41 protein-coding genes and 1 tRNA gene (2 of these 42 cut by a window edge) are annotated in these 57,671 nt (G+C 52.3%); 11 read left to right on the top strand and 31 right to left on the bottom strand.

Annotated elements, in window-relative coordinates; genetic code table 11:
* The 3 genes in view from HY774_24370 to HY774_24360 are tightly spaced (at most 54 nt apart) and all read left to right on the top strand, a layout consistent with a single transcriptional unit that may run on beyond the window.
* Positions 1–1,031: the 3' portion of a hypothetical protein gene (locus tag HY774_24370; GenBank protein MBI4751629.1), read on the top strand. It extends 388 nt beyond the left edge of the window; 1,031 of the gene's 1,419 nt are visible here — the last part of the coding sequence; the start codon falls outside the window, past its left edge; it ends in the stop codon at positions 1,029–1,031.
* A gap of 26 nt (positions 1,032–1,057) precedes the next feature.
* A complete protein-coding gene (tadA, locus tag HY774_24365; GenBank protein MBI4751628.1) occupies positions 1,058–2,542 on the top strand; it encodes a Flp pilus assembly complex ATPase component TadA in 1,485 nt (494 codons plus the stop codon).
* Positions 2,543–2,596: 54 nt separating this feature from the next.
* On the top strand, positions 2,597–3,856 hold the full coding sequence (locus HY774_24360) for a GGDEF domain-containing protein (protein ID MBI4751627.1): 1,260 nt from the start codon (positions 2,597–2,599) through the stop codon (positions 3,854–3,856).
* A gap of 192 nt (positions 3,857–4,048) precedes the next feature.
* Here the strand turns inward: HY774_24360 and HY774_24355 are convergent, their stop codons facing one another.
* The 5 genes from HY774_24355 to HY774_24335 all read right to left on the bottom strand — a co-directional run bounded on the left by HY774_24355 (position 4,049) and on the right by HY774_24335 (position 7,301).
* Positions 4,049–4,699 (bottom strand): phosphoribosyltransferase, encoded by a 651-nt coding sequence (locus HY774_24355; protein ID MBI4751626.1) that lies wholly within the window; start codon positions 4,697–4,699, stop codon positions 4,049–4,051.
* A gap of 285 nt (positions 4,700–4,984) precedes the next feature.
* On the bottom strand, positions 4,985–5,437 hold the full coding sequence (locus HY774_24350) for a hypothetical protein (GenBank protein ID MBI4751625.1): 453 nt from the start codon (positions 5,435–5,437) through the stop codon (positions 4,985–4,987).
* Positions 5,438–5,674: 237 nt separating this feature from the next.
* The gene (locus HY774_24345; GenBank protein ID MBI4751624.1) at positions 5,675–6,082 is read right to left on the bottom strand and encodes a hypothetical protein; all 408 of its coding nucleotides are present in this window, start codon (positions 6,080–6,082) and stop codon (positions 5,675–5,677) included.
* Positions 6,083–6,177: 95 nt separating this feature from the next.
* Positions 6,178–6,633 carry a hypothetical protein gene (locus HY774_24340; protein ID MBI4751623.1) on the bottom strand — a complete coding sequence of 152 codons (456 nt, stop codon included), beginning with the start codon at positions 6,631–6,633 and terminating at the stop codon, positions 6,178–6,180.
* Between the two features lie 32 nt (positions 6,634–6,665).
* On the bottom strand, positions 6,666–7,301 hold the full coding sequence (locus HY774_24335; protein MBI4751622.1) for an RNA polymerase sigma factor: 636 nt from the start codon (positions 7,299–7,301) through the stop codon (positions 6,666–6,668).
* 260 nt (positions 7,302–7,561) lie between these two features.
* Between HY774_24335 and HY774_24330 the strand changes: the two genes are divergently transcribed.
* From HY774_24330 to HY774_24320, 3 genes are all read left to right on the top strand, one after another.
* Complete coding sequence (locus HY774_24330) at positions 7,562–8,446, top strand: carotenoid biosynthesis protein (GenBank protein MBI4751621.1); 885 nt, start codon at positions 7,562–7,564, stop codon at positions 8,444–8,446.
* Positions 8,443–8,721, top strand: a complete 279-nt coding sequence (locus HY774_24325) for a hypothetical protein (protein MBI4751620.1) — start codon at positions 8,443–8,445, stop codon at positions 8,719–8,721. Before HY774_24330 ends, HY774_24325 begins: the two co-directional genes overlap by 4 nt.
* A gap of 159 nt (positions 8,722–8,880) precedes the next feature.
* Positions 8,881–11,460 carry a DUF3352 domain-containing protein gene (locus HY774_24320; protein ID MBI4751619.1) on the top strand — a complete coding sequence of 860 codons (2,580 nt, stop codon included), beginning with the start codon at positions 8,881–8,883 and terminating at the stop codon, positions 11,458–11,460.
* 108 nt (positions 11,461–11,568) lie between these two features.
* Here HY774_24320 and HY774_24315 read toward each other — a convergent pair whose 3' ends face one another.
* Together HY774_24315 and kdsB are read right to left on the bottom strand one after the other, a co-directional pair.
* Positions 11,569–13,281 (bottom strand): CTP synthase, encoded by a 1,713-nt coding sequence (locus HY774_24315; protein ID MBI4751618.1) that lies wholly within the window; start codon positions 13,279–13,281, stop codon positions 11,569–11,571.
* A gap of 82 nt (positions 13,282–13,363) precedes the next feature.
* Complete coding sequence (gene kdsB / locus HY774_24310; GenBank protein ID MBI4751617.1) at positions 13,364–14,233, bottom strand: 3-deoxy-manno-octulosonate cytidylyltransferase; 870 nt, start codon at positions 14,231–14,233, stop codon at positions 13,364–13,366.
* Positions 14,234–14,344: 111 nt separating this feature from the next.
* On the opposite strand from kdsB, the gene HY774_24305 reads away from it, so the two are divergent.
* Positions 14,345–15,295: a hypothetical protein gene (locus HY774_24305; protein ID MBI4751616.1), complete on the top strand. Its 951-nt coding sequence runs from the start codon at positions 14,345–14,347 to the stop codon at positions 15,293–15,295.
* 477 nt (positions 15,296–15,772) lie between these two features.
* On the opposite strand, the gene HY774_24300 is transcribed toward HY774_24305, so the two are convergent.
* A complete protein-coding gene (locus tag HY774_24300; GenBank protein MBI4751615.1) occupies positions 15,773–16,297 on the bottom strand; it encodes a hypothetical protein in 525 nt (174 codons plus the stop codon).
* Between the two features lie 330 nt (positions 16,298–16,627).
* Between HY774_24300 and HY774_24295 the strand changes: the two genes are divergently transcribed.
* The 3 genes from HY774_24295 to hpnI all read left to right on the top strand — a co-directional run bounded on the left by HY774_24295 (position 16,628) and on the right by hpnI (position 19,596).
* Positions 16,628–16,957, top strand: a complete 330-nt coding sequence (locus tag HY774_24295; protein MBI4751614.1) for a cupin domain-containing protein — start codon at positions 16,628–16,630, stop codon at positions 16,955–16,957.
* 145 nt (positions 16,958–17,102) lie between these two features.
* Complete coding sequence (gene selD, locus HY774_24290) at positions 17,103–18,143, top strand: selenide, water dikinase SelD (GenBank protein ID MBI4751613.1); 1,041 nt, start codon at positions 17,103–17,105, stop codon at positions 18,141–18,143.
* 265 nt (positions 18,144–18,408) lie between these two features.
* Positions 18,409–19,596: a bacteriohopanetetrol glucosamine biosynthesis glycosyltransferase HpnI gene (gene hpnI, locus HY774_24285; GenBank protein ID MBI4751612.1), complete on the top strand. Its 1,188-nt coding sequence runs from the start codon at positions 18,409–18,411 to the stop codon at positions 19,594–19,596.
* A 287-nt stretch (positions 19,597–19,883) separates the two neighbouring features.
* Here the strand turns inward: hpnI and HY774_24280 are convergent, their stop codons facing one another.
* The 19 genes from HY774_24280 to HY774_24190 all read right to left on the bottom strand — a co-directional run bounded on the left by HY774_24280 (position 19,884) and on the right by HY774_24190 (position 50,828).
* Entirely contained in the window at positions 19,884–23,546 is a 3,663-nt protein-coding gene (locus tag HY774_24280) for a VWA domain-containing protein (protein ID MBI4751611.1), read from the bottom strand.
* Positions 23,547–24,001: 455 nt separating this feature from the next.
* Positions 24,002–24,724, bottom strand: coding sequence for a DUF1439 domain-containing protein (locus tag HY774_24275; GenBank protein MBI4751610.1), 723 nt, complete (start codon positions 24,722–24,724; stop codon positions 24,002–24,004).
* 100 nt (positions 24,725–24,824) lie between these two features.
* Positions 24,825–26,003: an AAA family ATPase gene (locus HY774_24270; GenBank protein ID MBI4751609.1), complete on the bottom strand. Its 1,179-nt coding sequence runs from the start codon at positions 26,001–26,003 to the stop codon at positions 24,825–24,827.
* Between the two features lie 222 nt (positions 26,004–26,225).
* The gene (locus tag HY774_24265) at positions 26,226–27,113 is read right to left on the bottom strand and encodes a hypothetical protein (GenBank protein MBI4751608.1); all 888 of its coding nucleotides are present in this window, start codon (positions 27,111–27,113) and stop codon (positions 26,226–26,228) included.
* A gap of 331 nt (positions 27,114–27,444) precedes the next feature.
* Positions 27,445–30,114: a leucine--tRNA ligase gene (locus HY774_24260; protein ID MBI4751607.1), complete on the bottom strand. Its 2,670-nt coding sequence runs from the start codon at positions 30,112–30,114 to the stop codon at positions 27,445–27,447.
* Between the two features lie 425 nt (positions 30,115–30,539).
* Positions 30,540–32,084, bottom strand: a complete 1,545-nt coding sequence (locus tag HY774_24255) for a hypothetical protein (GenBank protein ID MBI4751606.1) — start codon at positions 32,082–32,084, stop codon at positions 30,540–30,542.
* A gap of 215 nt (positions 32,085–32,299) precedes the next feature.
* Positions 32,300–33,271 (bottom strand): glucokinase, encoded by a 972-nt coding sequence (glk, locus tag HY774_24250; protein ID MBI4751605.1) that lies wholly within the window; start codon positions 33,269–33,271, stop codon positions 32,300–32,302.
* Between the two features lie 22 nt (positions 33,272–33,293).
* Positions 33,294–34,427: an ROK family protein gene (locus HY774_24245; protein MBI4751604.1), complete on the bottom strand. Its 1,134-nt coding sequence runs from the start codon at positions 34,425–34,427 to the stop codon at positions 33,294–33,296.
* Between the two features lie 152 nt (positions 34,428–34,579).
* Positions 34,580–35,341, bottom strand: coding sequence for a 6-phosphogluconolactonase (gene pgl, locus HY774_24240; GenBank protein MBI4751603.1), 762 nt, complete (start codon positions 35,339–35,341; stop codon positions 34,580–34,582).
* Positions 35,342–35,931: 590 nt separating this feature from the next.
* Complete coding sequence (locus tag HY774_24235) at positions 35,932–37,107, bottom strand: glucose-6-phosphate dehydrogenase assembly protein OpcA (GenBank protein ID MBI4751602.1); 1,176 nt, start codon at positions 37,105–37,107, stop codon at positions 35,932–35,934.
* Between the two features lie 99 nt (positions 37,108–37,206).
* Positions 37,207–38,748: a glucose-6-phosphate dehydrogenase gene (gene zwf / locus HY774_24230; protein ID MBI4751601.1), complete on the bottom strand. Its 1,542-nt coding sequence runs from the start codon at positions 38,746–38,748 to the stop codon at positions 37,207–37,209.
* Positions 38,749–38,931: 183 nt separating this feature from the next.
* A complete protein-coding gene (gnd, locus tag HY774_24225; GenBank protein MBI4751600.1) occupies positions 38,932–40,377 on the bottom strand; it encodes a decarboxylating NADP(+)-dependent phosphogluconate dehydrogenase in 1,446 nt (481 codons plus the stop codon).
* A gap of 124 nt (positions 40,378–40,501) precedes the next feature.
* Positions 40,502–43,354 (bottom strand): bifunctional transaldolase/phosoglucose isomerase, encoded by a 2,853-nt coding sequence (locus HY774_24220; GenBank protein MBI4751599.1) that lies wholly within the window; start codon positions 43,352–43,354, stop codon positions 40,502–40,504.
* Positions 43,355–43,627: 273 nt separating this feature from the next.
* Positions 43,628–43,930 (bottom strand): hypothetical protein, encoded by a 303-nt coding sequence (locus tag HY774_24215; protein ID MBI4751598.1) that lies wholly within the window; start codon positions 43,928–43,930, stop codon positions 43,628–43,630.
* A 239-nt stretch (positions 43,931–44,169) separates the two neighbouring features.
* The gene (locus HY774_24210) at positions 44,170–45,627 is read right to left on the bottom strand and encodes an amino acid permease (GenBank protein ID MBI4751597.1); all 1,458 of its coding nucleotides are present in this window, start codon (positions 45,625–45,627) and stop codon (positions 44,170–44,172) included.
* 462 nt (positions 45,628–46,089) lie between these two features.
* The gene (gene tkt, locus HY774_24205; GenBank protein MBI4751596.1) at positions 46,090–48,168 is read right to left on the bottom strand and encodes a transketolase; all 2,079 of its coding nucleotides are present in this window, start codon (positions 48,166–48,168) and stop codon (positions 46,090–46,092) included.
* An 884-nt stretch (positions 48,169–49,052) separates the two neighbouring features.
* Positions 49,053–49,766: a phosphoribosylformylglycinamidine synthase subunit PurQ gene (purQ, locus tag HY774_24200; protein ID MBI4751595.1), complete on the bottom strand. Its 714-nt coding sequence runs from the start codon at positions 49,764–49,766 to the stop codon at positions 49,053–49,055.
* Entirely contained in the window at positions 49,763–50,044 is a 282-nt protein-coding gene (purS, locus tag HY774_24195; protein ID MBI4751594.1) for a phosphoribosylformylglycinamidine synthase subunit PurS, read from the bottom strand. Before purS ends, purQ begins: the two co-directional genes overlap by 4 nt.
* A 250-nt stretch (positions 50,045–50,294) precedes the next feature.
* A complete protein-coding gene (locus HY774_24190) occupies positions 50,295–50,828 on the bottom strand; it encodes a peroxiredoxin (protein ID MBI4751593.1) in 534 nt (177 codons plus the stop codon).
* Positions 50,829–51,182: 354 nt separating this feature from the next.
* Between HY774_24190 and HY774_24185 the strand changes: the two genes are divergently transcribed.
* A complete protein-coding gene (locus HY774_24185) occupies positions 51,183–52,082 on the top strand; it encodes a hypothetical protein (GenBank protein ID MBI4751592.1) in 900 nt (299 codons plus the stop codon).
* A gap of 45 nt (positions 52,083–52,127) precedes the next feature.
* On the opposite strand, the gene HY774_24180 is transcribed toward HY774_24185, so the two are convergent.
* From HY774_24180 to HY774_24165, 4 genes are all read right to left on the bottom strand, one after another.
* Positions 52,128–52,209: transfer RNA gene (locus HY774_24180), tRNA-Leu, on the bottom strand.
* A gap of 176 nt (positions 52,210–52,385) precedes the next feature.
* Positions 52,386–53,372, bottom strand: coding sequence for a radical SAM protein (locus HY774_24175; protein MBI4751591.1), 987 nt, complete (start codon positions 53,370–53,372; stop codon positions 52,386–52,388).
* Between the two features lie 166 nt (positions 53,373–53,538).
* The gene (locus tag HY774_24170; GenBank protein ID MBI4751590.1) at positions 53,539–56,466 is read right to left on the bottom strand and encodes a PAS domain S-box protein; all 2,928 of its coding nucleotides are present in this window, start codon (positions 56,464–56,466) and stop codon (positions 53,539–53,541) included.
* 75 nt (positions 56,467–56,541) lie between these two features.
* On the bottom strand, positions 56,542–57,671 hold the 3' portion of the coding sequence (locus HY774_24165) for a TonB-dependent receptor (GenBank protein ID MBI4751589.1). 607 nt of this gene lie beyond the right edge of the window; only the last 1,130 of its 1,737 coding nucleotides appear in the window; its start codon lies off the right edge, out of view; it ends in the stop codon at positions 56,542–56,544.

The following is a 57,671-nucleotide window of genomic DNA, read 5'->3' as shown; positions in this document are numbered from 1 at the left end:
AACAGCGCTTGCTGGTAATGAGTGGTTGCTTTTGGAGTATTGTGACGATTATTGGACTGGGATTATGGGCCTATCGCCAACACCTGATCCGACAACTGGGAAAGTATAGTTTGTCCCCTCCCCGTTCATTGTCTGAAGCACTCTCCAACCTGATTGAGAGTTTCGAAAGTTTACAACGCGACGTGCAGGCCCGTGAACGACAGGCCCTGGATTTGGCCTTGATGCAGCGTCGGATCAAAATGCAAACCTCCTCTGGTAGCTTTGAGCCAGTGAACACACCGCTTCCGGCCCCTCCAACGAGTAAAACCGCCCCCCTCAAAGCACCAGCCTTGAAACCACCGCCCAGCAGCCTGGAAACGATCAAGACTTCGCCGGCGGAAACACCTGCTCCCTCACCAGTTTCGCCTCCTTTACCGGAGCCGTATTTCCCTCTCGCCCATAGTCAATCATCCGAAAAATTTCCCCCAGTCCCCAGCAACAGTTCGGTGCCAGCATTTACCTTATCTACTGAAGAGTCACCGACAGTCCCTCCCGCCAGGACACCAACCCAGGATCCTGGTGCTGATATTGGGTCCGCCAAGTATGCCCGGCTTGCCGATAGCATTGGAGGGTTTATTCTGGGAGATACCACTGATCCGGCAATGGTGCCACGGATTCCAATTGGGTCAGGTCAGTTCAGCCAGCTCGAACAGCTTCAACGGCAAAATGGAATGCTGGTGTCAATTGCCTTGCAGGATGTGGAGTTGTTTCAACATATCTACATCAAACCGGAAGTGGTTTTAGAAGCCGCACTCCAGAACATTGTCAATTTATTGCTTCGATGCCGGGTTCGACCGGCTGAAATCGCCATCGAGTACGATACCGTTTACTGGTATATTCCAGCCGAAGTTGATATCTCACCGTCTGAGATCGAATCATTTTTGCTCAATGCTTATCGGGATAGTGTGTTTGTGTTTGGAGACCGCCAATTGGAATTGCCTGAGATTTCAATTACCGTGCCGCCTCGTGGTTCATTTTTCGGGATTCATTAGTTACTGAAAAGGGTAGAAGCGTTCTCATGTTTTTAGATAATTCAGTTTTTACGTATAAAGACATTATCAATGAATTGCGGGATATGACGCTGAGCGGGGAAAGCGATTTGCACCTGCAGGCCGATACCCCGCCCTATAAACGGAACCTCCAGCGCGAATTAGAAGATCTCGAAGGGCGCATTGAAGGCATTCCCCAACGCATCATCTCAGAGCAGGTTCTGTTTGAGTTGGCGTACCTGGTATGCCGGGGGACACCCTTTACTGAGCGTCTCCGGGCCCTGGCAGCTTACACTCGCCATCTTCGGTCAAAATATCGGAGTTTGTCAGTTGACCTGGATTTGGAGTACGAGGATCCCAACCCGCTCCAACCGGATGAACTCCTCCCCGATGAACCCGAGGATTCGCTCCTTCCGGAACGATATGAACCGTCACAGGTCACCACTCAGATGCTGGTCTTCCAGCCGTTTGACGTAGCATTTGATGTTTTAACCTGTGATGAAGACGGGAATGAAATCAAGGGACGGTATCGGGTGCATGTATACCGATCAGAACCGGTTACCCCGCTTGGCTCTGGGTTATGCCTGTCTTTCCGACGGATCTGGCCGGTGTTGCCAACACTCAAACAGCTCCGGTTTTCACCAGCCGCCGGGTCGCTTGTCTACGATCTGATGAATGGCACCATCAGCAGTGGGTTGATCCTGGTGGTTGGATCAACTGGCTCGGGAAAATCAACCACGGTGGGGGCCATGCTTGAAGCGGTAAATGATCGCCTTCCGGTCAATATCACCCTGTTTGAAGATCCACCCGAATACCGATTTACCAACCGTCGGGCGCGATTCAGGCAGATTTATGTCGGGCGCGACGTCGGAAGTTATACCGAAGGTGCCAGGCATGCGCTTCGTCAGGATCCAGACATCATTGTGGTCGGTGAAATCCGAGACGAAGATATGGCCAATCAGGCGCTGGCGATGGCCAAAACCGGACACATGGTAATTGGGACCATGCATTCCTCAACCAATGCGCCCGCTGCCCTGCTGAAATTTCTCCAAATGACTGGCGATGATTACTTTTCAATCAGCAACCATTTGCAGGCAATCATTGCCCAAAAGATCTTGCCGCCCAAACATCGGTATTCAATTGATGAAAACGGAGTCCAGCAGGCAACGCTGCCGGTGCTGATTCAAGAAGTCATGCGTCCGACCAAAAACAAACAAATTCAGGCTTTACTCAGAACCCAAAGCGATGACCCGTATGCCTACTATATGGCCATCGGAACTGAGAATACCGAGACCTTGATCCTGGAAGAATCCTTTGGCTCGGCCTTAAAAAATGCAGTTGAGCAAAGTTTGATTTACAACAGCATGGTTTTAAAAGCTGCCGAACGGGACGAAGACGCCGCCATCGGAGGCTCCTACCGGAAATCAAGTCGGATGTCAGGAAAACATAAGGCGCCAGAGTTTTTGCGAAATCGAAATCAAAAAACAGGCCCCCTTGATACTCCGGAACAGTAAGATTCACCATGGGGCCAACCATGAGGGTGAAAATTGCCAGATTGAGGTCACTGCATGCGTCGCTACTTTGTGTTCGCACTTCTGAATTTGGTGTTTGTTTTTATCGCCATTGTCCAGATAACAGATCAATCAAAGGTTCCAGCCTACGGGAAAATTTACCTGGCTTTGGGTGGGCTTGGGCAGGCTGCCATTGAGAAATCATCTCAAGTGGTCAATGAACGGGTAAAGGAATTAAAAACCGTTGATGTTTTGCAAAAGGTACATTCTGAAGTGTATCAGGCGGCTGATAAGGCATCCGGCTTGACCCGGAAAGCCCAGGAAGCAGATTTTGAACCCCTGGTCAAAATTTGCAGAACCGAAATTGATCGGCTCAGCACGCTCAATGCTGAAGAAGCCGGAAACATCATTCATCAGAAACAGCCGTTCTGGATTGTTGCGGCCCTGCTCTGTTCAATTAATTCAGTCAGCTTTGCTTATGTCGGGTTGTTGCGACGGCGTGAATCTCAACTCAAGTCGGAGCTTGAAATGGAGCTTTCCGACAAGGAAAGCGCGCTGACTGAAGCCATGTTCCACAACCGGGATCGAATCATTACGATGTTGCAGCAAGGGCGTGAAAACCGAAAACTGATGACCATGCTGGTGAAAGAACGCGAAGATGCCCTGCTCGATGCCATGACAGGTGTTTATGGCGTGTACTCCAAAAAAGGAATGTCCAAATTTTACAAAGTGATTGCCAGCCAGCTTGGTCGCCAGCCAATCGGAGTCGCGATGTTGGATATTGATTTTTTTAAGCGGGTCAATGACACGCTTGGTCACCCGGCAGGCGATGTCGTGATAAAAACCCTGGCGAAAATCCTCTCAACGAATATTCGCACCCAGGATGATTTTGTGATTCGGTTTGGCGGCGAGGAATTCGTTCTGGTCTTCCCCAATGTGCAGCCAGCCGAACTGGATATCATCATTGGTCGAATCCAATCGGAAGTCCGAACCACCAAAATCTATGTCAAGGACCTGAATGGACAGGAAGTTCTGGTCAAAAGCACGATTGATCCAGACTGCTCAATCACCATTTCCTGTGGATATGCCCAGGCGTCAGAGTCAAAGCAGTATCAGGAAATCATTTCCTTTTTCCGAGAGCACCCCCCAACGTCGCTTGATGGTGAAGTTGACCCAGAAACCTGGGAACGAATCCACGATTTTACTGAGGAGTTAAAAACACTGGTGGATAAACGGCTCTATGTCGCCAAACAGTCAGGGCGAAACCAAAACTGTGGACCAAAAACAAAAGTGACAGGCTCGCTTGTGTCAGGATAAAAAGACCATCCGACAAACGAACCAGGAGACAAGGGGACACGGAAAAAGAGTAGTCAGTAGTTCGCTAACTCCATTTCTTTCAGTCACTTCACTGCTCACTCATACAAGTGGTTCATTCCAAAATCGCCTGAGCAAAAGGCTAAGTTGTTGATAAATCTGTATTCCCCTCAGCCCTAAATGGTATCGAAATCATTAGCCCTGACCTTGCAAACAATCAAGAACCTGCTGGTCAGTCAGTTGCGAGAAATCTTCATATCCAAAACCGACGCCGTAAAAAGGTTCGGGTTTGAGCAGGCACACCAGTTCGTCTACTTCCGGAGCAAGACTCTCGCAGGTTTCAGCCGCACCAACTGGGACCGCAACCACGATGCGGCCAGCTTTTCCGGCACGAACCGCCGCAATCGCCGCTTTCATTGTGGCACCGGTGGCCAACCCGTCATCCACCAGAATCACCGTTCGATTGGCCAGGTCCGGCATTGGACGCCCTTGCCGATAGATTTCGTTGCGGCGAGTCAGTTCTTTGGTTTCGCGGTCAATCGCCGATTGGAGAATGGTTCGAGGAAGTTTTAGATAATCAATGATTTCTCGATTGAAGACGTGCTGGCCGCCCAATGCAATCGCTCCCATCGCCAGTTCGGAATTTCCCGGCACGCCCAGTTTGCGCACGGGGATGACTTCGAGTTCGGCGTTGAGTGCTGCGGCGACTTCAGCGGCGACGGGAACTCCACCACGCGGCAGGGCCAGGACCAGGAGCCGAGGCTGATGGTGGTAAGTCTGAAGCTTTTTGGCCAGTGCCTGACCAGCAGTGACGCGGTTGGTGAAAGCGGTTCGTTCGTGACGCATAGGAGAAAACATCGGGCTGAAGACTCGAAGACTCGGCGCTGAAGATTCGAAGACTCGGGGCTGAAGACAACGGGTTGAAGACTTCGGGTTGAAGACAACAGTTTAGCAGAAACAGGTTCAGCTTGCCCAAATCCGTTTTCTTCAGCCTGCAGCCGTTTTGTAGCCAGTAGCCCGCTAAGTTTATTTTTTTGAATCATTTGCCTGTTCACTCACACGAGAATTTTACCGCAAATTGATATAAGCTTGGTGAACTACTGACTACTGACTACTGACTACTAACTGGTTTTATTTGTTTTCAACCGCGCCTTGAGCCGCGTTCCAGGCCGTCCAGCCGCCCTTTAATGCCCGGACGTTGGTAAACCCGGCTTCACGGAGCATCATTGCCGCTTTGACCGAACCACCGTCGGTTGAGCAGGCGCAATAGGTCACAATTTCCTTGTCCTTTGGAAGACTCGCCGCCGCCGTCTTCAAATCGCCGTTGAATCGGAGCGCGCCTTTGATCTTGGTCGCACTGGTGTCAAAATCTTTCCCGCGAACGTCAATAATGATGACCTCTTCGCCTTTGGCCAGTTTGGTCTTTAATTCATCAACCGAAATGCGTGGATAGTCAGCTTCGGTGTATGTAACGCTACCTTTTTCTTCAAAGAATACTGGTGAAAATGCTGCTTGAACACCAAAATTTGAAGAAACAAAAATCGTCAAGGAAATAGTGAATACGGTCAGAACTTTTGAAAACATAGATGCTCCTCTTTACAGAATTTAAGTGTGGTTGAGTGAACTGTTTGACACAAATCTGCAATTCTAAAAACACAATTCCTTCAATTGGTTCCAATCGAAACCAACCAGGTTTGTACTGATTGAAGTATGCAAACTTCAATCAGTATTTCTAAATCGAAGAAGAAGGAAATTGAGTGTTTTTGACTTGCTTACTTTCCATTAACGGAGGGAAAAAAAGATTGGTTACACAAGAAGAAATTATTTTTTTAATTCGGGGCAATTACAGTTTTCCTGTGTCACCAGAATATCAAACTTCTTTTGCTGATCGGCGGACAGGAGAACCCGCATGCGGGAGCGAGCGCGGTCGCGGACCAGATCGTAGCGTGGACGGACTTCAGTACAGACAGCTTTGTATTCGGTCCCGGCTTCAGTGATGATGGTTTTGATTGTGCCCGCCTGATCCGGGCTGAGGTTGAGTTCGCGCTGGAGTGTCGCAAAATAAGCTTCGCCATCCCGAATGTTGGGCGCCGGCACAGCCGCTGGTTTGGCCGCTCGGGAAGTAAAAACGCCGCCAATCGAAAGTCCAGTCAGGCATCCAAGGCCAAACACACAACCCAGCACCAGCCAGGCTTTCCATTGAACTGATCGAGAAGAAGAGTGAGACATAAAAGCAGGGTTCAGGGTTCAGGGTTCAGGGTTTGGGAAATCAGAATGAAGAATGAAGAATGAAGAAAAACTGAATTCATAATTCATAATTCACTTTATCGGTTTGGAAGCGGCGTGTCCTGACGCATCAGGAGTGTCCAGACATCACCGGTCGAAACCACGCATTGTGGATTCGTTGAAATTGAACAGGCCGTGACGGGTGCCGTAACCGGCACGACGTTTTCTTCAAAAGTTTGCTCTGCTTGAACCAGCTCAGTTTGGGAAAGTACATTTCCCTGGGGTTTCACCAGAAACTTCGCGCTCATCGCAAAAACGGTAATCAGCGCCATCACGGTCAGTGCCCGTGGTGCCAGGGTCAGGATCGCCGCGAAATCAAAAAAGGACTGCTGGCGCTGACGCTTCACTTCGGCAATCCGGGCGCGAAGCTGGCCATACTGAAGATTGAGCGAATCAAGTTCCGGTGAACCTTCCCGGAGCGCCTGCAGCACCTCGGTGCTCACCCGGTCAAGGACTTCATCAGAAACGGTTGATTTCTTCTTTCGCCAAAACATAGATCATACCTCGTGGGTTGAGAGCCAACCCGTCACACAAAATCTTCGACCACCTTGCGCAAGGCAAGGCGCGCCCGATGGGCACGGACTTTCACATTTGACGCCGACCAGCCAGTCACTTCAGCAATTTCAGTGATGGAAAGCCCTTCGACTTCGAGCAGCACCAGTACCATCTGATCTTTTGGATCGAGCCGGGCAAGCAGTTTTTTGGCAAGATCATGAGAAATCATGCGGTGCTCCAGGTTGTGCTGGGTGGAATGCGGCTGATGAATGCGCTGATGGACAATGTCGGCCTCGTCTTCGGTGAGTTCCAGCAGGTTGCTTTCCGGTTTTCGCCGTGCAGACCGAAGCTGGTCATAGCAGACATTCACCGCGACACGCGTTAGCCAGGCGGCAAAGGAACTCCCTTCCCGAACCGAATATTCCCCAAGCACAAAATAGAGCTTGGTGAAAATATCCTGCACTACATCTTCAATCCGCTCTGAGCGTTGAAAGAACTTTGCCGCGAGCTGGGCCATCCGGCGTTTATGCCGGTCAAACAGGACACCAAAGGCACTGTCATCACCGTTGAGGACCGACTCAACCAGCGATTCATCGGGAACATGGTTTTCGGCGGGGTGCTCCGGGCTCACCTCGTCCCCCTGTGATTGGAGTTTGACCAGTGGCATCGAGTTTTTGAATGAATCAGGAAAAGAAGGATCTGGTATTGAGTGCAAAGGGGTTAACGCTTCATCCAGCCAGATGGTTACACTTTCATCGGAAAAGGAAAAAGTTTCAGGTTCAAACTTTCCCTTGCAAAAACAGAATAAAATCAGCAAAGTAGTTTGAATCAACAAGTTAGCTGGTTCGCAGATTTTTTGGAAATCAATTCCAACCTCTTCAGCTTACCTGTTTTAAATTCCAAGAAAGAAGCCCTTTTCAAAAAAGTATGCAGGAAGTTATTCGGCTGTTAATCGGAACAGTCGCTTTGCGGCCCTATGTGTTTGTTTTTTTTGCCGCCTATCTGTTTTTGGCAATTACTTCGATGGGCTGGCGGCGAACAGCGGTGTTTACCATACTGGCCTACGTGATTGCCTTTGTCTGTGAATGGAGTTCGGTCCACAACGGGTTTCCCTTCGGGTTGTATTACTATATCGCAACCACAACCAACCAGGAGCTTTGGGTTGCGGGCGTACCGTTTATGGATTCGCTTTCCTTCACCTTTCTCTCTTATGTCAGCTTTGAAATGGCGATTGTGCTCAGGTCAGTGTTGATTGTCCGCCCGTTTGATGTGCAGGTGGTGTTGACCAACCGTGTTCGCCGGTCCTGGTTCACTACGTTTGTGTCGGCACTGCTGATGATGTACCTCGACATCGTGATTGACCCGGTGGCGCTCCAGGGTGAGAAGTGGTTTTTGGGGAAAATTTACTATTACCCCTTTGGCGGCTCTTATTTCGGCGTCACCATTGCCAATTTTGCCGGCTGGTTTTTTGTGAATGCGGCTATCATCCGGGTCTATCTGATGATTGAGCGATGGCTGGAAACCTGGGACCGCACAGGGGTCTGGTATTATCCGTTGAAAGGCTTGAGCCCGGCGGGGCTTTACTTCGGCATCTTGATTTTTAACGTGTCGGTTACGTTCTGGATTGGCGAAGTCACGATGGGATGGGCGAGTTGCTTTATTTCGGCTACACTGCTGTTCTTGCTGGTCAACCATGTCAGCCAGCAACCCCAACCACCTGTCAAAACCGTGATCGAAGAACACCTTCGAGACTTCCCACAAAGCCCCTTGGCGCCAGTGTATCCACAATTTTTTGCACGAGGTGAACTATGATCTGGCTGGTGACGATTGCCTTTATTGGCTTGATGTTTGGGGCGCTCATCTACGACTATCAACGCAAACAGGCGCGGTCAATTGAAGAATATGAAACCGAAATCAAAGAAGGTGAAAACACCGGGACGTCGTTGATGCGCGCCGGGTTACTCGAACTCGACAAACTCACCAAACCCAACCTTCAGGCAGCGATTGAATTTGCCAAAGATGCCGAAGAAGGCCAGACTGACAACCAGAAGGAAAGCGGCGAAGGCGCTGATGAAACCAGCAAATAGCTTTTAAAAAGTACCGGGTTCACGCTTTAGCTTGTGAAAATCTTAAAATCGCACCAGTGACGTTCCGGTTGAAAAGTCAGGTTTGATCGGTCCGTGAGATGGTTAGCAAGCTCAAGCTTGAACTCTGAACTCTTTTCACTCAAACGAAAGGATTTTTCTATGCCTGGGATAATTCGTCGTCAAGTTTTCAAAGCCTGGATGGGACTGCTGGTGATGCTGATTCAAGGTGTGGGTGTGATGCCGGTCCTCGCCCAAACACCCCAGCCAGCCAGCCAATCTACTCCGGTCACCGAATCACTGGCCCGGTATCTACCGGACAACCAGCTTCTGTTTATTGAAATCGAGAATCTTCCAGGCATGGTGGATGAGCTGTTTAAGTCTGAAGGCATCCGCAAAGCCGTGACCAAACTTTCGGAGGGCAAAATCACCAGCCCTGCCCAAATTGAGGCCAAACTCCAGGAAATGGGATTTCCTGACAAGGCAACTCTGAGCCAGTTGCGCTTTGGGTTTGGCTTCCGGGTGCAAACACCTGATACATCTGCCCCAGCCCGTCGGCAGGCCAATACGGCATTGGCCATGCAGGTTTTGCGAAATCTCCATTCAGCCCAGCTTGTGTATCAAACCTCGCTCGGCAAAGGGAATTTTGCCAGTTCATTGAAACTTTTAGGACCCGGTGGAGAAGAAGCGGCTGGCTTTTTGGATGAGCCAATCGTGAATATGCAAACGACACCCTGGAACGGGTATGTGCTTGGACCACTCAAAGTCACGGCAGCCGGCAATAACGTTGCACCAACCTATTCAATCACCGCTTTTCCAGCCGTCAAAGAGGGGGATGCCCAAACCGGAGATGATTGTTTTTACGTGAGTGAAAGTGGGATTATTCAACATTCAGGATCAGCCACAAAGTCTGCCGGGCCAGAGAGTGAACCTGTTGAATCAATTCCAACCGCGCCCTCGCCATCCCCGGAAATGGTCTTTTTGATCAAAACCCCGACCGTTCAAGTCGCAACCCAATGCATCACAGCCTTGATCAAGCTGGAAAATTACGGTCGTGCCGGAGAACCCAAAACCGAAGAAGTCGGAAAAAATCTGGTGACCGTTTTTCCCAATACCAGCCTCAAACTGGAAGACGCTTTTGCCTACACCATTCAACCCGATGGACTGGTGATCATAAGCGCATTTGGACAGTTAAAACGCTTTCTCACCGCGCCCCAGGATTCACCTCGATTATTGAATCTCAAGGATTTTCAAGTTGCTCGTCAAGATCTTGGTCAGCACTGGCCAGCCTTGTTTTATATCAACACTCGGGAAGCTGCGAGTTTGATTGAACAGAGCATTCAATCCGAAACCAGTAAATCCTCAAATAAAAGCCAGAATGAGACGCTGGCCAGAAATTTGCCCAGATACCTGGGCTTTCCCTCAACCGGAGGATTCGCCTTTGGTTTTAAAGTAGCCGACGGAAAATTCAGTCAGCGGTTTACAGTCCGCCTTGATCACAAAGGCAAAGGGCTGTTTCCAGTTATGGTGGATACCTCAGTTGTCAACCCAAAACTAGCCGACTATGCACCCGCAAACGCTCAAATTGTGTATGGGTTTGGAGTCAATTTGCTGCGATTGCACGATGAAAGTTTGGCAATATCGAAGGAGCTTCCTGATTTACCCTCCATGCCAAAACTGGATGTGTTAATTGGCCAGATTGAACAACTCTGCGGCATCAAATTGCGGGACGAGGTTTTAGCTGGATTGACCGGGGAATATCTGATGGCAACCAGTTTGGGAGATTTCTCCAAACTTGGGGATCCACAGGCGCCACCGCAAGAAACATTCACACTGGTTGTCGCCGGGGTAAAAGACCCGGTGCTCCTGCGCAAAAGCGCTGAAAAGATAGCTCTGGCATTGGCCCAACTTGCCCCGAAAGACAAACCCAAACCTCAAGTCACCGAAAATTATCAAGGGGTTGATTTATTTCACCTGGGCCAGGGACCAACGGCTATCACGGTGGCCTTGATCGAAAACGTCGCCGTGGCTGGGAAAAAAGAGGACGTCAAGCGCACGATTGACGCTCGCAAAGAAGGTTTGGTCCTGAGCAAAACGGCTGAATTTCAACGGGTCATGGCCACTGTTCCGCCAAACACAATCTATGTGAACTATATGGCCGAAAAGCCATTTCGTGATCTTTTCAAAGCCTTGCAAACAGCCATACCCGAAGACTTTAAGCCTTTACTGAATGAATTGATTTTTGACGGAAGCCTCATGCTGCAAACCGTACAGCGGGATGATGTTCGGCTCTATAGCGACTCAGGAATGTCTTCCGGGTATTTGGGAATTGTGGCGGCGATTGCGATTCCCAATCTACTGGCGGCTCGACAGTCAGCCAATAGGGCGTCTGCGATCCAGTCCCTGCGCAATATTCACTTTGCTCAAGTGACTTATCAGGAATCTATTGGAAAAGGGAATTTTGCCTCTTCGCTGGCGGAACTTGGCCAGGCAGATTACCTGGACAATACCATCCTCCAAATGCAGGAAATTCCGAAAAGTGGCTATCTGCTTGGCCCAATGAAGGTGACGCGAGGGTCAAAACGCGTGCCGGCGACCTTCTCAATCTATGCGGTTCCAGTGGTGAAGGATGGAATTTCGAAAACCGGGAACGATTGTTTCTATATTGATCACACCGGCATCATCAGGCATTCAGGCGACCCAACTCAGATCCCTGATGCCAAAAGTCCTCCGATTGAGTGAAGTAGTGAACCTGAGCGAGTAGCGAGTAGCGAGTAGTCAAACAAAGATTGCACTTGCTCGCAGCTTATTGGATTGACTACTCACTACTCACTACTCACTACTCGCTACCTATGCTATTTGCGGCTTGGCCAGACTGGCCATTCCTTCGGCATCGGCGGTGCCGGAAACTTCGGAAGTGAAAGAAAGCGACGGTTTTTGATCTGGTTCGTTGATTTCTTCGCGCATCCGGCGGTCATAGGCGGCTTTGACAAACGAGGCAAACAACGGATGCGGTTCAAGCGGTCGCGACTGGTATTCCGGGTGGAACTGACAGCCGATAAACCACGGATGGTCGGCGCGTTCGATCATTTCAATAAAGCGGCCATCGGGTGATTTGCCGACAAACTTGAAGTTCTCGTCTGTGCCAAGTGCCTTTTCATATTCGACGTTGAATTCATAGCGATGCCGGTGTCGCTCTTGAATCAGCTCCGAACCGTAAATTGCGGCGACTTTGCTCCCGGTCTCAAGCTTGCACGGATAGGTGCCGAGGCGCATCGTGCCGCCCATTTCCTCAACACCAATCAAATCGCGCAGTTTGAAGAAAATCGGGTTGGGTGATTCCTGATTAAATTCGGTGCTGTCCGCCTCTGGGAGATTGCACACGTTCCGGGCGTGTTCGATACAGGCGCATTGCATGCCAAGGCAGATTCCAAAAAATGGCGTTTTGGTCTTCCGGGCATATGAAATCGCCCGAATCATGCCGGAAATCCCGCGCTTCCCAAAACCACCCGGCACCAAAATCGCATCCAGGTCACGCAATTTTTCCTCTGAGTTATCATTGGCGCGGAGGTCCTCGGCTTCAACCCACTGGATATTGACTCGCAACCGGTTGGCGACACCCCCGTGGATCAGGGCTTCGGTCAAACTTTTGTAGGAATCGCCCAGGCCGACATATTTTCCAACGATGCCAATCGTGACACTGTCATCCGGATGTTTGAGAATGTTGACCAGTTTCTGCCATCGGCGGAGGTCTGGCTCGCGTTTTTCAAGGCCCAGCCGTTCCACAATCAGTTCATCGAGTCCTTCGCGGGCGAAATAGAGCGGGACTTCATAGACCGAGGCCACGTCCATGGCTGGCACGACGGCGTCTTCCGACACATTGCAAAACAGCGCAATTTTTTCACGCATATCGCGAGGTAATTCGCGATCTGTCCGGCAGAGCAAAATATCGGGTTGGATTCCGATTTCGAGCAATTCCTTGACGGAATGTTGAGTTGGTTTGCTTTTTAATTCGCCGGCGCTGGCGATGAACGGCACCAGGGTCACGTGGACAAAAATTGCATTGTTGCGTCCAACCTGCTGCCGTAACTGGCGGGTGGCTTCCAGAAACGGAAGGGATTCAATATCACCTACCGTGCCGCCAATTTCGACAATCGTCACATCCACATCTTTTGAAACGGCGAGGATCGCATCTTTAATCTCATTGGTGATGTGCGGAATGACCTGCACGGTTTTGCCCAAAAAATCGCCGCGCCGTTCTTTTTCAATGACTGAAAGATACACGCGCCCGGTGGTCCAGTTGTTGGCCCGCGTCATCTGAGCTGAGGTAAACCGCTCATAATGACCAAGATCCAGGTCAGTTTCAGCCCCATCACGAGTCACAAAGACCTCGCCGTGCTGGTACGGCGACATGGTTCCAGGGTCAACGTTGATATATGGATCAAACTTCTGTTGCGTTACCCGCAGACCACGGGCTTCGAGCAAGCATCCAATGGATGATGCAGCAATGCCTTTGCCAAGCGATGAAACCACACCACCCGTGACAAAAATATACTTCGACACACAAACCTCCAAAGATAACAAAATGACAAAATGACGCCAGGGATCCACAGTTGCCTTGTACCTCTGGCAGTATTTTGTTCAATCAGGGTATTGAATTTAAAAGGGCCCGCACGCGGTCAGCATCTTCGGGTGTATCAACTCCGGGCGACGCCTGGGGGACTTTCACAACTTTGATGCGGTGGCCGTGATAGAGCGCCCGCAATTGTTCGAGTGATTCAAGTTGCTCTAAAAAACACGGCGACAATGATGCAAAGTGGAGCAAGAATTCACGCCGGTAGACATAGAGCCCCGTGTGCTTAAACCAGACATCAGCGGGATGAGCCGATGTGGCACCGGGTGGGATGACCGATTCGCTCAGTGGATTGGGAAGCCGGAGTGCCGGAATGACCGACCGTGAAAAATACAGAGCAAACCCCTGCTGATTACACACAACTTTGACAATGTTTGGGTTGATGATGTCTTCGCCCTGTGTCAGCGGCTCACAGGTGGTGGCCATCTCAAGGGTTGGATCGTCCAGCAGTGGTTGAACTGCGGCATCAATTGTCGCTGGCGACATCAGAGGTTCATCACCCTGGACGTTGACGATGATGGATTCTGAAAGCCCAGCCGCCACCTCGGCCAGCCGATCAGTGCCGGTTGGATGATCAGGTCGCGTCAGGACGACTTCGCCGCCAAAGTGAAGCACCGCTGCCTGAATGCGTTCATCGTCAGTGGCAACCAGGACTCGGGTAACGGTCTGAGCCTGTTGGGCCTGTTCGTACACCCGTTGCACCATTGGTTTGCCACACAAATCCACCAGCGGTTTTCCGGGGAAGCGTGACGAGGCGTAGCGGGCGGGAAGAATGGCAACGACAGAGTGGGTGTCTTGTTTTGGAGTTGAGAAGCTATTGGATTTCACGGGATGCCACCTTAGCCCAGACTCTTTGCCGTTGGCAAGTGGCCCATGACCCATGTCATGGGCTTCCCGTTCAGCGCGTGAAGCTTTATACTCCCTGCCCTTTCATTTTTTTCCGCATTTCGATCAACATAACACCGTCCACAACATTTCGGGAGAATCAGTGCCATGTATCCCTTTCGCAGACCGGGAGGATTTTTTGAAATTGCGCCGTACCGTGACATTTTTGACGGCAGTGAACTTGGGCAAGAGCGCATGCGGCTTTGGAAAACCTATTTGCACGAAGGCCGCGGTTTTTTGGAAATTTTGCATTTGTGGGCTGAATACCCGAGGTTCCGGGGATTGGTGGACCAGATCCGCACCAATAACCGGCTGCAAGCCATTTCAGTGGCCTGGAATGACTGGGCGTCTGATCACGAAGACGATGCCCGCTCCTTTATTAATGCTCAGTCCACCCACGTCTGGACCACACTGGATGCCACGGCCAAAGCCACGTTTCTGGCCATTACCCACGCCCTGATGCGTGAGGGGCTGATGGACCAGGTGCTGTTTGTGACTGAAATTCGTGGAAAATTGTCCGGCATTGGCACCACATTCCGCCTGTATTGTTTTTTGCAGTCAACGGCACCGGCTCGAATTCAATCCGTTTTTGGCAAGTCCTGCAAAGGCGTGAACTATTTTTATGAACCACAGCACCCGATTTGCTACCGCCAGTCCCAGAGTGCACCCAGTTTTGAAATTTCAACCCGTGAACACCAGACCACGCTCAAACGCAAAGATGGAACCGTCAAGGGTTGGGAATCAGACATTGTGATTGACTATCGGGAAGTCGAATTTACCCATCTGTCCCCCGATAATTTTGACATTACGGCCTTAAGCGGAAGCCACAGCCATTTTCAGTTGCACGAAATCCGGTTTGGCGGTGAAGTACCGGGCCTGAACCAGTTCCGGCCACAAATGCTCGAAGCGCTGGAAGCCCAACCCGAAGTTCCCGTAGCCCGTCCTGAACCATTACCGTCATTTTATGATGTCGGGATTGACCCATCTTCGGCGGGTGCTGCCGAACCTGAAGCTCCACAACCTGAAGAACCAAAAGACATTCTGGATCAGATTGATTGAAAAACCAGGGTTGAAGACTTCAGGCTTGGGGGCAATCGAAGGGATGAAGGATGAGGGATGAAATAAAGCCAAGTTCTTCAACCCGTTTTCTTCAACCCGACTTCTTCAGCCCTGGTTTGAGTTTTAGGCCCGAAGGGTCGTCGTGTAATAGCCGTGGTGCGAAGCCCACGGTCTTTTGAAAAACAAAAAAAGGCGTGAAGCCATATCCCCAAAGCTTCACGCCGTTTATAGTTTCCAAAGGCTCTTGAGAGAGAATCCAAGGAAAGACAAAGGTGATACCACTTTTTAATCCCAAAATCGCATAAGTAGGGAGTGAAGTAATTCGGCCAAATGAGCTTTGTGAACTACTGACTACTGACTACTGACTAAAAACTGGTATGAGAAATATTGTGGAGTGGAGGTGTGGCTGTCAGTGTTTAGCCTGTCCCATTCCGCCTTAGAAGGAACTTACCGAGGACCACACCTGTAACTCCACGGTTAAAATCGGCGGCGATTGTTGTTGTTGCGGCGGTAATAATCATCGTCGCGGTCACAATTTTGGTCTCGACCACGGTTCCAGTCCCGGTTTCGACCATTGTTGCTGGTGCGGTAGTAATCATCATTGCGACGATTGTTGTTGTTGCCGTATCGCCAGTCATTGAGAACGCTACGTGGGTTCTGGTAGCCATTTTCATAGCCCTGTTTGTACCCTTCGCGGAATCCCTTTTTGTAATTGTCGTCGTGCACCCACTGCGGTTTAAATCCATTCAGGGCGTAGTCATACGTTTCATCTGAATAGTCATACCGGTTGTTTTGAACCCGATCCTGAGCCCCTTCACGAGTGCCGAGTTGATATCCCTTTTCCCGTCCCTGCTGGCGAACCCACGATTCAGACGGACGATAGTTGTCATCATCATAGCGCCAGTTCTGAGCGTTGGCAGGGAGCGAGGCGAAGAAAAATGCCACGAAGAATATCCCGCCGGCCAATACTGGTATTTTGAATAATTGAGTCAAATGTTTCATTGTGATGCCTCCAAATTGTTGATGCTTAGTGTTATTTGCGATGCCTGTGAGTTGGGTTTGGTCAACTCTGATCACCCACGTGTAATTGTTGTGCTTTTCTCCAGGTCAATCGGCGTGCCACAGTTTCGAAGGGACTGTAAAGTTGTGTGAAACTACTGAAAAAAAACGATTTGTGCTTAAAATTCGACGCCTGGAAAATGCCGATGAAATTTCCAGTTCATACCATTTCGACCGAAGGGGTAGCATGTGTTGAACCATATGGTGTAGCTTGGTTTTGGTTGCCTGAACCAAAAGAAATATTTTCATGATTATTAGAAAGCCTGGAAGTATATGGAAATCAAAAACTTACAAGCACTTCGCCATTTTTCGACGGAGAAAATGCAGAAAATCAACCTCTTTGAAACCCGGAATTTTTTTGCGGATATTTACTGTCTTGAACCTGGCCAGGCCCAAAAAGCCCACGCTCATGCAGGTGCGGATAAGATTTATGCGGTGATGGAAGGAAAAGTGGTTGCCCTCATTGGCGAAGAAGAACAGGAACTTTCAGCCAACGACGTTGTTCTGGCCCCCGCCGATGTGATTCACGGCATTCGGAATGCGTCTTCGCAGCGTGCCGTGGTATTTGTTTTTATGTCGCCAAACCCAAACCAGGCAAGGTGACAGGGTGACAAGGTGACAGGGTGACAAGGTGACAAAATGACAGGGTGACAAAATGACAATATTTGTTGATTTCTAACCACCAACCACTAACCACTAACCACTAACCACTAACCACTATATGGCTTCTTCATTCTAAAGGGGTTTTATGACGGTGAGACTTACGCAACTTGCAAAACGTGCCGGGTGTGCGGCGAAACATCCTCCGGGTTATCTTTTTTCACTTTTGGGCGGGCTTCCAGCAATCACGGATCCAAAGGTCCTGATTGGGAGTTCAACCGCGGATGATGCGGCGGTGTATCGGTTGACGGCTGACACCGCACTGGTTTTGACAACTGATTTTTTTACGCCGATTGTGGATGAACCCTATGATTTTGGCGCGGTTGCCGCCGCGAATGCCTTGAGCGATGTGTACGCAATGGGTGGTCAACCACTGGCAGCACTCAACATTGTGGGATTTCCAGATGCTTCACTTGATGCCGCCGTGTTGGGGGAAATCCTGAAAGGTGGCGCCGAGAAAGCCAAAGAAGCCGGGATTGAACTGGTTGGTGGCCACACAATCAAAACCGATGAACCGATTTATGGACTGGCCGTGACGGGTATTGTTCATCCAGATCGAATCATCAGCAATGCGGGCGGGAAACCAGGCGATACACTGGTGCTTTCCAAACCACTCGGTCTGGGCATTATTACCACGGCGGCCAAGCAGGACCGGGATACCCTCGAAGCCATCCAGGAAGCCATCGCCCTGATGACCACGCTGAACCGTGATGCCAGTGAAGCCATGACAACCGTTGGTGTTCACGCGGCCACTGATGTCACCGGGTTTGGCTTGCTTGGACATCTGAGAAATTTGGCCAAAGCCAGCAATTGCAGTGCAATCGTTAACTTCAGTGCTGTTCCGGTGCTTGAAAAAGCGGTCCACTATGTCAATGAAGGCATTGCCCCTGGCGGCACGCATGCCAACTGGCGATTTATGAATGACTGGACTCGCTACGCCCCGGAATTAACCAAAGAACAGCAATTAATCGTCTGTGATGCTCAGACATCAGGCGGTTTATTAATTGCGGTTGCACCAGAAAAAGCTGACGCACTGGTGGCCGAACTCACCCGCCGTGGAACACCCGCTGCCGCAATCATCGGAGAACTGGTCGAAGGCGATGCTGGCCGGATGGAAGTGAAACTTTAAATGCGGCGAAAACTCTTGTTACCCGGTCACCCATATGCGCCAGGATAAGAAAAACTGAATCCTTTCCGTGGTCATCGAGCGACACCCTTGCCAAACTTGGGTTTCGTCGTGACGGTATTCCGTGGGCTTCGCACCACGGCTATTACACAACGACCCTTCGGGCCTGAAATCTTTATCCTGGCACATATGCCTTGTCATCTTGTCACCCTGTCACCTTGTCATCGTGTCACTTTGTCACCTTGTCATCGTGTCACCTTGTCACGTTATGGCTCAATTTGCTTTTTACCTGGTTTTGGGTCTTGTGGTCGCCTCATCAATGTATCAATTGGTGAGCCTGTACAGTGCCTTTCATTTTTTTCGGTGGCATCGACGGCAGGCAGCTTATCCAGATTTCTTTCCACCAGTTTCAATTCTCAAACCAGTGCGCGGGATGGACGACCGAGCCCTGGAGTGCTGGACGTCCTTTTGCCGGCAAAACTATCCAGGACCAATTGAACTTGTGTTCGGCGTGCGGGACGAAGCTGACCCTGCCGTGCCGTTCATTCGCCAGCTTCAACAAGATTTTCCCTCGCTTCAAATTACACTCATTATCAACCCGACTCAAATCGGTGTCAGTGGCAAGGTCAGTAATCTCAATAATATGCTGGCTGGTGTCCACTACGAGCTGCTGGTATTGAGCGATAGTGACATCCGTGTCGGAGCCGAGTATTTACGAACAGTTGTATCACCGTTTGCAAATCCACGAGTTGGACTGGTGACCTGTATGTATCGCGCCATTGGAAGCACCCGGCTGGCAGCCTTGATTGAAGGCATTGGCATTACCGCCGAGTTTCTGCCTGGTGCACTGGTGTCTGAACGCTTTGAAGGAATCAAATTTGCCATGGGATCCACCATTGCCCTGCGTCGAACAGTTTTGGATCACATTGGCGGATTTCACGCTATTGCAGATTATCTGGCAGATGATTATCTGCTTGGAAAGCTCGCCGCAGATGCTGGATATGAAGTTCAGCTTTCACCCTATGTCGTGGAAACCGTTTTACCGGACTATGGGTTTCGAGAGTTTTTCGACCATCAATTGCGCTGGGCGCGATGTGTCAAATATTCCCGTCCAGGCGGATATCTTGGATTATTGTTCACGCATACAACCGTGCTTGCTCTTACGCTCCTTCTGCTGAGCGGTAGTTCAGCTTTGGGAATTGGGGTTGGAATCGGAGCACTCATCCTCAGGCTGGTCGCCGCCTGGATGATTGGCGTGCAGGGGCTCCGAGACCGTCGCTTAGGCCGCTATTTTTTCCTGGTGCCGGTGCGGGATGTCCTGAGTTTTGTGGTGTGGGTGGTGAGTTTTTGGGGAACAACCGTGCTGTGGCGCGGTGATCGTTTCCGATTGGAAGCTGGTGGAAAACTGAATCGGATATATAGCTCTTCAGAAAAAGGTTCAGAGTATCGTCTTTAGACGAGAGGGTTTCATCGTTCGTCTCACTCGTTAACTCTCACACCTGAAGATGTTACTCTGAACAGAAAACTTCCGCATTTCTAACCACGAAACACACGAAATACACGAAAAGAATCAAGCACTCCCAAACCCAATACCTCAGAAACCTTATGACAAGGTACTTACCATTTGGGAATAAAACCCTCGTGGTTCAGAAAGCTAAATTATTGGAAAAATTGTATTTCCCTTAGCCCCTAGCCCCATACCCTCAGCCCCAATCAGCCCCAATCAGCTTTGTTTGATCTGCTTTACCCGCGAATTTTTTCTCCAACCCAGCGGGCAAGTTCCAGTGGCGTCAGGGCCGCGACTGGCATTCCGGCACCGACCACAAGTTCAGCAATTGATTTGCTATAGCGTGGCTGCCCGGAATCATCCAGTGCCGCCAGACCAATGGTTTTCGCGCCAGTTTCCACCAGCGCCCGAACTTCCTCAACCAGACCAGCCACGGGCCAGCCTTCTTCAAAATCAGTGACCAGGACCACCAGCGAACGCGATGGGACGGTCAATAATTCACGGGCATAGCGCAACCCTCGGGCAATGTGTGTTCCGCCACCAACTGAAACTTCGAGCAACAACCCAAGCGGATCTTCAACCCGATGGGTCAGGTCCAGAATTTCAGTGTTGAACGCCACAAAATGAACTGAAACGGCTGGTAATCCTGACAAAATCGCGGCCATCATCGCGCTGTAAATGACCGAAGCTTCCATCGAACCCGAAATATCAACCACCAGCACAATCCGCCAGTCCATTGAGCGTTTGGTGCGGGTCTTAAACAAGAGCCGTTCCGGAATAAATGTAACGTTCCCAGCTTCATCCTGCCGAAGTGTCTTCAAATTAGCGGTGATTGTTCGCCGAATATCGAGCGGCCCACCCGGTTTGCGCGTTGGGAGCGGCACCGTCAACCCGGTCAATGCCGGGCGCACACGGGTGGCCAGTTCTTTGACCAGGGCATCAATCACTCGCTGGACAATGCGCCGCAGGTGGCCAAGCTGGCCCTCTGACAACCCGCCTTTGAGGGAAAGAACCTGTTCAAGCAATTCGATTGAAGGTGAAACGGTTTCGGCATCGAGTTCGAGCAGAGCTGAGGCCCGGCCACGTTCGACGGCACGGCCCAGCACTTCTTCGCGGACAGTTCCTCCAAACAGGGCTTCCAGTTCTTCGGCCCATTCACGGGTTGATGGAAAAGGAGCTTCTTTTCCGCCTCCCTTCCCTCCACTAATTTCCCCGCGCGAGCCTTCGCCGTGGCCGGCGCCATAGAGTTCATCCAGGGCACGGGCAATTCCAGCCGATTTGGGCTTCATCCGCTCGCGCTCGTGGCCCAGGATCAACCGCCACCGGTCACGAGGCGAAATCGCAACGTCTGGCCCTGAAACTGATGGTTTATGAATTTCCTGACCAGCCGCCTCAGGATTTCCAGAAGCAACGGTCGGAAGCTGGCCGAAGAGTGATTCAACCGCCTGGCGGCCCACGCGGTCAATTTCAGCACAGCGGGCGAGCAGGTGTGGGTTGTCATTGAGCACGACGTCAAAGGTTTGGGTGATGCCGTCATCCTCTAATCGTTCGGCCAGAATGGTCAGCATCCGGGCCCGGCTGGCGGTCGAAAGCACTTCAAACCCTTCGCGGAGCGCGGGCAATCGGTGCAGAAATTCCGTATCTATTTGCTGCTCAATACGTTCCATCAATGGCGTAGCCCAGGTTGGGTCAGCCTCAAACAATGGCGCTGCCACCGCCAGCGCACCTTGCAACCGTTCAGCCAGCGTTTGATGGGTGTCTTTGCTGGTGGCCGCGTCTACCCACGAAGCCACGAGTTTGCCAAATTCGGCGCCCGTCGTAACACCCAATCTGACCTGTAAGGCACCGGCGGCCCCCTGCATCAGTGACGAGCCATTTTCCGCCAGTTCGGCGAGTGCCCACCGCAGCCGACCATCACCAACGCTGGTTGGATCTTCGGATTGACGTTCATAAAGCTGGATCAATTCCAGCAAGGCCCTGGCATCGTCAAGCGCTTTCGATCCGGCCAGTCCTTCAATTGCTTTGAGCGCGGCAGAAAACAATTCGGCCCGGATGTGATCAAAATCAACCACCAGTTTTTGGTTTTGAAAAGAAAGGCCGGGAATGTGCTCGTGCTCGATGCGCAGTACAATTTCAATGGCGGCAATGAGTTGCGGCAACGTCGCTTCGGTGGCAAACGCCTGCGTCAAGGCGGTTAAATAGTCGTGGGTCAATTCGTGGAGCGCACAATCAGCGGCCTGACCAAGCAAATACAACTGCACGGCTGGGACCCACTTCTCGTCGCTTCGGTAGCGGGCTTCTTCGGCTTTGAGGCTACCCAACGCCGCCTGTTCCAGCGTGACACCGCGTACCCCCACCAGTTCCAGCATGGCTTCGGTGCCGGGCGTCCATGAAACGGTCCATACCTGTGTCAAAAGCTCTGAGGCGCCAATGGCTTCGCCGGCTTCGAGTTTGGCATACGGCACGCCACAGGCACCGAGCCGTTTGAGGGCAATCTGCCGGCGGGCATCCAAATTTGAACGGAGTGGATCAAGCCGCATGCGTTTGGCTTCGCTTGATTCGGTGCCTGGGCCCGGAAGTTTTAGTTCAGCCAGCAATTGTTCAACGTGCGGGCCCAAACCCGAACGAGGTGTCCCACTGGCGAGCCGTCCTCGACGTCGGCCAACCAGGACTCGTTCCATGGCCTGAGCCAGGATTCGCCCCCGCCCGAGCAATTCTCCCTGTCCCAGCGCGGTTTCGATGGCTTCGAGTAATTCACGGCGGCCCGGCGATGGAATTCCCCGCAAGGTCGCCAGATCTTCGGTCAGGCGAACGGCTTCCATGGCATCCGGCACGCTCGCGACGTGAAACTTGCGGCGGACTTCGGCACAGATTCCGACGACTGATTCTGTGACAACCGTTGAAAGTGTACGTCCGGTGCTGGCGGCTTCCCAGACCCGGTGTTGCCAGAGCGGATCCCGAATGCCTGCCGGATATCCTGACCGTGAATCCAGCAACTCGTGCGAATAAGCAATGAGCGATGTGTTGATGGTGGCGCCCCGGTCATTCTTCTTTTTTTCCACTGGTTTGGCGGCAACTTGAGTCGGTGACCAGTACCACGGATGTCGGAGCAACGCCGGTGCATGAAAGGCCCCGATGACCGCCGCAATCCGGGGCAGTGTGGCAACCGCTTCACCAGCCCCAGCCGACGGTCCAAAGCAACTCAACCCTGACTTGAACAGACATTCCCGCATAAATCGTTCACGGTGCAGGTCATGGTCGCGAACTGTTTTTGACCGGATACTTTCCACGCGCAAGGCCCAGCCGTACAAAAGTGCGGCCCGGCGGATTTCTTCTGGATCAGAGGCTGTGGCGTGGGATTCAACCAGGACATCCCACAAACTTTCTGAATCCTCGACATTGGTTTGAGCCAGCAATTGCTGCAGGAGTGAAGGAACGGGCCCGGCGTGATCAACTTCTGTTTGAGGATCGGCCTCGCGGATGACACGTTCGAGGCGTTCCCATTGCTCCATTGGCAGGTCGAAGGCTTCAACCGGGACGTTGTGCCGGATCGCCCAGCGGATAGCGGCCAGTTCCGGGGAAAAATCAGCAAACGGATAAAACGCCAGTCCATTGCCATCTGACCTGACGCCCGCCAGAGCCACGGGGGCCAGCAAGTCCTTATGACCCAACCACTTGATCCAGTCCTGAAATTCGGTCGGAAGCTCAATTACGACTTTGTCTGGTCCAAAAGCGTCAAGCAGCTTTGGGATTGCCGCCGCACAGGCCGGGGAATGATGACGCACCCCGATCAGGAGCGGCGTTTGAGTTCCGGGTTCCGGGTTCCGGGTTCCGGGTTCCGGGTTCCGGGTTCCGGGTTCCGGGTTCCGGGTTCTTCGAAGGGATGAAGGATGAGGGATGAAAGAATTCACCTTTTTGTCCTGTCATTTTGTCACCTGTCACCCCATATGCGCCAGGATAAGGATTTTAGCCCGGCACGGGTGTCGTGTAATAGCCGTGGTGTGAAGCCCACGGAAACAAAAAGAATTTGATTCGAAAACCCGGAACCCGGAACCCGGAACCTTGTCATTACCCAAATTTTTTCGATTTCCAAAATATCAACCTGAATTGCCCCCATCACCCCGAACACAATGAACCGTCAGCATCATTGTTGAACCACAGAGAACACAGAGAAGCACAGAGGCCGATCACTTGCTCAAAACCTCTGTGTTCCTCTGTGTCCTCTGTGGTGAGGTGGTTGAGTGCTGCCCGATGTGGTGACCCCACAAGTTGGGGTTCACCACAAGTTGGGACGCAACAGGCACATCGAAAAATTTGGGTAATGACAAGACCCGGAACCCGGAACCCCAAACAGTTACCAGCCGATTTCAACCAGCAATTTTCCATTTTTCACAGAAACCGATTTCATAAATGTAATGGCGGTTTCTTCGATAGGAGATTTGCCTTCGAGGGGGATTGATTGTTCGGCAAGTTTTTCAGCCAGTTTTTTCTCAGCCATTTGTTTGAGCGGTTCTTCCAGCGGTGGTGGAAGCTGTTTGATGTCCAGGTTTGTGATTTTCGGGTTGCTGAGGTGGATGGACTTCGTTTTGGGGTCATAGCTGACCGTGGTAAAGACCGTCACCGTGCCGGTGAACTTAGGTTGAGGTGGGGCTGGTGGTTTTTGAGGACCACCTCCAGGCAAGGGAGGGCCGTCCTTCAACCGGCCACCAGGACCGCCAGGACCACCGGGGCCGCCACCAGGAAGTTTGGGACCACCACCGGGCGGTTTGGGGCCATCAGCCGGAGCCGATGGCGGTTTGGGAGCGTTGAGTTGAGGTGCGGATGGAATCGCCAGGACATTGACTCTGATCCCGATTTGATTTTTTCCTTCTTCCAGGAGTATCACCGGATCACTTATCGTCAACTCAACCGGGGATTTTTCTTTCTCCCCAGCGCCCGGCTTGAGCGGGAATTTGGTTTGGACTTTTGCCTGGATTTCTTCTTTGGGGATTTCAAACGTAAAGGACAGGTTCTTGGCACATGAGGTCAGGCTAAGTAACACAGCCAGCGCGAGAAAAAGGCGTACATAATGAGCCATGCGGGGATTTCTCCATTCGTAGGTTAGGAAGTTCACATGTGAGGTTTATTGATTGATAGCACATCTCGGCCTGAAGCAATTTCTTCCCTATCAATTGCTTCTAGTTTTCTGACTCGATGACTGAACGAAGTTCCAGCAATTGTTTCCAGAGTCGGGTGCCGCCTTCGGCGCGACGTTTGACCGCACTGTCCCAGTAGGCCAGCAAACGCCCACGGTCTTTTGGATCATCTTTGAGCACCACGCCGAGCAAATATCCTGGAAGGTGCGACACCAGATCGCGTTCGGTCGGGAAATAGGCGGCCTGGAGTCCAATAGCGGTGGCGACGCTCACAGCTTCAGCCGTACTCATCACCGTTCCCGGCGTTTCCACGGCCCAGCCTTCAACTGAACGGCCTGACCGCAAATCCCGAAAGGCCGTGACCAGGGCTTCCAATACGGCCTGATCAACGCGGAGCGGTTCGTCTACGCGGGCCAGAGCGGCGGTCGCCTGACGCTGCACCAGGGCAACTTCGCGGGCCAGATCCGGAATTGGTGGAATGGTTTCAAAATTGAAGCGGCGTTTGAGTGCGGCGGACATTTCCGACACGCCCCGGTCACGCAGGTTGGCTGTGGCAATAACGTTAAAGCCTTTTTGCGCAAAAACCGTTTTTTCCTCGATGGCTTCGGTTTGTAGCTCTGGGATCATCAGCCGTCGCTCGGACAGTAGCGAAATCAACGCATCCTGGATTTCAGGCAGGCAGCGGGTAACTTCTTCGACTCGGCCAATGCCGCCGGTATTCATTGCCGTCAAAATTGGGGATGGGACCAGGGCTTCGGGCCTGGGTCCTTTGGCAATCAGGAGCGAATAATTCCAGCCATAGCGAAGCTGTTCTTCAGTTGTGCCAGCCGTTCCTTGAACCGTCAAACCGCTGGTGCCGCAAATGGCAGCCGCGAGCAATTCCGAAAGCATGGACTTGGCCGTTCCAGGTTCCCCTACGAGCATCAGACCGCGTTCTCCGGCCAGGGTGACCACACAGCGTTCAACCAGAGCGCGGTTACCAACAAATTTTTCAGAAATGACCAGTGACCGGGGCACATCTTCTGGAGCTTTCGAATCTTTCGCCAGACGCAGGGTTTCGCCTTTCGAGCCAACGATGAAGGTCACCACCGCTTGCGGCGTCAAGCGCCAGTTTGGCGGGCGCACTCCGGAGCCAAAATGCTCCAAAAACCTGAGTTCGTCGCGATACAAGTGTTCCGCTGGCGGAGACTGGATGTTTTGAGAAGGAATTGGTTGAGACATAAGCACCTGACCGAAAAGCGTGAAAAAGGAATGCGAAAATCAATGGAGTTGAGAGATGGGCAGAATGCTTATGTCTAAGAAGGGATGTCAAGCTAAAACTTGAGAGTGCAGCCCACTTGACGCCGCTTTGGTAGTGGGCAACTCACTGTAGGCCAGGTTCAAATCAGCGTCAGATTGCAGCCTTGAAAACTGGATAACCGCTCACCTGAAAAAGAACTGGCCTCAAGCTGGTCTGTTTTTTGAGGGCTTTTCTGATGAATCTGACTCTGAGTGGTCAAGCAACTTCTTCAAATAAGCTTGAATATCCTCAACCGATAATCGCTTCAAGAGTTCTTCAGGAGGTAAATCCTTGAGGCGTTCCTCGGGGTCAAGGTGTTTTAAGAGTTCATCCGAGGGTAAGCCTTTGAGGCGTTCTTCAGCCGGTAAGCCTTTGAGGCGTTCTTCAGGTGTCAGACTCTTGAGAAATTCTTCTTTGGCATCCCGTTTGAAATCTTCCATCGTGTACGGCATGGGTAATCCCTCCATGTGGTAATACCTGAACAACTGGTTCAGAATCGTGCTGGCTTCCCCGTATCTGGCTTGAAATTCCTGGGCAGCGACCCGGATGTGGTCCGGCCTGGTGCTGAATAGCTCCCAGATGCGATTTTGCCCGGCATCCTGAATTTCACTCAACACAATCAGCCGAATCCGGTCCGACCCCCGATAAATGTCATAAACGCCACCCAGCACCCGATACATATCAACCTGACCAGTCAGGTGGCTGGGAAACCGGGTACAGATGCCGTAGAGCCGAAACTGGTCCTCCGGCAACAAGTCATTGAGCGATGGACTGACCTGCTTGCGATAGTTGACGTAATGGCCGGTCAATTCCTTGAGCGTCCAGTCATCGAATGGTTCCCGCAACGATTTGTAGCTAATCAGGTTATGATCAGCCAGATTGTCAAATCCATCCGGTAACGGATGATCCCACTGGCCGTCGGTCCGGCGAATGATGACGATATCGAGCAATTGCTTTTTCTGCGACAGATCTTTTTCCAGTTCGACCACAAAGGGCGAACCGCTGAAGAATTCGGTCAGGGCAATGCCGAAGAGCCGATGCCAGTTGATCATCCAGGAGACACTCCGTGAGAAGAACCCAGTCAGGGTGGTGTTTTGGAATTGAAGTGTACTTTACCTGGAGCGAGGTCCCCAAGTCGAATTGGACAGAGGCGGAGCTACGAAAATGGGACGATGCGAACTGGCTGAAGGCGATTGTTGTCAACAGTCACGTAAAATTGGCTCTCCCGCACGCTCGCTGATCGAAGACATTGCTGTTTTGCAAGTCCTGGAAGGTTTTTGATTTTCAAACTATAAGAAGCCTTAAATCAATGATTTACTTGCAAAACTCTCAGCGAGAGTGCGGGAAAGCCCCACTGGCTTCCGTCAGTTTTTTTCGGTCCTGCTATTTCACCACCAGGTTCACCAGGCGTTTCGGCACCACAATCGTTTTGACGATGGTTTTGCCTTCAAGGGAGGATTGAACCTTGGGATCCGCCAGTACCATGGCGTTCATTTCGTCTTCAGTGGCCTCGGCATCAACCAGAACTTTGGTGCGCAGTTTTCCATTGATTTGAACCGGGATTTCAAGCTGGGCTTCGCGCGCCCACTCAGCCAGGAAGACTGGCCATCTGGCTTTGGAGATGGATGACGGATGGCCCAGTGCTTCCCAGAGTTCTTCTGCGATATGTGGGGCCAGGGGGGACAGCATCACCACCAGTGCTTCAAGCCCTTCCTTAATGACAAACACATCAGGTATTCCAGCTTGTGAAACCTCAGTCACCGTGGCGTCAAAGTCATACAGTGCATTGGTCAATTCCATGCAGGCAGCAACGGTGACATTGAGCCGAAGCCCGTCTTCATACGCCTGGGTAATGCGTTGAATGGTCTGGTGGGTTGCCCGTCGAAGGGTCCGCTGGGCATCGGAGTATCCGGTTGGCTCGCTGTCAAAAGTGGTTTCGGCGACAAGTGGATGCCATTTACGGACCAGTCGCCAGACCCGCGCCAGATAGCGCATCGCACCTTCCGCCGCCGGGTATTCGACTGAAACATCGTTATCCGGCAGGGTCAGGGTTGACGCATCGGGTTGTTCCAGCATAAACGAGAGCCGATTCTGATCATCAAAGGTGCGGGTACCCTTAAAGACCTGATCAAACAGCGGATGCTCTGGGGCAATGACCCGCAGGGATTGTTTCCAATCAACTTCTTTTTCAGGTGGGGCCGCAAACAGAATTGACAGCCGGGTGGCATCAGCTCCATAGCGGTCAACCATTTCGTCAGGATCAACCACATTCCCCTTATTTTTCGACATTTTCGCGCCGTTCAGGATGACCATTCCCTGAGTCAGCAAGGTTTTGACCGGTTCGCCAAATTCAACCAGACCCAGATCGCGCATCATCATGGTCCAGACCCGGGTATAAATCAGGTGCAGGACGGCGTGTTCGATGCCTCCGATGTAGAAATCAACCGGCATCCAGTATTTGACAATTGCCGGGTCAAAGGGGAGTTGATCATTTTTTGGATCGCAGTAGCGGAAATAATACCAGTTTGAATCAACGAACGTGTCCATGGTATCGGTGTCCCGCCGGGCCGGGCCACCACAGGTCGGACAGGAGACATTGACGTATTCGGCACAGCGAGTAAGCGGTGCCCCAACTGAGAAATCCAGGTTGTCAGGCAATTTGATGGGCAGGTCTGCTTCACGCGCTGGAACGATTCCACAGGTTGAACAATGAATCATCGGGATTGGCGTGCCCCAGGCGCGCTGGCGGGAAATGCCCCAGTCCCGGATGCGATAGGTGACCGTCGCTTTCCCAAACCCATTGGTTTCAGCAAATTCAGCCATTGCAACCTGGGCTTCATCCGAGGGCAGTCCCGCATATTGGTCGCAATTTGGCCCGAGAAACCCTGGATCGGTAAATGGCAACTCCGAAAACCGGAGGGTGACATTGGCATCTGCTTCGGTATAGCCCCAGATCACACGCTGAATGGGCAGGTGGTATTTGCGGCAAAACTCATAATCGCGTTCATCATGGGCGGGAACGCACATAATTGCTCCGGTGCCGTATTCAGCCAGGACAAAATTGGCCACCCAGATCGGAAGCTGTTCCTGGTTAAACGGATTGACCGCACACAGCCCGGTACTGATGCCTTCTTTGGTGGTGCCCTCGCCGATTCGATCAAGCATACTCATCGTGCTGACCTGATCAATAAAGGTTTCAACCTCTGCACGATTGGGCGAATGTTCAAGCAGGTGCTTGACGAGCGGGTGTTCAGGTGCGATGACCACCGCACTGGCCCCAAAGATGGTGTCGAGGCGGGTTGTGAAGACGTTGATTGACCGGGATGAATCATCAGCCAGGGCAAAATCAATCACCGCGCCTTCGCTCCGACCGATCCAGTTGCGCTGCATGGTGAGCACCCGCTCCGGCCAGTTGCCTTGCAGGTGACCGTTGATTCCAGCCAGCAGTTCCTCATTGTAATGTGTCAGGCGGACATACCATTGTTCAAGCTCACGTTTTTCAACCGGAGTCTCTTCGTGGCGCCAACAAAATCCACCCTCGGCTTGCTCGTTGGCCAGACTGGTCTGGCATTGATCGCACCAGTTGACTGTGGCGAGTTTGCGATACACCAGTCCGTTCTTGAACATTTGAATAAAGAACCATTGATTCCAGTGGTAATACTCTGGGGTGCAGGAGGCGATTTCCCGCGACCAGTCGTAGCTAAACCCAACCCGTTTAAGCTGGTCGCGCATAACCGCAATATTTGACCGTGTCCAGATGTCAGGTTGCTGGCCATGCTTGATCGCTGCATTCTCAGCGGGCATTCCAAACGCATCCCATCCAATCGGGTGAAGCACATTCAATCCGTTGAGGCGCTTATACCAGGCAAATGCGTCACCCAACGAATAGTTGCGGACGTGACCAATGTGGATGCGCCCGGATGGGTAGGGAAGCATTTCCAGCGAATAAAATTTGGGTTGATTCGGATCCGGGTGAACCTCAAAGGTATGTTCATCAGCCCACCGTTTTTGCCATTTGTGTTCGACGTCTTGCGGGAGGTACTTCTCGTTCATTGTTGTTCCGTGTCCTTCAGGGAGTGTCCATCGTGTTCCCAAAAATCCAGGGGGATGAGGGCGGGAATGTGAATGGACCAAAATGATGCTCAAGGCGAAGTGTTTCCACCAAAAATTCACCAGAAGAGGTGAAAGAGAGCATCATCAGAGTTGATGTGGCAGGTGTCAAGTGGGAAGGGGGTGAGGGCTGAGGCAGAACCGGCGGGAAAAGGTATTTTAGGCTGAAAAAGATACCGCCCGGTTGGACACGAGTTGCCAGAATATCAGTTTGTGATCACAAAGGGTATTCAATTGAATCACTGAACGTTCCGCCAAAAAACCGTGCCGTACTCCAGCTCATTCCGCCGCTGAATCCGGTTTCGGTGGGTTTGGCTGGGGAGCACGGGCGGTCTGATGAGTGCCGCAAAACGGTTGCCGTTGCGCTTTCAATTTTTCCCTCCGGTTGAATCCAAGGGAGATGGTCGTCCAGGCTGATAGAAGGTGGAATAGAACTGTTGATGGCGAGCAAGTGCCCGCCGATAGATTTGATGCCGGGAAGCGTCAGGCAAAAAAGAAGTGTGAGGTGGAAGCGGGGATTGAGCCAGCTCCAGGAGACCGAGCTGGTCAAATACCCACAGGGCTGCGCCCCGAGCCGAAATTTCGGAATTGTCCAGTCGAAGCAGTGGAAGGTTGATGGCGTCGCAGATCATCTGGGTCCAGGCCGGAAAAGCGGTTAAGGCACCGCCGGAGGCAATCATTTGATCAATGGGAAAACCGGCATGGTGCAGGTTGTCTGAGATCCAGGCCAGTCGAAGCGCAATTGTTTCAAGTGCTGCCTGGAGCAGGTTAAGCGGGGTCGTATGGAACTGAAGACCCGAGACGAGACCTGAGGCTTCAGCCCTCCAGCCTGGGCTCCGCTCGCCAGCCAGAAAGGGAAGGCAATCCAACCCGTGGGAATCTGGAGTGGAGTCTGATAAATACTGATTGATATCGGCGATAGCTGGAAGGTTGAAGACCGTTCGCAGCCAGGCCAGGAGATTCCCCGCATTGCTCAAGGCGCCGCCAATGAGATGCCATTGTTCGTCAAGGCGATAATGCCACAGTCCTCCAGTATACAGCTTCTGGGCAAAGGTCTGTGTCTTGAGGGTTGGAACTGTTGCTGGAATACTGAGTCGCACGGCGGCTGAGGTTCCAAGGTTGAGAACCGCCATTGTTCCCCCAGGTGGTCCACTCCCTACAGTACTGCAGGCGCCGTCCCCAAGCGGGAGAAACCAGTACGCTGAAGTCAACGCCGTCCAGTCGTTTTTGAAAGGCGAGCAGAGTTGATCGCCTGAGAATCGGGTGGTATCGGGGGCAATGACTGAAAGTTGTGATCGTGTCAGACCACAGAGGTTCAGAGTTGGTGAGTCCCAATCGCCTGTTCCCTGATGGAACACACCCGTTCCTGAAGCCATGGACGTGCTCACTACCCGTTCTCCAAACAACCTGAGCCAGACATATTCAGCAACTGACATCCACCACAGAGAAGGGAAGTTGAGAGAGGGCTGGGAAGCCTGAATCCAATAGAGTTTGGCTGGCCAGTAGGTCGAATGAATTCGGCAGCCAGTTCGGCCAAAAAGATCAGCTTCGACTGTTGACGTATGGAGTTCATCAAGAACCACTCGCGATCTGGTATCGGCCCACAGATAAACCGGAGTTGCTGGTTGATGTGTCTGAGGTGTAATTCCGACGAGTGAGTGCCAGAAACACGAAATACCGACTCCAGCTACCTGGGAGTGAGGAACTTGATGTAGACAGGTTGAAATTACAGTGGTAACCCATGTGAAAAGTTCTGTAATTGTAATTTCGCAGCCTCCGTCTGGAGTGTAATGAACCTGATACGTCGTCCGGGCTTCAGATCCGGGAATGGGATTTCCCTGAATATCAAATAAGACAGCCCGGACTGATGAGGTGCCAATATCAATTGAAAGCACTGTAAGTGTATTTTTCATAATAGGTAATTGTGGTAATTTACGATTACGGTATTAACTTTGCTTTTAATATGTAATTATGTATTTGATGATAGATGTAATGATAATTCTGTTTGATAAAACAAACTGCCCCTGGGCTGAAGTTGAGTCAGTCCAGGGGCAGTGTCGCGAAGGGATGTTGTGTCGGTGATATGGGTTGAGATCGCTCAGTACGGATCGGATCCAGAACTCAAGGGTCATTCCCCTTTCAATTGGGCAAATCTGGCGGCACCATACAGGGCGGTCTGGCTATCCAGGATAATTTTGACTGGAATCTCGTCCAGCATTGAGGTAAATCGGCCTTTGGCTGAAAAAGAATCCAGAAAATTCCCTGAAGTCATCCACTTCAGATTTTTGGGAGCTATTCCACCACCGATGTAAACCCCTGCCACCGCAATAATTTTCAATGCCAGGTTGCCGGCTTCCGCACCATAGAGCGTAAAGAACATCTCCATGGTCTTCACCGCAATATCAATGTCCTGGCTGGCGGACTGGCTGATGATGGCCGCTGGATCACCGGTTTGAATGTTCTCGGCCAGTTCGGGAGGTTCAATGGCTCGCTGAGTATCGCGATAAAAATTGTAGATATTTTGGAAGCCCATACTTCCGGAAACCACACGTTCCCAACTGACATGGGCATATTGTTTCCATAAATATCTGAGGAGTTCGACTTCTTCCTCATTGCGGGGAGCAAAGCTGGCATGTCCCCCTTCTGAGGCTGACGGAATGTGCCGGGTGCCATTCCAAAAAAGGCAGCATTCCCCAAGTCCAGTCCCGGCTGAGATCAACGCGGCATTTCCCGGCTTGGGAGTGCCTTCACGCAATACATGAAAGGATGCTTGAGGCAGTACTTCAATGCCCCATCCATTCGCCTCTAAATCGTTGATCAGATGAACGCTCGTACACTTCAGATTTTCCCTTAAAGCGGTTGCTTCAATGGTCCAACTCAGATTCGTAATGAAGCTGATTCCGTTGTTGACTGGCCCTGCCACTCCAAAACACGCGTTGGAGATATCGCCTTTGGCGTCTTGAAGAAATTCTTCAAGGATTGGCCAAAGTCCTGGGTAGTTTTGACTTGGAAAGCTTCGGTTATGAATCAAGCTTAAGTCTGATTCGCGAAAAAGCGCGACATTGGTTTTGGTCCCGCCAATATCACCCGCCAAAATCATGAGTTTCGTACTCGCTTTCTATTTAAGTTTTCGCCTTAGCTCGGGCCCGAGATTTCGCTTGAGATTTGGATCGGGATTTTACTTGAGCTGGGGGCGTGTCGGTTGAAGCAGAATCTGAGGTCTGCGGTTCCTCCGATTCCTCCGGGGCGTCGGGAGACGCTGCCAGTTGGGTCGCCTCTGATTCATCACAAGATTCTGATGTCGTATTTGATCCGTCCTCCGATGGAACTGAGTCAGATTCAGATGATACCTCATGGGTCGTGACTTTGAGACCAACTTCAGTTTCGCCTTCGTCAGATTGGGTTGATTCGGGTTCGGCGGCGTCTGGGGCATCATGGGTGGTGACTTTGAGACCGACTTCGGTTTCATCTTCACCGGCCTGGAGGTGTACCTGGGTGGGGCGTTGGCTGTGGTGTGGGACATATTGCGCCACCAGTGCCGCCCCGACGATTCCCGCGATGTTGGCCATTTTCGCCGGGATAATTTCAGCGCGGACTTTGATATGGGCTGAGAGTTTTTCCCACTCATTGCTGGCACCGCCACCGATAATGAATAAATCCGGCCAGAGCAGCCGATCAAGTTCGGCGAGGTATTCGGTTACTTTCTTCCCCCATTTTTTCCATGACCAGTCATGTTTTTCGCGGGCACTATTGGCTGCCCGTCGTTCGGCATCTTTCTTTCGAATGATCAAATGGCCGAGTTCAGTGTTGGGAAAGAGTTTCCCATCATGAAAAATGGCGGTGCCGATCCCGGTGCCGAGGGTCACCATAATGACAACGCCCTCACGATCTTTCCCAGCGCCAAGGTGAATCTCAGCCAGTCCAGCGGCGTCGGCATCATTGGCAATGGTAACGGTGCAGCCAGAAGCCTGTTCAAAAAGACGCTGGGCATCAGTTCCAATCCAGGAGGGGTGGATATTCCCAGCCGTAAAGGCGATTCCATCTTTGATGACAGCCGGAAACCCGATTCCGATTGGACCCTTCCATTCAAAATGCTGAACAATTTGCCCAACGGTCTCGGCCACGGCCTCAGGGGTTGCGGGACGAGGTGTTTTAATACGGAAGCGTTCCGTGACAAGGGTGCCGGTTTCAACATCAACGACAGCACCTTTGATCCCGGTACCGCCAATGTCGATTCCTAAAATTTCGTTTGACATAGTGTGCCTTCCAGTCTTTTCAAGAGTGTTACAAATTGGGGTTTTGGGGGTGGGGTTGGTGAATATTTGTGAGTAGAGGTACTTTTTCCCGTCTGGTACGTGAGTGGCAGATGGGAACCATCGTGGAAAGGGCCCCGCCCCAATCTCCATCTTCAGGAATTTTCATTGTTTTTTTGGTGTAGCTTTTCAGCCGCCGGCGCGTCAACCATCCAGGTGAGCGTTCCCGAAGCCGCCCGGATGAATTGGGACGGGAGGGTCTCCGGTTGATATTCGCCTTCCAATACCTGTACCAGCATATCCGCTTTGCCGGCGCCCGAGGCCAAAAAGACAATGTGGCGGGCCTGGTTTATCGCTGGAATCGTAAGGGTAATGCGGGTAGTCTGAAATTTGGGGACATAGTTATCAACCACAGCCAGCGATTGTTCCTTCAGGGCCTCAGTATGGGGAAAGAGAGACGCGGTGTGGCCATCATCCCCCATCCCCAGATAGAGCAAATCAAAGCGTGGAAATTCATCCGGGGTAAAAAAATCAGCCAGGACCTGACGATACAGGGCCGCCGCTTCAGTGGCTCCTTTTTCGGCCTGGATGCGAAAAATATTAGATTCCGGAATATTGAGTGGTTTGAGCATGGCGTCGTTCGCCATGCGAAAGTTGCTGTCTTTGTGGTCCGGTGGGACTGACCGCTCATCTCCCCAAAAAAAGTAGACTTTGGACCAGTCAACTTGATCCCGGAAACGGTCAGAGGCCAGCATTTCAAACAATACCTTCGGCGTACTGCCACCAGAAAGGGCAACGCTAAAGCGATGGCGTTCGGCAATGGCTACCCTGGCCTGTTTCACAAATTCTTCTGCGGCGTGAACGGTGAGTGCGGTTGAGTCAGGGGAAACATCAAGTGTGTAGGTTGGTGCTGTCATATGCCTCGCAGAATGAAGGGTGGAGAATGAAGAATGAAGAAACCTTTTAGTGGTTAGTGGTTAGTGATTAGTGGTTAGTGATTAGTGATTAGTGATGCGAATGAAGAGTTGAAATTGAGACTTCAAAATCAACAACTTACAGACAGCAGATTGAACGTCTGAAATTTGAGATTTTGATAAGCCCTTTGTTTTCAACGAACAATTTTTTCAACCCTTAACTGGCATGAGTGGTCAATACCTTCCAAGAACCAAGAACTAACCACGAACCACTAACCACTAAGGGACTGTAAAAATACAACTTCCCGTTTTTATCGAAAGTCACCCGGAGAGATCCAATTTCAGAACAGGAAACCACGAAAAACACGAAAAACACGGAAAAACACGAAAAACACGAAAAAGAAATCCAAAGACTTCAATGGGGTCTGAGCTTTTGTCAGGGAAAGTGCCACCGAACTCAAAAGAAAATGGCTTCGACCCAAATGAAAATCGGGAAGTTGTTTTTTAACGCTCCCTAACCACACTAACCACTAACCACTAACCACACTAACCACTAACCACTTTCTCAATTCTTCATTCTTCATTTGATTGGGTCAGACCAGTAATTCAGCCTGGATTTCTTCAATCAGGCTGAGGGTGGATTTTACGGCTTCTTCATACCCTCGATCACGACCAAAAATTTCAACCTCATGGGCAATGAGGTCGGCATCATGCGGGCGGTAGGAAGAAACAACGCGGTCAACGGAAGCTCCATCGGTAATGACCACCCGGGTCTCAAAGACATCTTCTTTTTCTTTTGGCGCCCGCCGGCGGACTTCAAAGGTCGCCGGCTTTTCACCTGCGGTGGACATGGTTACACCGGTGATAACGGTTGACGGGAAGTTGGTGTTGGTTTCCGGCAGGATTTCAACCTGCAGCCGGGTGTATGGGGATCGGAATCGAAACTCCAACTGTTGCGGCGAAACTTCAGCCGCATCTTTCAACTTCCACGACAGGCGGTTGGAGAGCCAGCTAACCAGGAACAGCGTGCGAATTGGCACGCCTGCAATTTCACCATTGAATGAGTAGGTGATGGTGACTTTGTTCAGCCGTTTCAAATAAACGTGCATTTCAGGAGCATCGAAAAAGCTGGCTATCAATTCTTCCCAAACGGTTAAGCGGGCCCAATTCAGATCGCTAAAGGCGGCCTGATGGCGGGCATTGAGGATAATCTCCGCCTGGTGGCGAAATTCCTGGTCCCGGTGGGTCAACTGGCCGCTATCAACGATAATGCGATTGACCTGGTTGAGAAATCCACGAAACAGGGGCTGGCTCAGGGCATGGGCGTCTTGCCACCAGAGAAAGGTCGGCAGATCGGCGACGAGCAACGGAGCAATCGTATCCGAGAGGTGTTCCAGTGCTTTTCCACTGGCCGTCACCCGGATTTCCTCGCAACAGACCTGTTGTCGGTTTTGGGTCATATGGCAGTGGGACGAGATCCAGGCTTCGGTGTGGCTATCCGGATTTTTTGGATTTCCGACCAGCACCATGGCCCGGCAGGGAGCATGTTCGGTGACGGTGGCGATGGTTCCGCCAAGGGTGGAGGCATGATCTTCATCCGAGGTGTAAATCAGCAGATTGAGCAGACACACCCGGGTGACCGCTTCGCCGCCGCCTTCTTTGGAACTGGCGGCGGCTTTCCAGAGTTCGGCCAGTTCACGTTCGATCTTGGCGACATCGACCGGGCGCTTGCGTTCGATTTCTTCGATAATTGAGTTTTGCTGTTCCATATCCTTTTCGTCCGTCTTGTTCGCGGTAGGGAGGCCGCTGAGGTGGGTGACTCAGTGAATGGTCGCTGTCACCTGCGGCCTTGGATGCCCTACATCGGGTTACAATCTGCGCCAGGAGCGGCCTTCAAGCATCAAAGAATCGGCAGCTTCAGGGCCCCACGAGCCGGCCTGATAGAAGTGCAAATCTTTGTCTTTGGCGGCCTGCCAGGACTCCAGGACGGGCATCATCAACGCCCAGCCGGCTTCGACCATATCGCGGCGGGTAAAGAGGGTGGCATCGCCCAGCATGCAATCAAGGATGAGCCGTTCGTAGGCGTCGGACGAGCGGACGCCGAAGGAACTTCCATAGCGAAAGTCCATATTGACCGATCTCAGGTGCATGGCCTGACCGGGAACTTTCGCCGCGAGTTTGATCGTGATGCCTTCATCTGGCTGGACCCGGATCACCAGCAGGTTGGGTTCGATCAGATCGGCTGCCGTCTGGTTAAACAGCCGGTGAGGGACATTGCGGAACTGGACGGCAATTTCAGTTGCGCGTTTGGTCATGCGTTTGCCGGAGCGCATATAAAACGGGACATCGGCCCATCGCCAGTTGTCAATATAAAACTTGGTGGCGGCAAAGGTTTCCGTGGCTGATTCAGGGTTGACCCCGGATTCCTGACGGTAGCCTGGGGCTTCGGCACCCCCAACCCACCCCCGGCTGTACTGGCCGCGAATGGCAAACTGGTTGACCCGGTCGGCTGGAATTGGGCGGATGGCCTTCACAACCTTGATGTTTTCGTCGCGGATGGCGGTCGAGTCAAGCGAGGGCGGGGGTTCCATGGCGACCAGGGCCAGGAGTTGGAGCAGGTGGTTTTGAAGCATGTCGCGGACAGCACCGGCATTTTCATAATACCCGCCGCGGCCTTCCACGCCGACGGCTTCTGCCGCCGTGATTTGAATGTGGTCAATGAAATTTCGGTTCCAGATCGGTTCAAAAATTCCGTTCGCAAAGCGCATGACCACAATATTTTGAACGGTTTCCTTGGCCCGATAGTGGTCAATGCGATAGACCTGGTCTTCATCGAAGATCCGATTGACTTCCTGGTTGAGGTGTTGGGCGGAAGCCAGGTCGTGTCCAAAGGGTTTTTCAATAATAATGCGCGCCCAGCCGCCATCCTTGCCTTTGGAGAGGCCGGATTTCCCAATGTGATCCATAATCGGGCTGATCAGGCTGGGTGGAGTGGAGAGATAAAAGACGCGATTTCCGCCCGTGCCCCGTTCGGTATCAAGTTGATCCAGCAGGGTGCTCAGGCGCTGGTAACTGGCCAGATCGTCATAGTTGCCGGTGCAGTAAAACAGGCCCTGGGCAAAGCTGTCCCAGAGGGAGTCTTCGGGTGGCCCGGTGGTTGAGAATTTGGCAACCGCCTCGCGCATATCAGTGCGGTAGGCATCGTGGGAGGATTCGCTGCGGGCAAAGCCGACCACCGAAAAGCCGCCGGGAAGCCGGTGATCACGCGCCAGGTTGTACAATGCCGGCACCAGTTTGCGTTTGGCCAGGTCGCCCGAGGCCCCAAAAATAACGACCGTATTGGGGGCGGGTGAGGTTTCAAGCCGCATCCCTTCGCGGAGTGGATTTTCCAAGGTATCCAAAGTGCTCATATCTTTTTCACCTTCTCTGATTGTGAGTGAATAGCGAGTCGCGGAGAGAAAGCAAGTAGCGAGTAGCGAGTAGCGAGTAGCGAGTAGTCAATCAGATCTGGATTCAAGGTTGAAATTGAAATGGATCACTTCAATGAAATACCAGGGTTTGACTACTCGCTACTCGCTACTCGCTCTCTCTGGCTACTTCATCAATGACTTCCACTCCGTGTGGATAAAGCCAAGGTCAGGCTGGTCAACCCGTTCGTAGGTATGGGACCCGAAGTAGTCGCGTTGGGCCTGGGTCAGGTTTAACGGCAGGTTGGCGGTGCGGTACATATCAAAGTAGCTGAGACTGGCCGACATGGCTGGGATGGGGATTCCGGCCAGCGTGGCCACGCTGACCACCTGTCGCCAGCGAGGTTGAGCATCAACGACCCAGGCTTTGAAATCGGGATCGAGGAGCAGGTTGGGGAGATCGGCCCGACGGTGATACGCCTGCTTGATCTTATCGAGGAATTGCGCCCGGATAATGCAGCCGCCTTTCCAAATCCGGCTGATTTCACCCAGGTTGAGGTTCCAGTTCCGTTCACGCGACGCCTGGGCGAGCATGGCCATTCCCTGGGCATATGAGCAAATTTTGCTGGCATAGAGGGCATCGTGAACCGCATCAATGAAAGCCTGCCGATCACCATCATAGACATAATCGGTTGGACCAGGGATTTGCGAGTTGGCCTCGACGCGTTCATCTTTGAGGGCTGAGAGGCAGCGGGCTTCAATTGAGGCGTGAATGGTTGAGACGGCAACGCCCATTTCGAGGGCTTCTTCGGAGGTCCATTTGCCGGTGCCTTTCTGGCCGGCTTTGTCCATGACCAGATCCACCAGGGGTTTACCGGTTTCAGGGTCAATGGCCTTGAAAATGTGGGACGTGATTTCGATCAGGAAGGACTGGAGCGAACCTTCGTTCCATTTGGTAAACACTTCAGCCAGTTCGGCGGCTTCCATTTTCAGAACCCGGCGCAGGATGTCATAGGCTTCGGCAATGAGCTGCATATCGCCGTATTCAATCCCGTTGTGGACCATTTTCACGAAATGTCCGGCGCCATCTGGGCCGATATAGGTCACACAGGGGCCATCATCAACTTTGGCGGCAATGGCTTCCCAGATTGGGGCCAGGTTTTTATAGGCTTCCGGGTCACCGCCGGGCATCAGTGATGGACCCCAGAGGGCGCCTTCCTCACCGCCAGACACCCCGCACCCGATAAAATTCAGTCCTTCGGCTTTGAGGGCCTTTTCGCGGCGAATGGTATCGGGAAAGTAGGAGTTGCCGCCATCAATAATAATATCGCCTTCTTCCAGATAAGGTTTGATCTGATCAATGGTCCAATCCACCGGCCCGCCAGCTTTGACGAGGAGGATAATTTTACGAGGTCGTTCAATGGATTTGACGAATTCTTCGGGTGAGTGGGCACCAATAAACTGTTTGCCCTGAACCGTTTCCATAAATTTGTCAACGGTGCCTGGGTCGCGATTCCACACGGCAATCGGGAAGCCGTTGCGTTCGATATTCATCGCCAGGTTGCGTCCCATCACGGCGAGACCGATCATTCCAATTTTGGCAGACGTTGGGGCACTGCTTGGAGTAGACATGGCACTTTTCCTCTTTTCTTAGTTGTTCGTTGGAAGGTGAAATGAATTATGAAGTATGAAGTATGAATTATGGGTGTTTGGATGTTGCCTCATAATTCATACTTCACAATCCAATAATTTAAATTTAGGCGAGTGCTGCCGCCACGGCGGCCTGGAGGGTGGCCAGTCCCGCTTTGACATCTGCGCCGAGGTGAATCCGGAGGGCGCGCCGGTTGCGTTCCGCCAGAACCTGGAAATCGCCTCGGGCTTGAGCGGCCTTGACGACTCCGAACGTAAAGGTTTGTCCGGGGACTGGCAGATCAGCGGCATCGTCACAGGTGATTTGGAGGAACACACCTGAGTTGGGACCGCCTTTATATGCCTGACCCGTTGAGTGGAGGAACCGTGGTCCAAACCCGAGGCAGGTTGCCACTTTCTTGGTATCGCGAACCTGGTGTCGAAGGGCCTGGAGCGGCTGATCGTGAGCCTCATTCATTTCGACATAGGCCAGGACGGCAAAGTAATCGCCATCGGTCAATCGGTCGAGATGAGCTTTGACAAAGGCATTGAGCGATTGATTCTCGCCGACAGCGGCGGTGAGGGCGGCTACGTTGGCTTCATCACTAAAGAGTTTAATTCCATCAGCCTCAAAGAACGGTGATTCGGCGGGAAGTGAGCCGGTCTTTTCATATTCCGAGGTGAGTTTCCGGGTCGCAATCTTGCTGGCTTCGACGTCAGGCTGGTTGAAGGCATTGATTCCGATCACGGAGCCGGCCACGGCAGTGGCGATTTCCCAGCGGAACATTTCCTGCCCGATGTGATAGGTATCAATCAGATTGATTCGAACCACCGGGTGCCCGGCCTGTTCGAGGGCATCAACGGCGGCATCCTGGGCCGCATCGGCCCCAGTTTCCGACCGAAGGTAGGCAAAGATGCGGTCGTTGCCGTACACGTCAGGGGCGCCGAGGTTTTCACGATCCACCGGAATCAGGCCCTTGCCCTCCTTGCCGGTTGATTCAGCCAGCAATTGTTCGAGCCAGGCGCCGAAATCCCAAATGTCGGGAGAGGTAATGATCGTGACTTTGTCGCGACCGGCGCGGGCCAGGGCGCCCAGCACATTGCCCAGCACCACGCCGGGGTTATCGCCGGTTGGAACACAGTGGGAGCAGGCGCTGGCCATTTCCTCGGACAGGTCGAGGAACTTCAGCGTATCGAGTCCCATGGCGGCGGCGGGAATCATCCCAAAATTCGAAAGCGCCGAGTAGCGACCACCAATGCTGGGCAGGCCGTGGAAGATATGGCGGAAGCCTTCGCTGGTGGCGATTTGCTCAACTTTGGAGTTCGGGTCGGTGATGGCGACAAAGTGGCTGCCGGCCTTGTCGGCGCCGACGGTTTCTTTCAAGCGTTCAAAGAAGTACTGCTTGAAAATGTTTGGTTCCAGCGTGCTGCCGGATTTGCTCGACACAATGCACAGGGTTTTGGCCAGATCAACTTTTTGTTCAAAAGCTTTGACCTGAGCCGGGTCGGTGGAGTCGAGCACGTGGAGTTCAGGGAAGCCGTCAAGGTGGCCGAAGGTCATTTTGAAGACTTCGGGGCACAGGCTGGAGCCGCCCATGCCGAGCAGCAGGACATGCGAAAAGCCAGCCGTCTTGACATCTTCGGCAATCCGGTGCAGATGTGCCGGGTCGCCAAGCTGGTCTTCGATGATGCTGAGCCAGCCGAGCCAGCTATTCTCATCGGACCGGGTCCAGAGCGAGGTATCGCGGGCCCACAGCCGACGGACCTTGCCGTTGACCTGCCAGTCTTCAATGGATTCTTTGACCAGAGCGGCGAGATCAGCGGGGAGGTGGTAGGACTGTTTGTTGACTTCGGTCCAGGAGACGAGTTTGCACTTTTTATCAATGGAGCGGAGCAGTTTTTCAAAGGGTTCGGCAAACAACCGGACAGCGTCGCTCAGGAGGGTATCGGTGACGTCCTTCATTGAAATTCCGACGGCGGCGAGGGTGTCCATGACGTCGTGGGCCCCAACCACATCTTCCTCAAGGCTGGCCCGCAGTTTCCCGTGATCGCGGAAGGCATCAAACGTGGCTGGCGGGACGGTATTGACGGTATCGGCGCCGATCAATTCTTCAACATAAATCACATCGCGGAAGCTGGGATTTTTGGTGCTGGTGCTGGCCCAGAGGAGGCGCTGGCTTTGGGCGCCTTTTTCGGCCAGGGCCTGCCAGCGTTTGGAATGGTAGATTTCCTTGTATGCCTGGTAGGTGATTTTGGCGTTGGCAATCGCCACTTTGCCCATCACGCTCTTGATGCGGGTCTGTTCGGCGGGGTCGGTGGTTGCTTGCAGTTTGGACTGGGCCAGGGCATCAATCGCGGTATCAATCCGGCTGATAAAGAAGCTCGCCACACTGGCCACATGGCTGGGGTCGCCGCCATTGGCGACAAAGGTTTCCAGACCGGAGATATAGGCTTCAGCCACATCTTCATAAGCGGCCTGGGCAAAGAGCAGGGTGACGTTGATATTGATTCCTTCACTGATGAGTTGCTTGATGGCTGGAACGCCTTCGGTCGTGGCGGGAACTTTGACCATCAAGTTTTCCCGGTTGACGGCTTTCCAGAGCCGGCGGGCTTCATCAATGGTGCCCTGGGTATCACGGGCCAGGTAGGGAGACACTTCCAGGCTGACATACCCGTCGCGGCGGCTGGTTTTTTCATAGACGGACCGCAGGATATCAGCGGTGTCCTGGATGTCGCGAATAGCCAGACGCTCATACAACTCAGTTGCTTCAAGATTTTCAGATTCGAGTTCGGCAATGGCGTCGGTGTAATCATTACTGCCGGTAATGGCTTTTTCAAAAATCGCGGGATTCGAGGTCAACCCCATCAGCCCATCTTCGTCGATCAGGCGTTGGAGTTCACCGCTGGTAATCAGGCTCCGTCGGATGTAGTCCAGCCACGGAGATTGTTTATATTCGTGTAAAGCCTTCAGGGGATTCATGGAATACTCTGCCTTTCTTGTTCTCACCAAAGGTTAACTGAAACGATACATTGTCCATTTGGAACGAAGTGGCGGCTGGCTGGACCAGGGGAGGTTGATCCAACACAGGCGTTCTTCACCAGGAGGTCATCACAGGGGCAAGCCAGTACCTCACCCGTTGAATAGTTCCATCAGTCATATTTCTTACTTCAATGGAGGAATAGGTAAGACCGATTGATGATGTGTTCAGCGGTGAATCCACAAGGATCCAAGTCTATTCCGGGAAACGATGGATCACGCAGGGCTGAAAACGCGACCTGGGTGCATTGATAGATAACCAGCACGTGCAACCAAGGTGGAGATAAACCTCCACCTGACCGGAGGGGTCAAGGCGGCAAGCAGCAGGTGTGTTGATTTTTCGAACGGGTTGACTCCACACACGAACCCACCCTCCAAACCGGTTGGGGGCGGCGGCGAGGGAGACCCACCGTGGAGGGGAGAATCTGGTGTATCGGCGTCAATCGCCGCGGTCCGGATGGTCGTGATACAAATCTGCGGCAGCGAAGGCGCGGTTGAGGTCCGTGCCGATGGTGACATGACGTGAGACTCCCCCTTGAACGCTTCTGAGCGCGGATAGCCGTGAATTGGAATTGAATGAGAACAGGTGTGAAAATTGAAGATGGTAGGCGTGTTGTACCAGCACAACCGACAGAAAGGCAAGCGAAATATGATGAATGAGACTGGTAAGGAACTGCGGATGGGACAGAACTGGCAAGGAGAGAGAAGACAAGTGGCAGGTGACGGGACAGTCACCTGCCATGGGAAAAAGCCACTGTTCACCGTGCCTTCTGGATTTTGCTGTGATGGATGCCGTAGGTGAAATAAATCACAATTCCCAGAGCCATCCAGACCAGGAGCCGGATCCAGGTGTCAAGCGGCAGGGCCGCCATTTGAGCCAGTGAAACCAGCGCTCCAAGGATTGGCACGAGTGGCACCAGCGGCGTTTTGAATGGCCGATGGATATCCGGTTTGGTATAGCGCAGCACCAGGATGCCAACGCAGACGATCACAAACGCGAGCAAGGTGCCGATGGAAACCAGTTCGCCAAGCAGTCCGATTGGAAACAATCCAGCGACCACCATGGCGACGCCACCCGTGAGAATGGTGGTGATATACGGAGTTCCGAACGTGGGATGAACTTTGGCAAAGAAGGCTGGGAGCAACCCATCTTTGGACATGGCGTAAAAAATACGGGGCTGGGCCAGGAGCATGACCAGCACCACGGAACTCAAACCGGCAATGGCCCCAATTTTGATAACCGGGCGCAACCATTTGAGGCCATCCCCGGCGGCATCAATCCCAACCGCAATTGGATCAGCCACATTGAGCTGGTCATAGCGGACAATTCCGCACAGCACAATAGCCACCAGAATATAGAGCACGGTTGAGATCGCCAGGGAGCCGAGAATCCCAATCGGCATATCTTTTTGAGGGTCTTTGGCTTCCTGGGCGGCAGTTGAAACGGCATCAAATCCAATGTAGGCAAAGAAAATGACCGCCGCGCCGCGCAGGATGCCGCTCCAGCCATACACGCCAAACGTTCCCGTATTTTCTGGAATCAAGGGGGTCAAATTGGCTGGTTTGATGTAGGCAAATCCAAACCCAACAAAGAGCAAGATCACGACAATCTTAATAATCACGATCAGATTGTTAAAATAAGCGGATTCTTTAATACCGACGACCAGAAGAGCCGTCATCAGGGCGACAATAAACATTGCCGGCAGATTCATAACGGCGCCGGTTTGGGTCCAGCCATGGGTGGCGGCATTATAGGCCAGGGGCGCCTGTGACAGGGCTGGGGGGATAACCAGCCCCAAATCTTTGAGAAAGCTGACGATATACCCTGACCAGCCGACGGCGACGGTGGAAGCCCCAAACAGATATTCGAGAATCAAATCCCAGCCGATAATCCAGGCCAGGAATTCGCCCATGGTGGCGTAAGCGTAGGTGTAGGCGCTGCCAGCAATCGGGATCATGGAGGCGAATTCGGCATAGCACAACCCGGCGAACAGGCAGCCAATCCCGGCGACGATAAATGAAAGGACAATCGCCGGGCCGGCGTATTGAGCGGCAGCCGAGCCCGTAAGGACAAAAATACCGGCCCCGATAATGGCGCCGACCCCAAGGGTTGTCAGATTCAACCGACCCAGGGCACGTTTCAGCCCGTGCTCAGGGTTTTCAGACTCCTTCATGAGGTCAGTAATTGATTTGGTAGCTGTGAGCTTACTTGGCATGCGGTGTAGTCCTCTTTGATGTTCGATTGAATGCCATCGCACGGTGACTTACGAAAGTTCTCCGACACATCCGGTGTCTGGAGGAACCCAGAGACGAATGGTCAAGAAAATTGGAACTGGTCAAGCGGTGAAGCCAGGTGGCTCAGCCGTTACCTGATGATTCCCACCGGTCTGGGTGAGTATGAAAGTTTTGGTGAAAATCGGAAGTTGGGAGAAGAAAAGTCGGGCGATGACGAAATGTGGCGCACAGTATAGCCAAACTTGGGAAGGTATCAACTCATTCTTTAAGTGAAGGGAGAGCGAAGAGCGAGGAGTAGGGAGTGAGCCGTGAGTTGTCAATCAAAAAGCGAGTGGTGAGGAGTGAGCCGGCGAGCGGTCAATCCAGGAATCTCAGCCCATTGAGACGTCTGGTTTTCCTACTCGCTCCTCGCTCCTCACTCCTCGCTTTTTGTTCGCTCCTGGCTATGCTTTGGACCGTTCGACTTCACGTTTGGCCGTGGCGACCACATTTTCAAGGGTGAAGCCGAATTTCTTGGTCAGTTCCTTGAGTGGCGCACTGGCGCCAAAGGTGTGCATGCCGATGATGGCATCACGATGATGGACATACCGCCCCCATCCAAAAGTGGAAGCCTGTTCGACCGCAACGCGGGCCTGAATCGAATCCGGAATTACCGACTCGCGATACTCAGCCGACTGATGTTCAAAGATTTCCCAGCAGGGCATGGAGACGACGCGGGCGTTGATGCCTTCACTGGTCAGTTGTTCATACGCCTGGACACAGAGTGAGACTTCGGAGCCGGAAGCGAGCAAAATGACGTCCGGTGTTGAACCATCTGGCGGGTCAGCCAGGACATAGGCTCCGTGCTTTACATTTTCAGCGCTGGCAAATCGGGTCCGGTCAACGGTTGGAAGGGCCTGGCGGGTCAAAATCAATGCCACGGGTTCATGTTTAATCTGCATGATATTTCGCCAGACTTCGGTGACTTCGTTGGCGTCAGCCGGTCTGATAACCAGAAGTCCAGGGATGGCGCGCAACGAGGCCAGATGCTCGACTGGCTGGTGGGTTGGTCCATCCTCACCCACCCCAATCGAATCATGGGTAAAAATGTGGATGGTTGGAATTTCCATAATCGAACTGAGCCGGATGGAGGGCCGGGCGTAATCTGAAAAGATCATGAAACCAGAGCCGTACGGGCGAATCTTGGACAACGAGAGCCCGTTGAGGGCGGCGGCCATCGCATGTTCCCGAATGCCGAAGTGAAAGTTGCGGCCAGCGTAATTGTCGGCAGTAAAATCACCCGCTTCGGGGAAGGTCAGGCGGGTTTTAGTTGAGGGCGCCAGGTCGGCTGAGCCCCCAATGAGCCACGGCACATTTTTGGCCAGAGTGTTTAACACTTTTCCAGAGGCATCACGACCAGCCATGCCTTTGGGATCTGCCGGGAAGGTCGGGAGGTCTTTGTCCCAGTCCTCGGGGAGTTCGCGTTTTTGCATGCGAAAGACCTGTTCCGCCAGATCGGGGTAAGCTTTGTTGTATTCATTAAACTTCACAATCCATTGGTTGCGACCCTGGTGGCCACGAGCACCGATGCCTTTGCGGAAATGCTCGTAGACTTCTTCGGGAACGTGGAATTTGGCCTCCTCCGGCCAGCCATAATTGCGTTTGGTGAGTCGGATTTCTTCTTCGCCGAGTGGTTCGCCGTGGGCGGCGTGGGTATCTTGTTTGTTCGGAGCGCCGTAGGCGATATGACTATCAACAATGATCAGGGTTGGGCGGTCGGATTCCTTTTGGGCGGTGAGAAACGCACGGCGGAGCATAGCAAGATCATTGGCATCACCGACGCGGGTGACATTCCAGCCGCATCCGATAAAGCGAGTTGCGACGTCCTCACTGAAGGCCCACGACGTATTGCCTTCAATCGTGATTTTATTGTTGTCATAAATCCAGCACAGATTGTTCAATTTTAAATGTCCGGCCAGCGATGCCGCTTCCTGGGAAATTCCTTCCATCAGGCATCCATCACCGCACAACGCATACACCCGATAATTAAAAATATCAAACCCGGGGCGATTGTAGGTCGCCGCCAGCCACTTGCCTGCAATGGCCATTCCAACACTGGTGGCAATGCCTTGACCCAGGGGCCCGGTCGTGGTTTCAATCCCGGAGGTCCATCGGTATTCCGGGTGACCCGGGCAGCGGCTGTCGAGTTGACGAAAGCGTTTGATATCATCAAGCGGGACCGATAGTTCACCGGTTTTTTCATACACGGAATTGACCGCTTTGACACCTGTCAGATGAAGCATGCTGTAGAGCAACATGGAGGCATGTCCCATCGATAAAACAAAACGATCCCGATTGGGCCAGATCGGATCTTCGGGATCAAAGTGCAGAAATTCATTCCACAGGGTATAGGCGACGGGCGCCATGGCCATCGGTGTTCCTGGGTGGCCAGAATTTGCAGCTTGCACGGCATCCATCGATAGGGTGCGGATCGCATTCACGCACAGCGTATCGACTGAACCAGATGGGCGTGGTGTACTCATAACAATTCGTCCTCTTTCGGTTGTTGAGCTGAAGGTGTGACTTCTGAGCCGAAGGCAGATAGAGCATTGCCTGGCAGGGTTGAAGAACCATTCCTGGCGGTTGGTCCACGCTTCCAATGGGAGGTTGGAACTGTGAATCAAATCAGGCTCAGGAACGACTGGTTTTCAAGAGAAAGAATTCGGGTTGGTTGGTTTGGGTCAAGGCTTCCACAGCAGTCTGGATAAGAGAGGAATGGTGCTGTGGGGGTGATCAATTAGCGGTTTATGTTCACTGAGAGCATACCGTAGTGGCTTTCTCTTGTCATGGAGAAAAATTTCGAACCTGCCTGCTTTATTCCAGATCAGAAAGAAGGTGTGAGTTCAGCCGGAAGGCGGGGAGGGTGACAAGGTGACAAGGTGAGAAGGTGACAAGGTGAGAAGGTGAGAAGGTGACAAGGTGACAAGGTGAGAGGGTGAGAGGGTGAGAGGGTGAGAGGGTGACAAGGTGACAAGGTGACAAGGTGACAAGGTGACAAGGTGAGAGGGTGAGAGGGTGAGAGGGTGAGAGGGTGACAAATGACAGAATCTGAGGGTGTTTTTGTAGGAAACGGGAGGGACTGTCCATATTTTTCTGTAACCAGTCAATTTAACCTGAAAAAACCAGGTGATTGGCTCTTTCTTTAGTCACTAAATATTGAATATAAACAGTTTATCTAAACTTAAAAACGATCTAAAAAATTCAGTCTAGCCATTTACACAAAAAACTAAAAAGTCTCCTTATTGTATATTCTTAAACTCTTGACCTGGAGAAATAAATGTTGGTCACCCTGTCACCTTGTCACCCTGTCACCCTGTCACCTTGTCACCTTGTCACTTTGTCATTGGTCACCCTGTCATAAATAGGGTCAGGCATCGCGGGCTTTCAGGCGCTCAATCACGGAGGTCAGGAGGGAATCAAATATTTTCAGTCCCTGGCTGCCGCCCAGGAGTTCTTCGCAGGCCCGTTCCGGGTGAGGCATCATTCCCAGTACATTTCCTTCGCGATTGATGATGCCGGCAATATTATCAAGCGAGCCATTGGGATTGGCTTGATCCGTAATGTGACCCTCTGGGGTCGCGTAACGGAAAACAACTTGCTGGTGAGTATTTAGGTCTGATAACTCTTCGCTCGTGCAGAAATAATTTCCCTCGCCATGCGCGATTGGGAGTGATATCACACTGGAAGGTAAGCAATTGCGAGTAAACGGCGTTGAGTTGTTTTCAACCCGGAGGTGAGTGAACTGGCACTTGAATTTCAGGTCACGATTGCGCAGAAGCGTTCCAGGAAGGAGTTTGGACTCGCACAGGATTTGAAATCCATTGCAAATGCCGACGACATAGCCTCCCTGAGCGGCAAATTCTTTGACCGCCTGCAGAATGGGAGAAAAGCTGGCGATGGCGCCACATCGCAAATAATCTCCATAGGAAAACCCACCTGGAAGAAACACCACATCGCATCCATTCAGGGTTGTATTGCGATGCCAGATGAATTGAACCGGCTGACCGATGACTTTGCTGATGACATGATAAGTATCGTGGTCACAGTTCGATCCAGGAAAAACAAGAACTCCGAATTTCATGCCTGGCCTCCTGACGTGGCTGGTTGAATCGGTGGTGGATCAATCGAGACGGTGAAATCTTCGATGACCGGGTTTGAAAGAACGTCCTGGGCCAGTTTCTCGACCTCAGCCTGTGCGGTTTCAGGTGACACACCATCGGAAATCGAGACTTCAAAAAATTTTCCCTGGCGAATGGCCTCAATCGTCTGGTAGCCGAGTGTTTCAGCCGCGTGATGAATGGCCTGCCCTTGTGGGTCAAGGACTCCAGGTTTCAGGGTGACGTGAACGGTAGCTTTCATATTGAAACAGAAATTGATGAAGAAAAGACGGTTTGGTTGGAAGGATAAACGGGCCGGTTTGGAATAGCCGTTCGATGCAATAGGCAGGTTTTCAGGCGCACAGCGCATGAAAACCTGCCAGTGTAGCACTCGCCGCCAGGATGTAAAGCGGAAATCCAGGGCTTGGGGCTGAGGGCTTGGGGCTGAAGAAATCGGGCTCAGGGTATTAAACCCAATGTCTTCAGCCCCGAGTTTGCGAGTCTTCAGCCCTCTAGATATGTGACTGACCGCGCTTCCAGTTGATTGGGCAGCGTTCTCCAGATTGTAAGGCTTCCAGGACCCGGAGGGCTTCATCTACGTTGCGACCAATGTTGAGGGAGTGGACGACCTGGTACTGGAGGACGCCATTGGGGTCAATAATAAACAGCCCACGCAAGGCAATCCCGCGTTCTTCGATCAGAATGCCAAAATCACGTGAAACCTGTTTGGTCAGATCACTGGCCAGTGGGAAGTTGATTGGCCCGACACCGTTTTTCTCACGGGGCGTTTCAATCCAGGCTCGATGGGAATAAACACTATCGGTACTGACCGCAATGACTTCGGCGCCGAGGTCATGAAACTCACTAATCCGGTCGCTGAATCCAGTCACTTCAGTTGGGCAAACAAAGGTGAAGTCGAGCGGGTAGAAAAACAGGACCAGCCATTTTCCGGCATAATCCGACAGTTTTACATTTTCAGCCAGAGTATTGAGGTCTTTGGTGCTGGCCATATTAAAATCGGGAGCTTTCTGACCGACTTGCAGCATAACGTGGGTTCTCCTTTTGAGCTTAAAAGTTGGTATGAGAAAGTAAAACCGGTAGTGGTTACAGATTTTCAGTGGTACCTGATGACCGATGGTGTGATCTCCCGCCCAGCAATAAGGTCGGGAGGCGAAACAATATCCATTCCGAGGGGCTGCAGCAATGATTTTTCGCTCCCCCAGTCCTGGCAGTTCCCAGATCGAGAAAACCGGGCAATTGGAAATCAGCACACCAGAATTTACGGTTGCGCCTGTAATTACATTTATGGAATCATCGAAAAGTGCTCTTGGGAATGGAATGGCTGTTTCCCAGCACAACCATCACCAGAAAAAGAAAAGGAGTTGGAGAGCAAATCCGCTATGGCCAAACTTACCTGGGAAGAATTTATCGAGGCGGTCGAACGGTTAAAGATGGCTCAGGTGCCAGTGACAACCCTGAATATTCGAACTGAAATTGGACGTGGTTCATACTCCACGATCCAAAAATTCATTCAGAAACTGGCTTCAGATGAACCTGATGCTGGCATCGGGCAACCATTTCGGACTCGTGAGCCGTTGCGCTCTCCGTTACCGGAAATAAAAAAGAAAGAGGAGTGGGAGGGAAAAGTCCCGGAGTGGTTTCAGCAGGTAACCCAAACCTTTGCCCGTGAAGTCTCTTTTGCGGCATACACCTGGGTTCAACAGGAAGTGGATTCGGTGGTGATGACCCAGGCGCTTGAGGTCAACGATGCTGAGGATCGGGTTCAGGAGTTGGAAGCTTCAGTGAAAGAATTTCAAACCCAGTTGGAGCGGATGGCCGGGGACTGTGACGTCCTGCAAGGGGAAAACCAGCGGTTGAAGGTCCATAATTTTGATTTGCAACAGGAAAAGGAAGACGTTCAGCGGCAGTTGTTACTGGCCCAGACCCGGGCCAATGAAGAAGAGCGCAAATCAATCGAAGCCCAGACGAAAGCGGCGCAAAGTTCCTCACTGGTGCTGTCGCTGGAGCGAGCGCTGGAGGCTGAGCGCTCTGAGAAAGAAAGCCTGAGTCTTAAGGTGGAAAAATTACAGCGAGAGTATGCCGAGGTGGTGGCCAGGCTGGATGAAGTCAAAGGCCAATCACAAACAACTGGAGGGCGGATTGAAGCGCTTGAAAAACGCAATCAACAACTGTTGGAGCAACTGGCGCGGGAACGGACCGCGATGGCGACCGCCCAGGCTCAGGCGTTACGGGAGAAGTCACGGGCTGAAGAGTTACAGTCCAGGATCCGCAGAGGATAAAGCACTGATGCCGGATTGGACCTTTTCGTCATTCATAAGTTCGGATGACCCGGGTGGGACTCGAACCCACACCTCTTGCGAGACAGGCTTCTAAGACCTGCGTGTCTACCAATTCCACCACCGGGCCGGGGAACGGAATGAAGAATGAAGAATTGAGAATGAAGAATTTGGCTGCTGACTACGATCTACTGATTACAAACTGGTATTAGTTCCTGGTTCCTGGTTCTTGGAAAATATTGACGCCTAAACACCAGGTACGAACCGCTCACCACTTTCTCAATTCTTCATTCTTCATTCAAAGAGCTATTTTCCAGTTTCAACCATTGTTGGTTGATGATATTGAGGGTCACGCCAGAAATCCATTTTCGAGACTTTGTGAACACAGGCAATCGTGCAGTAATCGGCACAGGATTTTGGGGTGTTGTATTCGCGAATAATGTCTTCCCGCGAATAATTTTCAAGCGGTGTGCCAGGATAGCCGCGTTGTTGGGAACAATAGTGCACCAGCCCATCTTCACAGATATAGAGGTATCGGGCCCCAGCCCGGCACTTCCACTGGTTTGGACGTCCTTCAGCCAGCGCATCCTGGAACTGAGTAATTTGCGAATGTCCTGATTTTCCAATCTTTTTCAGTTGGCGATACACTTCAGCTTCGTCAGGGGTCAGTGGTTTGAGATGGCCGTGCCCATCATGAATGATTCCCACTGAGACTGAGAACCCAAGTTCGGCTGCGCGGCGGCCAACGGTGATGGCATCCTGTGGGTTTTTGATTCCCCCACCAATGACGGAATTGATATTGACTTCAAACTCGGCGTACTGAGCCAGGTTCTGTAATTTCTTATCCAAAACCTTCAGGCTTTTCTGTGAAACTTCATCTGGCGTGACATTATCAATGCTGATTTGGAGGTATTCCAATCCGGCTTCATTCAGAAGTTTTATCCGTTCCGGAGAAAGATAATACCCATTCGTAATAATGCCTGACATCATTCCGTGTTTTCGAACGCGCGCAATGATGTCGTAAATATTGGGATGCATCATGGGTTCGCCACCACTTTCAGTCACAATCGTGGTGCCCAGTTCAGCCAGTTTATCAATTCGCCGATACATCACATCCAGTGGGACCGGATCCGATACCTTATCGAATTCATTGCAATAGGTGCAGGCCAGATTGCACCGACGCATTGGAATAATGTGAACCAGGATAGGGTGGGAGGTTGAGAGAAGCCCTTTGGCGACCAGATGGGCTTCTCTCATTTTTCGTTTGAGTGTGAGTACGGGACTTTTTTTCATGCACCAGCAAGGGAACAGGTGAAAAACCCATTCCACGAAAGGAAAAATTTTGGGTTGTTGCTTTGGTATATCCAGACTGGATAAATGATTGAATCGAAGCAAGCCGCAAGTTATAAACCAACACCTGTGAAAAGTCTAATCGAAACGCCCTGAGCCCTCATCTCCACTAATCCCCGACCGCCTGGAACGATGCCTGGTGAACGTGGCACGGAAGTTTGACCCGGAAGCAGGTGCCGTGACCCGGCTCGCTTTCGACAAAGATGCGGCCTGAATGTTCCTGAATGATTCCATAGCTGACCGCCAGGCCCAGCCCGGTGCCACGACCTACTTCTTTGGTCGTAAAGAAGGGGTCATAGATTCTGGTAATGTGTTCGGAAGGAATTCCTTCGCCTGTATCGGCAAAATCAACCACGATGGAATCTTCATGAACTGAGGCTGAAATACGCAGGGTGCCGCCGTCGGGCATGGCATCGCGAGCATTGAGAATCAGGTTGAGGAATACTTGCTGAAGCTTCCCAGCCTGGCCAAGAACAGGAGGGAGCGTATGGGTATAGTCCCGAACAATTTCAATGCGGGTATTGCGGATTTGAAGCTCAAGCAACTGGAGCGTGTCATCGAGCAGTTTGGCAATGCTGAGTTGTGAAAAACTGGCATTCCCGGTTCGCGAAAAATTCAGCAGGTTGTTGACAATATCCGAGGCGCGAATGGTTTGGCGGTGGATTTTCTCCAGAATTGAATGTTTGACATCTGACGTGGGAGTTTGAGTGAGCAGCATCTGGGTATAGCTGGAAATTCCGGTCAACGGCGTATTGACTTCGTGGGCAACGCCGGCGGCCAGCAACCCGATAGATGACAATTTGTCGTTTTCGCGAAGCTGTTCCTCCAGCCGGACGCGACTGGTGATGTCCTCGAAGGCAATCAAGGCGCCCGTGACGGCTTCATCCTTGGTCTTGAGGGGCGAGAGATTGATGTTGAGAACCAGTGGTTCGTCAGTGCGGGTGGTGGCCCGATACCGATAGATATTGCGAACATCGCAGAGTGCCCAACTGACGTTTCCAATCACGTCCCGCATGGTTTGAACGAGGTCAGGATCAAAGAACTGGTGAACGAACTGACCTTCAGCCTGCTCGCGGCTGACGGAGAAGAGTTCTTCAAAGGCGCTGTTGCAATTGGTCATTTGGCCTTGGGGGTCAACGGTAAGTATCCCGACGTTGATGCTTTCGATGATATTTTCGTTAAATTCTTTGAGGAGTGCCAGTTCCTGAGTTCGCTCGAGTTCGGATTGATACAAAAGGCTGTTTTCAATCGCGACGGCGACGTAAGGGGTCAGGGAGTAGAGGAGGTCAAGATCTTCGGAGCTGAGCAAGGTTCGATCCTGAGTGCGTCCCAGTCCAATCACGGCGACGATTTGATCCCGAACAATGCACGGAAGAAAGTGGGAAAGGACGGCTGGCGTGCTGCGATCATACTCTGGCGAGGTAAGGGGTGTCCCCTCAGGATTGATATAGGTGCGGGAGATTCGTCCACTGCGCAGGGAAAGCGCCTGTTTGGAGATGTATTGGCGCAGAAACCGATCCACTTCGGGCGGAAGTGAATCCACCAGGGCGTTGCCTTTGGCATAAGCCAGGCGGAACAGCGGTTGACTTTGGGACTGGGGATTGGTTTGGACAAAAATTGCCAGGTCGTCAACCGCCAGCATTTCGGTCAACCGATCAGCGACGGCGTCGAGCAAATCCGGAAGCGAAGTCGTGGTTGAAAGAGTCCGGCCAAAGTCGGCAATCCCCCGGCGGTAGTTGTATTTGTCGCCGTAGAACATCCGGTCAATGCGTTCCTGGAGCCAATTTTTCAACGGTGAATAGAGCATTGCCCCGCAGGACATCACCGCCACCTGCAGCACCGTCATGGCTGAATTTGAAATAGAGGGGAACAGCTCGCGAGTCCATTCGGCTGACTTGACCACGCCCAACATGAAGAGAACGATGACGGAGAGCGTCGCGAGGGCATAGGTCATGCTTCGCCGAACGATGATGTCCACATCCATCAAGCGATAGCGGACAATCGAGTAGCCGAAAGCCAGCGGGATGAAGACCGTGGGGCCGACCGCCATGGCGGTCATCAAGGGCGTGATTCCGATGCCGGTGAGATAGGGGTAGGCGTAGAAAATGGTCCAGGGGAAGATTCCCAGACTGAGCCCCCACACAATCCATTTGATTTGCTGACGCAGAATACTGGCGCGGGTTTGCGTAAACGTGACAATGACAATCGAGGCGCTTGAAATAAAGAACAGCGTAAAGTGGGCAATCTCGGCGGTATTGAGCCAGGGGCGGATCTCAAGCAGGTTGAGGTTTTCTTTGCCCAGGGTGAGATGGGTAATCTCAAGGCCGATCAAAAAGAGGGCTGGAATATAGAGAATCCGGGTGGCCCAGGAGTGTTTCTCAAGCCAGGGGCTGGGACGGGGAAACTGGGAGCAAAAATGAAGAAACACCGGACACAGCAGGGTCAAGGCGGCATTATCAGCCAGGGAAACCAGTTTATCGAACCAGTCAAAGTCGCCGCTCGGGCTGAGCACCAGATAGAGGAACGAGAGCAGGCAAATGAAATAAAAATGAAGCGTTTGGGGTGTCTGGTCCTGCTTATGAAAGACAAAGAGCCCGATCAGGAGATAGATGAGCCCAATAACCCCCAAATACAGGTCAATGGCAAACCGGGAAGGTTGGGTGCCGATGTCATAGAGTTCGGCGGCCCACATGCCTTTGCTCAAACCAAGGGGGTTGAAACATTCAACCAGATAGGTGACTTTGCCACCGATTCCGATTTTTTCATCCAGGTAGTATTGAACCTGCCAGTCGGCATCAATGGCAATCGGCTGGCCGTCAAAATCAATTGCCCGCAGGATATCGCCCGGAACCAGCCCGGCGCGGTCAGCCGCACTCCCGGGTCTGACATATTGAACCCGCAGGCCCTGGATGGCCGCTTGCCAGATGACACCGTCATCGGCCAGCGGTTTTTGGGCCAGGCGCTCATAGAGGTTCAGCGATGCCAGGAGGAGGCAAATGACAGTTGAAATTCCAACAAAAATAGTTTTGGAATTCACTGCAGGTTTCATAGACGGCACAGGGGAAACATCGAAAAACCGAAAGGGGGCGCAGCTGCTCCCTCACGGAAAAGGTTAGAAGCGCATTCCAAGACCGCCCCGGAGGGTGCGGCGGGTTGAAAGTAATTGGATGGTCAGTCCTTCAGTGGACAGGTCTTCGGTCTGGTCAAAGAGGTTGCGGCCCTCGATTAAAATTTCCCATCGCCCCGGAATGAATTGGGGAAGAGGCAGGGGTTGCGAAACAAAGATGCTCACGCCTCGGTCGAGAGCCGGCAGTCGTCCCTGGAAGGGATCGAGGGCAAAAACCGGGTTTCCCATGGTTTTGCGCAGGACGGCGGTGATGATGGAGCCGGTTTGCAGAATGTGGGCATCAATTCGAGCCGTCAGGATTTGAAACCGGGACGGCTGAAAATCAATTTTGGAAGCTGGTTGGGACTCGAACGCCGGGGCGGTATGAAGCGCCAGTTTTTGGGCGTTGCCAGCCGCATAGCCGGCGGCAATGGAAACGGTTGGGGTCAACCGGCGGCGGTACCAGAGGCGAATCCCTTGATGAACTCCGTTTTGACCAAGAATGAGTGGCGTCTGGGTGGGGTCAGTTGCCGGGGAGACCGACTGTGGATCAAGCAGGGCGAGCCCAATGCCGTGACCTGAGACCGTATCGAGGAAGAGGGTGGTTTCAATGGTGGACCGGGAAGAGAACTGGTGGGCGATTCCAGCCTCATAGCGCCGGGTTCGGTCGAGTTGCAGGCGGGTTCGGTCATCGGCGGTGGCCACGGCCAGTTGGGGGTCCGTGATACTTTGAAACGGTGCGGTGCGGTCTTCGAGGTGGGTGGTGGCGTCAAAGGAGAGGTCTCCATCGGGGGAGACGGCGCCAAACAGTTGGGTTTGGGGGGTCAGTGCCCACCGCAGACCGACATAGGGTTGGAAGGTTGTATCCTGCGCCTGGCTGAGTTGGGCGTAATCCACACCGTAAACCAGGAGAACTTTATCGCCGATTTGCCAGGTATCAGTGGCTCGGACCGTGAATTTCCCGATAGTTGAAAACGACTCGGGGCCACTTGTCGACCGAAGACGGTTGTAGCCGGCTGAAATGGTGGGAGCGTGCCCCGGCAGCAGGGTCCTGACGCGGAAAGAAAACTGGTCAATCGAGGACGCGGCGCCACTGGTTTGAAGATTGGTTTCAAGGAAAACCGAATCGGAAAACT

The organism is Acidobacteriota bacterium (assembly GCA_016208495.1).
Taxonomy (GTDB): Bacteria; Acidobacteriota; Blastocatellia; order Chloracidobacteriales; family Chloracidobacteriaceae; genus JACQXX01.
The sequence above is the reverse complement of the archived record's forward strand: the minus strand, read 5'-3'. Positions and strand labels throughout refer to the sequence as shown.

What these genes read in the sequence shown, in the direction of transcription:
- tadA (MBI4751628.1), top strand. Translation starts at nt 1,058, where the DNA reads ATGTTTTTAGATAATTCAGTTTTTACGTATAAAGACATTATCAATGAA.
- HY774_24360 (MBI4751627.1), top strand. Translation starts at nt 2,597, where the DNA reads ATGCGTCGCTACTTTGTGTTCGCACTTCTGAATTTGGTGTTTGTTTTT.
- HY774_24355 (MBI4751626.1), bottom strand. Translation starts at nt 4,699, where the DNA reads ATGCGTCACGAACGAACCGCTTTCACCAACCGCGTCACTGCTGGTCAG.
- HY774_24350 (MBI4751625.1), bottom strand. Translation starts at nt 5,437, where the DNA reads ATGTTTTCAAAAGTTCTGACCGTATTCACTATTTCCTTGACGATTTTT.
- HY774_24345 (MBI4751624.1), bottom strand. Translation starts at nt 6,082, where the DNA reads ATGTCTCACTCTTCTTCTCGATCAGTTCAATGGAAAGCCTGGCTGGTG.
- HY774_24340 (MBI4751623.1), bottom strand. Translation starts at nt 6,633, where the DNA reads ATGTTTTGGCGAAAGAAGAAATCAACCGTTTCTGATGAAGTCCTTGAC.
- HY774_24335 (MBI4751622.1), bottom strand. Translation starts at nt 7,301, where the DNA reads ATGCCACTGGTCAAACTCCAATCACAGGGGGACGAGGTGAGCCCGGAG.
- HY774_24330 (MBI4751621.1), top strand. Translation starts at nt 7,562, where the DNA reads ATGCAGGAAGTTATTCGGCTGTTAATCGGAACAGTCGCTTTGCGGCCC.
- HY774_24325 (MBI4751620.1), top strand. Translation starts at nt 8,443, where the DNA reads ATGATCTGGCTGGTGACGATTGCCTTTATTGGCTTGATGTTTGGGGCG.
- HY774_24320 (MBI4751619.1), top strand. Translation starts at nt 8,881, where the DNA reads ATGCCTGGGATAATTCGTCGTCAAGTTTTCAAAGCCTGGATGGGACTG.
- kdsB (MBI4751617.1), bottom strand. Translation starts at nt 14,233, where the DNA reads ATGGGTCATGGGCCACTTGCCAACGGCAAAGAGTCTGGGCTAAGGTGG.
- HY774_24305 (MBI4751616.1), top strand. Translation starts at nt 14,345, where the DNA reads ATGTATCCCTTTCGCAGACCGGGAGGATTTTTTGAAATTGCGCCGTAC.
- HY774_24300 (MBI4751615.1), bottom strand. Translation starts at nt 16,297, where the DNA reads ATGAAACATTTGACTCAATTATTCAAAATACCAGTATTGGCCGGCGGG.
- HY774_24295 (MBI4751614.1), top strand. Translation starts at nt 16,628, where the DNA reads ATGGAAATCAAAAACTTACAAGCACTTCGCCATTTTTCGACGGAGAAA.
- selD (MBI4751613.1), top strand. Translation starts at nt 17,103, where the DNA reads ATGACGGTGAGACTTACGCAACTTGCAAAACGTGCCGGGTGTGCGGCG.
- hpnI (MBI4751612.1), top strand. Translation starts at nt 18,409, where the DNA reads ATGGCTCAATTTGCTTTTTACCTGGTTTTGGGTCTTGTGGTCGCCTCA.
- HY774_24275 (MBI4751610.1), bottom strand. Translation starts at nt 24,724, where the DNA reads ATGGCTCATTATGTACGCCTTTTTCTCGCGCTGGCTGTGTTACTTAGC.
- HY774_24270 (MBI4751609.1), bottom strand. Translation starts at nt 26,003, where the DNA reads ATGTCTCAACCAATTCCTTCTCAAAACATCCAGTCTCCGCCAGCGGAA.
- HY774_24265 (MBI4751608.1), bottom strand. Translation starts at nt 27,113, where the DNA reads ATGATCAACTGGCATCGGCTCTTCGGCATTGCCCTGACCGAATTCTTC.
- HY774_24260 (MBI4751607.1), bottom strand. Translation starts at nt 30,114, where the DNA reads ATGAACGAGAAGTACCTCCCGCAAGACGTCGAACACAAATGGCAAAAA.
- HY774_24255 (MBI4751606.1), bottom strand. Translation starts at nt 32,084, where the DNA reads ATGAAAAATACACTTACAGTGCTTTCAATTGATATTGGCACCTCATCA.
- glk (MBI4751605.1), bottom strand. Translation starts at nt 33,271, where the DNA reads ATGATTTTGGCGGGTGATATTGGCGGGACCAAAACCAATGTCGCGCTT.
- HY774_24245 (MBI4751604.1), bottom strand. Translation starts at nt 34,427, where the DNA reads ATGTCAAACGAAATTTTAGGAATCGACATTGGCGGTACCGGGATCAAA.
- pgl (MBI4751603.1), bottom strand. Translation starts at nt 35,341, where the DNA reads ATGACAGCACCAACCTACACACTTGATGTTTCCCCTGACTCAACCGCA.
- HY774_24235 (MBI4751602.1), bottom strand. Translation starts at nt 37,107, where the DNA reads ATGGAACAGCAAAACTCAATTATCGAAGAAATCGAACGCAAGCGCCCG.
- zwf (MBI4751601.1), bottom strand. Translation starts at nt 38,748, where the DNA reads ATGAGCACTTTGGATACCTTGGAAAATCCACTCCGCGAAGGGATGCGG.
- gnd (MBI4751600.1), bottom strand. Translation starts at nt 40,377, where the DNA reads ATGTCTACTCCAAGCAGTGCCCCAACGTCTGCCAAAATTGGAATGATC.
- HY774_24220 (MBI4751599.1), bottom strand. Translation starts at nt 43,354, where the DNA reads ATGAATCCCCTGAAGGCTTTACACGAATATAAACAATCTCCGTGGCTG.
- HY774_24215 (MBI4751598.1), bottom strand. Translation starts at nt 43,930, where the DNA reads ATGTCACCATCGGCACGGACCTCAACCGCGCCTTCGCTGCCGCAGATT.
- HY774_24210 (MBI4751597.1), bottom strand. Translation starts at nt 45,627, where the DNA reads ATGCCAAGTAAGCTCACAGCTACCAAATCAATTACTGACCTCATGAAG.
- tkt (MBI4751596.1), bottom strand. Translation starts at nt 48,168, where the DNA reads ATGAGTACACCACGCCCATCTGGTTCAGTCGATACGCTGTGCGTGAAT.
- purQ (MBI4751595.1), bottom strand. Translation starts at nt 49,766, where the DNA reads ATGAAATTCGGAGTTCTTGTTTTTCCTGGATCGAACTGTGACCACGAT.
- purS (MBI4751594.1), bottom strand. Translation starts at nt 50,044, where the DNA reads ATGAAAGCTACCGTTCACGTCACCCTGAAACCTGGAGTCCTTGACCCA.
- HY774_24190 (MBI4751593.1), bottom strand. Translation starts at nt 50,828, where the DNA reads ATGCTGCAAGTCGGTCAGAAAGCTCCCGATTTTAATATGGCCAGCACC.
- HY774_24185 (MBI4751592.1), top strand. Translation starts at nt 51,183, where the DNA reads ATGGCCAAACTTACCTGGGAAGAATTTATCGAGGCGGTCGAACGGTTA.
- HY774_24175 (MBI4751591.1), bottom strand. Translation starts at nt 53,372, where the DNA reads ATGAAAAAAAGTCCCGTACTCACACTCAAACGAAAAATGAGAGAAGCC.